Origin of the sequence: Pseudodesulfovibrio aespoeensis Aspo-2 (assembly GCF_000176915.2) — a bacterium.
Taxonomy (GTDB): domain Bacteria; phylum Desulfobacterota; class Desulfovibrionia; order Desulfovibrionales; family Desulfovibrionaceae; genus Pseudodesulfovibrio; species Pseudodesulfovibrio aespoeensis.
The window spans coordinates 1,944,816-2,000,157 of record NC_014844.1; the positions used below are offsets into that span (position 1 = coordinate 1,944,816).

Consider the following 55,342-nt stretch of genomic DNA (forward strand, 5'->3'; position numbering starts at 1 on the left):
TGTCAACATCGGGTCCACTGTGGGCCGCGTTGTCACCGAAGCGCACCCCTGCATCTGCAATGACGCGGCCAGGAGCAGCATCAAACACACGAGCCAGATTTTCGAAACGCCCACGACCCACTCCTTGAAATCGGGTATGCGACAACACATAAAAATCGCCTACACCATCCCACAGGAAAAGGAAACGGAAAATCCCGGATTTCTCCGGGATTTCCTTGATGCGTAGAGCTGTTACCGCGACTTGGCCAGGGCCTGATCGAGGTCGGCTATGATGTCCTCCACGTCCTCGATGCCCACGGAGATGCGGATCAGGTCGGGCGGCACGCCCGCGGCCAGCTGCTCCTGCGGGGTGGACTGGGAGTGCGTGGTCGAGGCCGGGTGGATGACCAGGGTCTTGGCGTCCAGGATGTTGGCCAGATGCGAGCAGAGTTTGACCGACTCGATGAACCGCTGCCCGGCCTCAAGCCCGCCCTTGACCCCGAAGCCGAAGACCGCGCCCGGCCCCATGGGAAAGGTGGTCATGGCCCGCGCGTGATCCTTGTGGCTTGGCAGCCCGGCGTAGTTGACCCAGGCCACGGCATAGTGCGTGTTCAGGAACTCCGCCACCTTGCGGGCGTTCTCGCAGTGGCGCTGGGCGCGCAGGGGCAAGGTTTCCAGCCCCTGGAGGATGAGAAAGCTGTTCATGGGCGCCAGGGCCGCGCCCGTGTCGCGCAGCAGGCCGATGCGCGCCTTGATCGTCAGGACCGGGCAGGGTTTGCCCTGCGCCCCGCCCAGGGCCTCCCAGAGGTTGACCCCGCCGTAAGTCGGGTCCGGCCCGGTCAGTTCGGGGTATCTGCCCGTCGCGCCCCAGTCGAAACCGCCCTGCTCCATGATGGCCCCGCCGATGGCCGTGCCGTGGCCGCCAATGATCTTGGTCAGGGAGTAGACCAGGATGTCGGCCCCGAAATCGAACCCGTTGAAAATGGGCGGCGGCGAGACCGTGGCGTCGAGGACAAAGGGCAGGCCGTGGGCATGGGCCACGTCGGCGATGCCCCGGAGGTCGTCCACGTTGCAGCGCGGGTTGCCGATGGATTCCGAGTAGACGAGGCGCGTGTTCCCGTCGATGGCCGCCGCGAAGTTGGCCGGATCGGACGAATCCACGAACCGCGCCTCGATGCCGAACCGCCTGAGGGTGTGCTCGAACAGGGTCTGGGTGCCGCCGTAGAGGTTGGAGCCGGTGACGAAATTCTGCCCGGCCGAGACGATGGTGGTCACGGCATAGAAGATGGCGGCCATGCCCGAGGCCACGGCCAGCGCCCCTGCCCCGCCGTGCAGCGCGGCCAGCCGCTGTTCCAGCACGTCGGTGGTCGGGTTCATCAACCGGGTGTAGATGTACCCCGGCTCCTTGAGGGCAAAGAGGTTGGCCGCATGCTCGGTGTCGCGAAAGACGTAGCTGGTGGTCTGGTGGATGGGCACGGCCCTGGAGCCGGTGTCGGTGTCGGGCGTATGCCCGGCGTGCAGGGCCAGGGTTTGCGGTCCCAGATGGGTTTCGGCCATGATCATGCTCCTGTAGCTAAGAGAATGCGGCCCGCCGCTGCGGGCAATCCTTCAAGCCCACCATGCGCAAAAGCCGTGCTTTAGGCAAGACCCGCCCCACTGGCCCGGTCAGTCGGCCAGCCCGGTCTGGCCGAGCCAGGCGGCAAAGGCTTCCTGGGCGCGAACGCCGTAGGCTTCCTTGCGGAACTTCTTCTTCATCTTTCCGGTCAGCCCCGGCATCAGCCCGAAATTGACGTTGGACGGCTGGAACCGCTTGTCAGGCCTTGTGGACAAATGGCCCAGGAGCGCGCCCAGAGCCGTTTCGACCGGCGGCTTGACCACGGACACGCCGGAGAGCCGCCGGGCCAGCGACAGCCCCACCCAGAGGCCGCAGGCCGCTGATTCCAGATAGCCCTCGACCCCGGAGATCTGCCCGGCCAGGAAGAAACCGGACCGCGCCTTGAGTTGCAGGTCCGCGTCCAGCACATCGGGCGCGTTGACATAGGTGTTGCGATGAATGGAGCCGAGGCGCAGGAATTCGACATTTTCAAGACCGGGAATCATACGGAAGATGCGTTTTTGTTCCGGGTACTTGAGCTTGGTCTGAAAGCCCACGAGGTTGAAGGCGGTCTTGTCCTGGTTCTCGGTGCGCAGCTGGACCACGGCATAGGGGCGCTCGCCGGTCTTCGGGTCCACCAGCCCCACGGGCTTGAGCGGACCAAAGGCCAGCGTCATCTCGCCGCGCTCGGCCATGGCCTCCACGGGCAGGCATCCCTCGAAGTGGACCTCCTGCTCGAAGTCGCGCGGCTGGACCTTGTCGCCCGCCAGCAGCGCGGCCACAAAACCCTTGTATTCGTCCTCGCTCATGGGGCAGTTGAGATAGTCGTCGTCCTCGGGCTTCCAGCGCGAGCCCCAGAACGCCTTGTCGAAATCAATGGACTCCCGCGTCACGATGGGCGCGATGGCGTCGTAGAAATAGAGCCGCTCGTCGCCCACGAGCCCGATCAGGCTGGCGGTCAGCGACTGGCTGGCCAACGGTCCGGCGGCCACGACCACCGCATCGGCCCCGGCCAGTTCCGGAGCGTCGAGGTCGGCGATCTCGCGGCGGATGACCGTGATCTGCGGATGCTCCCCGATCCTGCGGGTGATGAAGTCCGAAAAAAGCGCCCGGTCCACGGCCAGCGCGCCGCCCGCCGGAACCCTGGTGGCGTGGGCCGCCTCCATGATCAGGCTGCCCAGGCTTTCCATCTCGTCCTTGAGCAGGCCGATGGCCGCTGCCGGGCCGGTGGCGCGAAAGGAGTTGGAGCAGACCAGCTCGGCCAGCCCGTCCTCGGTGTGCGCTTCGGACCGCTTGTCCGGCTTCATTTCGTAGAGCTCCACAGACACCCCGGCCCGGGCCAGCTGCCAGGCGCAGTCGCATCCGGCCAGCCCGCCGCCGATGATCACAACCCGTGCCATTTCATATCCCCGATATCGTTTACGTTCGCCGGAATATGCCGTATATGGGACAAAATGGCGAACCAGTGAAAAGTCCGGTGGAACAAAGAATGAGCGACACGCTTCTGGACATACGCGGGCTGACGACCCGCTTCTCCTCCCCGCAAGGCATCGCCAAGGCGGTGGATACCGTCAGCCTCTCCCTAATGCAAGGAGAAACCCTGGCCGTGGTGGGCGAGTCCGGGTGCGGCAAGACCGTGCTCGCCCTGTCCATCCTCGGTCTGGTGCCCGACCCTCCGGGCCGGGTCACGGACGGGAGCGTCCTCTACCAGGGGCGCGACCTGCTCGACATGGACGAGTCCGAGCTGCGGCGCATCCGGGGCAACCAGATTTCCATGATCTTCCAGGAGCCCATGACCGCGCTCAACCCGGTCTTCCGCATCGACGACCAGATCGCCGAGCCGCTTCGGCTGCACCAGCGGCTGGACCGGCGCGCCGCCCTGGCTGGGGCCGTGGACGCCCTGGCCCTGGTGGGCATTCCCAATCCGGCCAAGGTGGCCCGCGCCTATCCACACGAGCTGTCCGGCGGCATGCGCCAGCGGGTGATGATCGCCATGGCCCTGGCCTGCAACCCGGCCATACTCATCGCGGACGAGCCGACCACGGCACTCGATGTCACGGTCCAGGCCCAGATTATCGACCTGATGAACGACCTCAAGGCGCGCATGAACGGCTCGCTCATGCTCATCACCCACGACCTCGGCGTGGTGGCGCGCATGGCCGGGCGGGTGGCGGTCATGTACGCGGGCAAGGTGGTGGAGCTGTGCGACGTGGGGCCGCTCTTCGCCAAACCGCTGCATCCCTATACCCAGGGGCTGCTCGCCTCGGTCCCGGTGCTGGGCGACCGCACCGAGCTGAACCCCATCCCCGGCATCGTGCCCGGCATCTTCGACCTGCCCGAGGGGTGCCGCTTCCGGCCGCGCTGCCAACGCGCCTTTGACCGCTGCACGACCCTGCCGCCGCTCCTGGAGGCCGAGCCGGGCCGTCAGGTGCGCTGCTGGCTCTACGAATAGGAGGACGCCGCCATTTCCGCCTTTCTCCAACTCATCGATGTGGGCAAGCATTTCAAGGTCACCAGCGGCCTGCTGGGGCTGAAGACCGACCTGGTGCGCGCCGTGGACGGCGTCAGCCTGACCGTCAACCGGGGCGAAACCCTTGGGCTGGTGGGCGAATCGGGCTGCGGCAAGTCCACCCTGGCCAAATGCGTCATGGGCCTCGACTCCCTGAGCGCGGGCCGCATCGTCTTCCAGGGCCGCGACGTGGCCGACTGGCCCGAGAAGGAACTGCGCCGCAAGATGCAGATGATCTTCCAGGACCCCTACTCGTCCCTCAACCCGCGCCAGAAGATCGGCTCCATCATCCGCGAAGGGCTGGACATCCACGCCATCGGCACCAGGGCGCAGCGGCGCGCCAGGGTGGAGGAACTGCTGGGCCTCGTGGGCCTGCGACCGGAACACGGCTCACGCTACCCCCACGAATTCTCCGGTGGCCAGCGCCAGCGCGTGGCCGTGGCCCGGACCCTGGCTCTGAACCCGGATCTGATCGTCTGCGACGAGCCTGTCTCGGCGCTCGATGTTTCGGTCCAGGCCCAGATTCTGCGGCTGCTCAAGTCCCTACAGACCCGGCTCGACCTGACCTACGTCTTCATCTCCCATGATCTGTCCGTGGTCAGCCACATCGCGGACCGGGTGGCTGTCATGTACCTGGGCCGGATCATGGAATTCGCCCCGGCGGCGACCCTGTTCGCCACGCCCAGGCACCCCTACACCGAGGCCCTGCTCTCCGCCGTGCTCACGCCCGATCCCACGCGCCGGACCGAGCGCATCCCCCTGCACGGCGAACTGCCGAGCCCCATGAACCCGCCCGATGGCTGCCCCTTCCACCCCCGCTGTCCCAAGGCGTTCGACCGCTGCCCCAAGGAGCGGCCCGAACTCCGGGAAGTGGCCCCCGACGTCCAGGTGGCCTGCTGGCTCTCTTGACGGGTCTGTCATGCCCCGATGATGCGCCAACTGTACCTGTACACGGTCAGGCCGAGGGGCTATCATCCACACTTGATTCTGCAAGACACTGCATTCATGCATTTATTTCTTAAACCTAAAGTTCAACTTTAAGATTTCTCGGAGCCTGCCATGATCACACGGGACAATGCCCTGGCCCTGCTCAAGGCCAAGAACGACGAGACAAACCTCATCCACCACGCCCTGGAATCCGAGGCGGTCATGCGCGGGCTGGCCCGCAGGCTGGCCCGCGACGAAGAGCTGTGGGGAGTGACCGGACTGCTGCACGACCTGGACTATGCGGCCACCCGCGACAACCACGTCCGGCACGGGCTCGACACCGTGGACATGCTTCAGGACAAGCTGCCGCAGGAAGCGCTGGACGCCATCCGCCGCCACGCCTCGGAGCTGAACGGGGCCGAGGGGCCGCAGACCGAGCTGGACCACGCCCTGCGCTGCGGCGAGACCGTCACCGGCATGGTCCACGCGGGTGCCCTGGTCAGGCCCACCAGGATCGACGGCATGCAGCCCAAGAGCCTGAAAAAGAAAATGAAGGACAAGGCGTTCGCGGCCAGCGTCAACCGCGAGTGCATCCGCGAATGCGAGCGCATCGGCCTTGAACTTGGCGAGTTCCTTCAGGTGGCCATCGACGCCATCACCGATATCGCGCCCCAGGTGGGCCTCGGGCCCACTATGGATCAATAGTCGGGCCTCGGGCCCACTATGGATCAAGAGTCGGGCCTTGCGCCCCCCATGGATCAAGAGTCGGGTCTCGCGCCAGAAATCCAACCATAGGCTGCGGACAACGTCCTGCGCCGCGAGCATCCCGTGGTTGCGCGATCACCGTCTTTGTACTACGCCAGAGTGTCCTGACGGCAACCCTCCCGGCCTCCGGGAGACAGCGGAGCAGACATGGCGGCAATAGACGAATCCCTGGCCCTGGGCGACTCGCTCATCCACAGCACGGACCCCAGGGTCCGGCTGGTGTGCGCCGTGCTCATCACCGTGACCACCGCCCTGGTCCGATCGCTCCCCCCGGCCCTGACCGCCCTGGCCGCCGGGGGTGCGCTGACGCTCCTGGCCGGGCTGCCGCTCCGGGTCGTGCTCCGGCGGCTGGCCGTGGTCAACGCGTTCATCGTCTTCCTGTGGCTCTTCCTGCCCTTTTCCGGACCATTGAACGCACACGACGAGATCCTCCTGCGCCTGGGGCCGCTCACGGCCACCCGCGCGGGCGTGGACCTCGCCCTGCTGATCACGGTCAAGTCCAACGCCATTGTCCTGGCCCTGATCGCCCTCATGGCCACCATCCCGGTGCAGGACCTCGGCCCGGCCATGCAGCGGCTCCGTGTGCCGGACAAGCTCTGCCACATCCTGCTCTTCACCTACCGCTACATCTTCGTCATCCACCAGGAATACCGGACCATGCGCCGGGCCATGGCCGCGCGCGGCTTTGCGCCCCGAACCGACCGCCACACCTACCGCGCCTTTGCCTGGCTGGTGGGCATGCTGCTGGTCAAAAGCTGGGACAGGGCCGAGCGCGTGCACCACGCCATGCGCTGCCGGGGCTTCCGGGGCCGCTTCTATTCCCTGGCCCGGTTCAGCGCGACGCGTCGCGACATCCTCTTTCTCGCAGGCTGCGCCGCCCTGACAGCGGCCATCCTGTGGCTCGAAATCACCCGCAGGGGGCCTGCATGACCCATCACGCCGTCATCGAACTCAAAGACATCGAATACGCCTTTCCAGACAGGGGCAACTGCCTGTCAGGACTGAATTTCCACCTGCACCAAGGGGAGCGGATCGGACTCTTCGGCCCCAACGGCGCGGGCAAGACCACCATGCTCCACATCCTCATGGGGCTGATCAGGCCGGATCGCGGCGAGGTGCGCCTCTTTGGCAGGACCATGGCCGACGGGCGGTCCTTTGACGAGGCGCGCCTGCGCATCGGATTCCTGTTCCAGCACTCGGACGACCAGCTTTTCTGCCCCACGGTCCTGGACGACGTGGCCTTTGGCCCGCTCAACCAGGGGCTGGGGCCGGACAAGGCCCGCCAGCGCGCCCTGGACGCCCTGGCCCAGGTGGGGCTGGCCGGTTTCGAGGGCTACGTGCCCTACCGGCTCTCGGGCGGCGAGAAGAAGCTGGTGGCCCTGGCCACCATCCTGGCCATGAACCCGGACGTGCTCGTGCTCGACGAGCCCACCTCCGGCCTCTCGCCAGAGGCCAAGGACCGGCTGGTAGCCATCCTGGCCGGGCTGCCCATGGCCCGCCTCGTGGTTTCGCACGAGCCGGACTTTCTGACCGCCACCACGGACACCCTGGTCGCCCTGCGCGGCGGGCGCATCGTGCCGGGCCGCCTCGCGCCGCACACCCATGTCCATGTCCACGAAGAGGGCGACATCCCCCACCAGCATTGATCAGCCGCCGCCCCCTTCCGACAGCATGGCCCGCGCCCGGCCATCGTCTTGCAACTTGACCGCCGGGCCGCTTTTGCGCACACTTGCCCGCCTTGGCCCGGCAGCCGGGGAAAGAACCGGCCAGTCCCGATCAAATGCGCCGCCTGGGTCTTGGCAACCCCGGATGCGATCTTATTATATGCGGCAACCAGCCGCTCCCGGCCCCACCGCAAAGGCAACCACCAATGACCGACACGTCCGGCATGATCCAGCAGACACCCTACCGCACCATCTGGCACCTCGCCTGGCCCCAGGTGCTGATGATGCTCTTTCACTTCTTCATCGGGCTGGCCGATGTCTGGGTGGCTGGCTACATCGACCGCGAGGTCCAGGCGTCGCTGGGCATCATCACCCAGTCGCTCTTCTTTCTGCTGGTGGTGGCCATGGCCGTGGCCAACGGCGCGGTGGCGGCCATCAGCCAATCCATAGGCGCCGGGCTGTACAAACGCGTGCAACGGTATGTGGGGTTGTGCCTGATCCTGGCGGTCCTGCTCGGCGGGGCCTTTCTCATTCTCGGCCTGCCCGTCAAGGGGTGGCTGATCAGCGCACTCCAGGTGCCCGCCCCCATGCGCCCGATCACCGAGTATTTCCTCGAAGTCTATCTCTTCGTGCTGCCGCCCTACTACATCCTGATCATCAGCAACGCCATCTTCCGGGCCAGGCGCGAGGTCATGTTTCCCCTCTACAGCATGGTCCTGGTCACCTTCCTGAACACGGTCCTCGACATCGGCCTGGGGCTCGGCTGGTGGGGCATGCCCAACCTCGGCTTCAAGGGACTGGCCTGGGCCACCTTTGCCTCGGTCACGGCGGGCGCCATCCTCAATGTCGCCGTCCTGTGGCGCAAGCGGCTGCTCAAGCCGTCGAGCTTTGCCCCGCTGCGCTGGATGAAGTGCGCCACGCCCTATCTCTTCAAAGTGGCCTGGCCTGCCGGGCTGATGCAGATCATCTGGCAGTCCGGGTACCTGGTTCTCTACGCCATCACCGGCAGTCTGCCTCACGGCGAGGTCGTCGCCCTGGCCGGCATGTCCATCGGCCTGCGCATCGAGGCCCTGCTCTTCCTGCCCGCCATGGCCTTCAACATGACGGCGGCCATCCTGGTGGGCAACGCGCTGGGCGCGCGCCAGCCCGACGAGGCCAAACGGGTCGGCTTTCGCATCCTGGGACTTGCCATGGTCTCCATCTGTCTGTTTTCCATCATAATCTGGCAGTTCGTCACCCCCTGGGTCGATCTGCTCACCCGAGACGCCGACGTAGCGGCCCAAGCCGTCAGCTATCTCAAGTGGAACGTCCTGGCCGTGCCCTTCACCCTGACCAGCATGATCCTGGCCGGGGCCTTCAACGGCGCAGGGGCCACACTCTACAACATGCTCATCATGGGCGGAGCCACCTGGCTGCTGCGACTGCCCCTGGCCTACTGGCTCGGGCACCACGCCCTGGACGACGCCGAGGGCATCTGGATCGCCATGTTTGTTTCGCAGATAGGCCAATCCATGACCCTGCTCTATTTCTTCACCTTCAAAAACTGGCAGCGTTTCGCTATGATCAAGGTCCGCAACGGAACCAACGCCAGCAAGGACGTTTCATGACCCTCGAATTCTCCCCCATCACCCTGGACCGGCAAAAGGAATACCACGCGGCCCTGACCGGCTGCCCCCAGCTGCTGACCAGCGACTTCTCCTTTGCCAACGTCTATGGCTGGAGCGAGCACTATGGCCTGGAATGGGCCTTTCACAAGGACACGTGCTTCATCCGCCAGACCAGACCGCAGATCGTCTACTGGGCCCCTGTCGGCCCCTGGGAGAAGTACGACTGGAAAGAGTGCTGCGCCATGCGCGAGAGCAAACGGTTCACCCGCGTGCCCGAGGATCTGGCCCGGCTCTGGAAATCGGCCTACGGCAACGGCATCGCCATCACCGAAAACCGCGACCACTGGGACTACATCTACTCCGTGGAAGAGCTGATCAGCCTCACAGGCAAGAAATTCCACAAGAAGAAGAACTTGCTCAACCAGTTCATCAAGGGGTATTCCTTCCAGTACGAGTCCATGGGTCCGGAATGCGTGGAGGAAGTGCTCGAAATGCAGGACGAGTGGTACAAGTGGTACGAGGAGAACAACCCCTCCGAGGCCCTCAAGGCGGAGAACCGGGCCATCACCCGCGTGCTGCTCAACTTCGACCAGATCACGGGGCTCATGGGCGCGACCCTGCGCGTGGACGGCAAGGTCATCGCCTACACCGTGGCCGAGCCCCTGTGCGAAGACTCCATCGTCATCCACTTCGAGAAGGGCGACATCCGCTACAAGGGCGTGTATCAGGCCATCAACCAGATGTTCCTGGAAAACGACGGCGCGGAGTACACCAACGTCAACCGCGAGCAGGACCTGGGCGACGAAGGGCTCCGCAAGGCAAAACTGTCATACAACCCAACTTTCTTCCTGAAGAAATTCAACGCAACACTGCTGTAAGCGGAGCTCGTCATGAATAAAAATGTCGATGTCGTCATCAACGTCTGCGGCAAGCCGCTCCAGACCACCCTGGCCCTCCTGTCACTGGAGCGTGCCTGCGGTGATCGCATAGACACCATCTATTTCACCGAGGAAAGCACCACCAAGACCGAACTGAACGTGCCGGTCATCGACGACGCCAATTTCGAATACATCCGCAGCCGTCTCAAATCCAAGGTGGTCTACCACCGCCCCACGCAGTGGAACTACTGCTTCGCCCTGGAGCCGAAACGGCTTGACGACAGGGACTACCGCCATTCCATCCGCTATCAGTACGGGTGGGAGATGACGGACAAGAATCACATCCTAATCATCCACAACGACACCTATTTCCGCAGCGACGTCATCGGCGCGATGCTGGATGAGATTGGCGACCATGCGGCCATCGGCCACATTGGCCAGTGCTGGTACTGCCCGGCGGCCTTCACTGGCAAATGCGACAGCGACCGCTACCTGGAGTTCAGGCCTGACTTCGAAGAGCTTTTCCGCCTCTACAAGACAACCACACCGCCCCAGGGCAGCATGCTCCGCGCCTATCACATGCCGACCATCGACCCCATGTTCATCCGCCAGCCGTGGCCCCTGCCCGAGTGCCGGGTCAACGAATGGTGCGCGCTGATCAACATGAAAACGGCTCGCAGGCTCACGGTGCCCCACGGCCGGGTCACCCCTTTCGGGGCCATCGTCGGCGTGGGAGCCCAGATCCTGGATGTGGGCTCCCAATGGTTCCGCGAAATGAACATCCGGGGACACGCCTGCAAGCACTTCAACATCTATCGCCACATGCACCACGATGTCCCCCCCACGGGGCAGCCCACGCTCATCGACAAGAGCCAGTACAAGGACAAGGAGCTGGCGGCACTGGAAACCCTGCGCAGGGAATTCGGCTTCCCCTCCTGATCCATGAGCCTGCTTCTCTCCACCACAGCACCGCGCTCCCGGCTGGTCGTCCTCGGCCTGGACGGCCTGCCCCTTGCCCTGGCCCGGGAACTGGGCGCATCCCTGCCGGGCATCCGCCGCCTGACAGAGGGGGCGGTCAGCGTACGGGCCGAACTCCCCGAACTCTCGCCGGTCAACTGGACCTCGTTCTTCACCGGCAAGGGGCCGGAAGAGCACGGCATATTCGGCTTCTCGCGCCTGGACCCCAAGACCTACGGCCTGTCCATCGCCGATAGCACGCACGTGGCCTGCCCCACCGTCTTCGATGCGCTGGGCGAGGCCGGGCTGGTCTCCCGCGTCATCAACCTGCCGGGCACCTACCCGGCCCGGCCCATGCGCGGCATGCTCGTCACCGGGTTCGTCTCCCATGAGCTGGCTAAGGCCGTGCATCCGCCCTTCCTGGCCGGAAAACTGGCCGAGGCGGGCTACAGGCTCGAAGCGGACACCAGCCGGGGCGCGTCCGACCCGGACCACCTGCTGGCCGAACTGCGGACCACCCTGGCCTCGCGCCTGACCGCGCTGGACCTGCTCTGGCCCGATCTGGCCTGGGATCTCTTCGTGCATGTCTTCACCGAGACGGACCGGCTCTTTCACTTCCTCATGGACGCGGTGCTTGAACACGGCCATCCGCGCCATATCGACTGCATGCGGTTCCTGGCTGACTGGGACGCCTGCGTGCGCCAATTCCTGGCCCGCTACGACGCCCTGCCGGGACCAAAGCGGCTGATGGTCCTGGCCGACCACGGGTTTACGCGGCTTCGGACCGAGGTCTGTGTCAACACCTGGTTGAAGCAAAAGGGATTCCTGACCCTCGACGCCGCCCCGTCGAGCGAGTGGGACGCCGGGAACATCGGCGCGCAGAGCAAGGCCTTTGCCCTGGACCCGGCCCGCATCTATATCCACACGCGGAAATTTGCCCGCGGATGCGTCAACGAAGCCGACAAATCCGGCCTCGTGGGCGCCATCAAACACGGCCTTGGCGCACTGACATTTGACGGCGAGCCGGTCATGGAGCATGTCTACACCACCGACGAGCTGTACCCCGGCACACGGTGCGCCCAGGCGCCCGATCTCGTCTGTCTGGCGCGTCCGGGCTTTGACTTGAAGGCCAAGTTCGACCGCGACGAGGTCTTCGGCCTGCATGGCCGCACCGGCACGCACACGGCGGACGGGGCGATCTTCTACGACACGGACGGCCTGCGCCCGGCGCGCATGCGCGACATCGGGCGCGCCATCCTGAACCACTTCGGCATTCCGGGCCACGGAGCATAAATGGATATAGAGACCGAACTCAACAACGCCCAGCGCGAGGCAGTGCTGACCACCGAAGGCCCGGTGCTGGTCATCGCCGGGGCGGGATCGGGCAAGACCCGGACCATCGTCTACCGGCTGGCCCATCTGGTGCGCCAGGGCGTGGACCCAGCCCAGATCCTGCTGCTGACCTTCACCCGCAAGGCGGCCCAGGAGATGCTGGCACGCGCCGGGGCCATCCTCGGCCATCCCCTGACAGGCACCAGTGGCGGCACCTTCCACTCCTTTGCCTACGCCACCCTGCGCCGCAACACCTCGGACATCGGGTTCGGCAACGGCTTCACCCTCATGGACCGCGCCGACTGCGAGGCCGTGTGCCGGGATGTCAAGGAAACGCTCAAGCTCGGCAAGGGCGACCGCTCCTATCCCAAGAAGGCCACCCTGCTCGACATGATCACCAAGTCGCGCAACAAGGAGCTGACCATCGCGACCGTCATGGAGCGCGAGGCGTACCACCTCTCCCCCTATCTCGACGACCTGAGCGCCATCGCCGACGGCTACGCGGTCTTCAAGAAGCAGCACGCCCTGGTGGACTACGACGACCTGCTCTTCCTGCTCGACACGCTCCTGGCCGACAACGAACCCCTCAGGAACCAGCTCCGGACCCGCTACCGCTACATCATGGTGGACGAATACCAGGACACCAACCTTGTCCAGGCGCGCATCGTCGGGCATCTGGCGGGCGAGCGCGGCAATGTCATGGCCGTGGGCGACGACGCCCAGTCCATCTACGCCTTCCGGGGCGCAAACGTCGCCAACATCATGGATTTCCCGAAGATTTTCGAAGGGACAAAGATCATCAGGCTGGAGAAGAACTACCGCTCGGTGCAGCCCATCCTCGATTTGACCAATGAAATCCTGAGCGGCGCAGCCATCAAGTTCGACAAGCACCTCTACTCGGACCTGAAAAGCGACGTCCTGCCCCAGGTGGTCTATCCCCTGAGCGACCAGACCCAGGCCCGGCTGACGGTGGAGCACATCCTCGACCTTGGCCGCAAGTATGCACTGCACGACGTGGCCGTGCTCTTCCGGGCGGGCTATCAGTCGTTTCCCCTTGAGGTGGCGCTCACCCGCGTGGGCCTCGACTACCAGAAGTTCGGGGGCATCCGCTTCCACGAGGCGGCCCACATCAAGGACGTGCTGGCCTTGCTGCGGCTGGTGGTCAATCCGCACGACCTGATGGCCTGGCAGCGGGCCGTGGAGCACGTCAAGGGCATCGGCCCCAAGACCGTGGCCAGGATATACAGGGCCATGCACACCGACGACGCCAAGTACATGGCCACCATCACCAAGAAACACGACGAACTGCGCGAACTCCTGAACGAGCTCGACGGGCTGCGGGCCATGGCAGGCAGGCCGTCGGCCATTCTGGAGCGCATCCTTGCCTTCTACCAGCCCATCCTCATCGACAAATACCCGGACGACTACCCCAAGCGGCAGGCCGGGCTGGAGCAGCTCGGCCAGATCGCCCATAACTACACGGACATGGACCAGCTCCTGGGCGACCTCTCCCTGGACGGCGACCCGGATGACGAGAAACGCAAGGAAAACGCCGTGGTCCTGTCCACGATCCACTCGGCCAAGGGGCTTGAATGGAGCGCGGTGATCATCATCGATCTGGTGGAGGAACGGTTCCCCTCGCGCAAGGCCATGCAGCGGCCCGAGGATCTCGAAGAGGAACGCCGACTGATGTACGTGGCCTGCACCAGGGCCAAGGAATGCCTCACGCTCTTCGTGCCCAGCTCGGTCTACAACCGCCAAAGCGGCATCTCGGACCCGACTCTGCCCAGCCCTTTTGTGCTGGAGCTGCCCTCCACGGTCTTCACCCCGCTCAAGGAATCCTACGGCGGCTCCCTGGAGAAGCGCTGGCCCGTGGACTCCAGGCCCTCCTTTGGCACGGCTGCCAAGTCAGCGGTCAGGGAGCAGGACGCACAGCCGGTTCAGGCCCGGCCCGCAGCCACGGTCAACCCGGAAAAACTCGGCTTCTGCACCCACAAGATCTTCGGGCGGGGCAAGATCATCGCCTGCCCCGCGCCCAACAAGTACAAGGTGAACTTCCCAGGTTTTGGCATCAAGACCATCATCGGGGATTATCTTGAAATGCTCTGACCATCCACAGAGAGTGACACCCATGCACAGCGAGCAACACTTCCTCGACCTCATCGGCGCCCACTTCCCCACCGGGCATGAATTCCTGCGGCTGGGACGCGGCGACGACTGCGCCGTGCTGGCCGGGGGCAGTGACATCTGCGTCTCGTCAGACCTGTTTCTCGAGGATGTCCACTTCCGGCGCGGCTACTTCACCGCCGAGGACATCGGCTACAAGGCGCTGGCCGTGAACATCAGTGATATCGCGGCAATGGGCGCGCGACCCTTTGCCTTTACCATGGATCTGATGATCCCGCCGGACCTGGACGAGGATTTCTGGAACGGGTTTTTCAAGGGCATGTCCGCGCTGGCCCGGCATAACGACCTGGCCCTGGCCGGAGGCGACCTGAGCCGGGCGGATCGGCTGGGCGTGAGCATCTCCATCTTCGGCGTGGGGGGCAGCAAAGGCAGGTTCCTGACACGGGGCAACTGCGCGCCCGGCGACATCCTGTTCACCGTGGGCGATCTGGGGCTGGCCAGGGCCGGGCTCATGACCCTGGAGGCCCTGGGCGAAAAAGGGCGCGAGGCGTTCCCCACTGCCGTGCTGGCCCATCTGCGGCCCAAGCCCAAGGTGCTCATCGGCACCCTGCTCAACGCCGCCGGGATCAAGGGGCTCATGGACGTGTCCGACGGCCTGGCCCGCGACCTGCCCCGCTTCCTGGGGCCAAAGGTCGGCGCGGACCTGACCATCCCGACCAATGTCCTCAACGGCAATGTCATCGCCTTTGCCCTGGCCACAGGCGCGGACCCGGTGGAGCTGGCCATGCTCGGCGGCGAGGACTACGCCCTGCTCGGTGTCATGGACGAGGAGACGCGGGAAAAGGCGGCCTCGGTGCCCGGCTTCACCGAACTGGGCCGGGTCACGGACACGCCGGGAATCCTGGTCAACGGCAAGCCCTTCACGGCGCAGGGGTTCGATCACTTTGAGAACCGGTAGCGTTTCGCCGCCAGCAAAAGGAGACTCCATGGACATGCAGTTGGTCGTCATCGGACACGTCAGGTCGTCCATCAAGGACAGGGAATCCGCCCCCAAGATGGAAAGCGAGAAAGGCGCGGTGCGCGCCCGCATTGAGCTGGACCCGGCCTATGCCCAAGGGCTTGATTCCATGGAACCCGGCGCACAGCTCGAACTCTTCACCTGGTTCCATCTCTCGGACCGGACCCCGCTCATGGTCCATCCCAGGGGCGCGGTTGACAAGCCCATGCGCGGCGTGTTCACCACCCGCTCGCCCAACCGGCCCAACCCCATCGGCCTGCACCGGGTCACGCTGGTGGCGATCGAGTCGCCCGCCACCCTGATCGTGGAGCCGCTGGAGGCCATCGACAACACTCCGGTCATCGACATCAAGCCCGTGCCCAGAGGCACCCGATAGCATGGATCAGTTCGAGGCTGTTGAAACCAAAGAGGAAAATCACGTCGCAGGCTGGGTGACCACCACCGACTCCGCCCGCCTCTGGGTCGAGGTGCGCGGCCAGGGGCGGCCCATTGTGTTCGTGCACGGCTGGACCATGAGCTCACGCTTCTGGCGCAGACAGCAATCGCTGGCCGACGCCTTCCAGGTCGTCACCTTCGACCTGCGCGGTCACGGCAGGTCAGACACCCAGCTGCGGGGCCACACCATGCCCCGCTACGCCCGCGATCTGCGCGAGGTCATCCGCGCCCTGGATATCAAGGGGGCGGTGCTGGCTGGCTGGTCCATGGGCGGCGCGGTGGTCCTGGAATACTGGCACCAATTCGGCAGCGACAGGCTCTCCGGCATCGCCCTGGTGGAGAGCAGCCCCCACCCCATGGCCGACGCCCCCTGGAACACCCACCGCTATCGCGGCCTCGGCCCGGAAGCGGTCAGGGAGGACATGGAGGCCATGACCAGGGACAGAGCCGGGTTCGGCGTCCGGTTCATCAATGAAATGTTCCTGACCGGGCAGGCCCCGGCCCACGCCCTGCGCTGGATGCGCGACGAGCACCTGCTGGCGACCGACCAGACTGCCGCAGCCATCTATCAGGACTACGTGGCCCGCGACTACACCCCGATCCTGCCCACCGTCACCCTGCCCGGACTGGCCGTGTATGGCCGCTCAAGGCACATGTGCTTTGGCCCGTCCACGGGCCGGTTCGTGGCCGGGTCCATCCCGGACGCGCGCTTCGTCATCCTGGAGCGCAGCGGCCACATGCCCTTTTACGAGGAACCAGACACCTTCAATACCGAAATGCGGCAATTCCTGACCCGGCTGCCGTAACCCGCCCCGGTCCATGACAATGAGAAACGCCCGGTCCGCATCAGCGGACCGGGCGTCAGAATGTTGAAACAGTCCACTCTGGCTACCACTGGGGCACGAGCCGACGGATGGGGCCGAGCACCTTGGAGACACGGCTCCCGGTCGGGCTGGGAACATCGCTTGCCCCGCCAGCCACCTCGAAGGTGTGGAAAAAGTCGGGGTCCGCCGCCCTGGCCACGGCCAGCACGAGCCTCATGTCCTTGCGCTTGCAGACCACGAACTGCACGGTCACCGGCCCGGCGGAGTCCTCGCCCGCCACGGTGGTGATGCCGAATCCCGCGGTCCGGATGGCCCTGGCAATCTCTGCGCCGTGCCAGGCGCTGATGATGCGCACCACCACGTTGCCCAGCGCCAGCTTCTTCTCGGCCATGATGCCGACCACGTTGCCGCAGGCAAAACCCAGGGCGTAGCAGAAGCCGAGGAAGGGCTCCTCGCCCACCTTGAGCATCACCGCTGAGGTGCCAAAAATCCACAGGGTCATCTCAAGGCAGCCCAGACAAAAGGCAGCCTTGGACTCGCCAAGCACGGTGACCATGGTCCGAACCGTGCCAAGGGTCAGGACAGCCACCTCGGCCAGAAACACAAGGGCTCCCAGGAACAGGACATTTTCCATCATTGTTTTTCCCTCTCGAAAATTGAGAAGAGGGACTTCTAAGGCCGCCATTTTGGCGCGTCAAGAGGAATCTGCACAAAAAAAAGGGCGGCCCCGAAACGGGACCGCCCTGGATATCCGTCGTGAAACGGCAGTTGAGTGGCAGCCGGTTATTTCTTCAACCAACTCATCATCTTGCGCAGGCGGCCACCCACTTCCTCGATCTGGGACTCGGCACCGATGCGGCGCATGGTCTTGAGCCCCACCTGCCCGGCCTTGTTGTCGAGGATGAAGTCGCGGGCAAACCTGCCGGTCTGGATGTCCTTGAGCACACGGCGCATCTCGGCGCGGGTCTCCTCGGTGATGATGCGCGGGCCGGTGACGTAGTCGCCGTATTCGGCGGTGTCGGAAATGGAGTAGCGCATCTTGGCCATGCCGCCCTCGTACATCAGGTCAATGATCAGCTTGAGCTCATGCAGGCACTCGAAATAGGCGACCTCGGGCTGGTACCCGGCCTCGACCAGGGTGTCGAACCCGGCCTTGCACAGCTCGGTCAGGCCGCCGCAGAGCACGGCCTGCTCGCCGAACAGGTCGGTCTCGGTCTCTTCCTTGAAGGTGGTCTCGATGACGCCGGAGCGGGTGCCGCCGATGCCCTTGGCATAGGCCAGGGCGATGTCCATGGCCTTGCCCGAGGCGTCGTTGGCCACGGCGGCCAGGCAGGGAACCGCTCCGCCCTCGGTGTAGGTGCGACGCACGAGGTGGCCGGGGCCCTTGGGAGCGATCATGATGCAGTCCACGCCCTTGGGCGGCACGATCTGCTGAAAATGGACGTTGAAGCCGTGGCCAAAGGCGATGACGTTGCCTTTTTCGAGGTGGGGCAGGATGTCGGCGGCAAACACCTCGGCCTGGTACTGGTCGGGGAGCAGGATCATGATCAGATCGGCCTGCTTGGCCGCATCGGCCACGGACATGGGCGCAAAGCCGTGCTCCTTGGCCAGATCGTAGTTGGGACCGCCGGGGCGCTGGGCCACGATGACATTGATGCCGGAGTCGCGCAGGTTCTGGGCGTGGGCATGGCCCTGGCTGCCGTAGCCGACAATGGCCACGGTCTTGTCCTTGAGCAGGCTCAGGTCGGCATCTTTCTCGTAATACACTTTCATGGGGGTCTTCTCCTCGATATTTTTCGCCACGATGGGCCGCAATTTCAGGTTGTTATGTAAACGCGCAAAAACACCGGGCAAAGGGGTATCCCCCGGCCCGGCACACGCATGGTCGTGGATTATAGGTCGATCTGCATGGAACGCTGCATGGCGACGTTGCCCGTGCGGGCAATCTCCTTGATGCCGAACCGGCCCAGGAGACTGATCAATGCGCCGATCTTGCCCTGATCGCCCGTGACCTCAATGGTCAGCTCGTCGATGCTGACGTCTACAACCTTGCACCGGAAGATGTCAACAATGCGCAGAATCTCGGCCCGTTTGGAATCCTCGGCATTGACCTTGATCAGGACCATCTCGCGCTCCACGGATTTCATCTCCGTGAGATCCTTGACCTTGATGGTGGGCACCAGCTTGCGCAGCTGCTTGACGATCTGCTCGATGATCTGGTCGTCGCCCTCGGCCACGATGGTCATGAGCGAGACGCCCTTCTCCAGGGTGGGAGCGACGTTGAGAGAGTAAATGTTGAAGCCGCGACCGCTGAACAGGCCGGACACGCGGGACAGGACGCCCGGCTCGTTTTCAACCATCACGGAAAGGGTGTGTTTCTTCATCGTCATTCTCCTAAACGAGCAGCATCTCGGTAAGCGAGGCACCGGCGGGGACCATGGGATACACGTTCTCCTCCCTGGCCACCCGGATGTCCACGATGACCGGCTTGTCGAGGGCAAAGGCCTCGCGAAGGGTCGATTCGACATACTTCTTTTCGGTCACGCGAAAACCCGCCGCCCCGTAGGCCTCGGCCAGCTTGACGAAATCGGGCTGGGCGTCGAGGCAGGTCTCGCAGTAGTTCTTCTTGTAGAAAAGCTCCTGCCACTGGCGGACCATGCCGAGGTAACCGTTGTTGAGAATGACGATCTTCACCGGCAGCCGGTTGCAGACCACGGTCATCATCTCCTGGATGCACATCTGGATGGAGCCGTCGCCGGCGATGTCTATGACCAGCTTGTCGGGAAAGGCGCGCTGCGCGCCCATGGCCGCGGGAAAGCCATAGCCCATGGTGCCCAGCCCGCCCGAGGTGAGCAGCGTGTTGGGCTTGGTGTACTTGTAGAACTGGGCGGCCCACATCTGGTTCTGGCCCACTTCGGTGGCGATGATGGCGTCGCCCTTGGTGATCTCGTAAATCTTCTCCACCACGTATTGCGGTTTGATGATGATGTCGTCGTCCTTGTAGGTCAGGGGATGCTCCCTGCCCCATGCCTGGACCTGATCGACCCATTCCTTGTGGTCCGCCACCCAGTCGAACTCGTCGAGCGAGGCCTCGGACTCGCTCCTGAGCGCGGCCAAGGCCGCCTTGCAGTCCGCCACCAGCGGCACGTGAACCGACACGTTCTTCTGGATGGAGGTGGGGTCCACGTCGATGTGGATGATGGTCGCCTTGGGGGCAAAGGTGTCCACCTTGCCAGTGACGCGGTCGTCGAAGCGCGCGCCCACGGCCAGCAGCAGATCGCAGTTGTTGACGGCCATGTTGGCGGCAAAGGTGCCGTGCATGCCGAGCATGCCCAGGAACAACTCGTCGTCGCCCGGAAACGCGCCCAGCCCCATCAGGGTCGAGGTGACCGGGATGCGCAGGTTGCGGGCCAGCCAGGTCAGATCCTCGTGGCTGCCCGAAGTGATCACGCCGCCGCCGGAGTATATGAGCGGCCTGCGCGCCTTCTTGAGCAGTTTCATGACCTTGCGCACCTGCCCGACATGCGGCTTGCTGGTCGGGTTGTAGCTGCGCATCTGCACGGTTTCGGGATAGTGGAACTCGGCCACCTGCTGCATGACATCCTTGGGCAGGTCCACGAGGACCGGGCCGGGACGGCCCGAACGGGCCAGATAAAAGGCCTGTTTGACCGTCGCGGCCAGATCCTCGATATCCTGAACAAGATAGTTGTGCTTGGTGCACGGCCTGGTGATGCCGACGATGTCGACCTCCTGGAAGGCGTCGTTGCCGATCAGGGCGCGCGGCACCTGACCGGTGAGGATGACCACCGGGATGGAATCCATGTAGGCCGTGGCAATGCCGGTGACGGTGTTGGTGGCTCCGGGGCCGGAAGTGACCAGACAGACCCCCACCCGCCTGGTGGCCCTGGCGTAGCCGTCCGCCGCGTGGATGGCGCCCTGCTCGTGCCTGACCAGGATATGCTCCACCGTGGAGTTGGGTATCTCGTCATAAATGTCGATGACGGCTCCGCCGGGGAAGCCGAACATGACCTCAACGCCTTCCTTTTCCAGACACTTGAGCAGGATCTGGGCCCCGGTCAACTTCATGCTACGCCTCCAGGGTCCTGTATTTGTCCAGCGCCAACTGCAACCGGGTCTTGCCGGCCAGCTTCTTCTTCTTGAGTTCCTTCACTTCCTGGGACTCGACGGGCGAAAGAAACGACTTGGCTTCGAGCTTGTCGATCATTTTTTCGTACACGACATGCTGATCCCACAAAGCCATCAGTTCGGCATCCTCGGCCCCGTGCTTCTCGATGAGTTCAAGGTCTTTGGCTTCCATGTACCGCTCCTTTTTAACGGGTTATTGCGGGCTGCCGACCGGACAGAGTCCTGTCCAGTCAGGTTCGGCCACCGTATTCAGCGCCAGGAGTTTCTTGCGGGTGGTCTGGCCCGACTCGATGACCACCTGGCTCTTCTTCACGTTCAAGACACTCGCCACAAAGGCCACCAGGGCCTTGTTGGCCTTGTTGTCAACGGCAGGGGCGCACAGGCGGATCTTGACGCACTGCTGGTAGACCCCGGCGACTTCGCTCTTGCGCGCTCCGGGCTGCACCCAGACGGCGATGCGCCATCCGTCCCTGCATCTGCTGACATATTCTGGAAGGGAAATATGACAATCCCGCCTTAGTCGACTTTCTTGAGATACATGAGCTTGGATTCAAGCTCCTCGACCTTGTTTTTCTCCGGATCGCTCATTTCGAGCATCTCCAGGTGGGACTTGAGCAGCCCTTTGAGCTGCACCTCGAACTGCACGCGCCGACGCTTGAGGTCCTCGATCTCCTCGTGGATCTGGGCGAGCCGGTTGTGGCCCTTCTGGACGGTGGAGTCGGCCTTGGCGCGGGCCTCGTCCAGGATCAGCTGGGCCTCCCTGGTGGCGGCCACCTTGAGGTCGTCCACCATCTTCTGGGTGCTCATGAGGGTGTCGCGCAGGGTTTCGTCGCGCTGGCGATACTCCTTGAGCGACTGCTCCATCTGCTTGATCTTCTTGCGCATCGATTTTTGCGCATCGGCAGACTCGCCCAGGACTTCGGCCAGCTCCAGCAGGAACTGCTCCACCTCCATGCGCGAATAGCCGAACACACCTCTCGAAAACTGCTTGTTGAGCAAATCGATCTTGGAAACGGTCACGACAAACCTCCCTGATTTAAGGAGTTACATCATGGGGCCGCTGCCCATTGAATAGGCAAGGCGCAGGAGATTGCCGACCACGACGATCTCGCACACCTTGATGGCCAGGATGACGATGATGGGCGAAAGGTCGAACCCGCCCACCACGGCAAAGGGTATCCAGCTTCGAATCTTGTAGAAGACCGGCTCGGTGATGCCGCGCAGGAAACGCACGATGGGGTTGTAGGGATCGGGATTCACCCAGGAAAGCAGGGCGGAAATGATGACGATCCAGAAGTAGGCGTTGAGAACGATGCCGAGAACGGTTGCGATAGCGCGGACAATCAAGTCCATGAAGCCTCCAGAAAGACAGGATAATTTTCCGTATCCGCCAATGATGTCAATGGTGTTAATTTCGCACACCAGGGTGCAAGAATCAAGTCCTAATGCGTGGGCAGCAGCCCTTTGTAGCTGCGCTGCATGGCCGCCTTGATCTCCCAGAAACTCTCGATGTGCACCTGGGCCTGGAGGGTCGCGTCGCGATAGGCCCAGAAGCGGACCCCGGCGGCCCTGGCCGTCTTCTCGTCAACGTGGGAGTCGCCGATGTAGGCCACTTCCTGCGGAGCAAGCCGGTGGGCGGTCATGATCCGGTGCACGCCTTCGGGGTGGGGTTTGGGCGTGGCCACCTTGCCCGAGGTGATGACCGGGAAGAAGAACCCCTCAAGGTCCATGAGCTTGAGGATCATGCCCATGCTGTCGGTGCGGCTGGTGTTCACGGCCAGCTTGAAGCCCGCGTTGCGCAGCCACCACAGGAATTCCCGGATGCCCTCGGAACGCTTGAGATAAGGAAGAAGCGTCTTGGCGTCGAACTCCTGGACAACGGCCCACGCCTGCCGGAACAGCTCGCCCGGCGCGATGAACCGGATCGAGTCCTTGTGGGTGCGGGTGTGGACGTAGGACTTCTCCTCGTCGGTCAGGGGCGGCAGGCCGAGCCGCTCCTTGATCATGCCGTAGTAGCGCATGTTGGCCTCAAAGGAGTCTATGAGCACCCCGTCGCAGTCGAAAATGATGCACTTGAGTCCCCGCAACAGGCAGGGATTCATGAGTTGGTTGGCCAGGGCCATGCTGTCTCCTCGTGGCTAGCTTATGATGGCGACACAGAGGTCGCGGTCGGCTGCGGGCATCGCCTCCGAGGCCTTGCGCCGCCCGGCCAGCCGCCAGGCGGGCAGTGTGGCCGCGCGTGCGCCATGGGGCAGTCCGAGTCCGGGGTCCGCCAGTTCAAAGGGCAGGCCGTCCGCCAGCCAGGACGCGATGATACCCTGATCGGCGCAGACAAGGACCGCGTCGCCGGGCAGGAACACGGGCAGCGCCTCGACCATGCGCTGCCACGGCAGGGGTATGGCCTGCCCGTCGGGCACGCCGCCGATGTGGCTGTGGGCTTGGCCCAGGGTGACCATGCGCTCCTCGCCCCGGTCCTCGTCGTCCAGACCAAGGGTGGTGTCCATGGACCTCCACGAATCGCGCACGCCCTGCTCCAGACCCTGAAGCTCAATCATCTTCTCCTCGAAGAACCAGCCCAGAAGCAGGACGAACTGGGCCTGGGCGCGGGCCGCCTTGGCAGCGCGCTCCTCCACCGCCCCCTCGCCGTCGCCAAAACGCTGAAGGAGCTGGGCCTGGATGGAGGACGGCGTCCCGTCATAGAATTCGTCCGGGGTCGTGGCCCCGAAATACGCCATCTCGGCAGGATCCTTGAACTGCTCGCCAAAGCTGATGCAGTCGCGGATGAGCGAAGCCGCGGTCCTGGGGTCAAGGGGCAGGCCTTCGGGCCTGAATCCGTTCTCCGACACGGCCTCGGTCATGCCCGGATCGAAGAATCGCAGCCCCGGCACGGGAGCAGCCGGGAAAAGAATCGGGTGCATATGGGGAAATGACAGCAGCATGGAACGGCTCCTCACTTCGATTGACTGGGTTCTCTATTCGCTTCAGGAAGTTGGAAATGGCGACACCGGCCCTCGCACACCGGGAGCGCCAGGCGGCAGATCCCCTCGCACACATGGGCGCAGGCTGGTGATTCGGCCTCGCGGCACAGGGCGTAGCCCTCGCAGTCGAAGCTCCGGGCAACGCGCTCGAACCGGCGCTCCCACAGATCGGGCGCAACGTCCTGGCCCACGCCGAAAAGCTCGGCCCGGACCAGGAAGTCGTCAAAGGCCGACTCCCAGCGCATGAGCACCCGGCACCGCCACGCCAGGGAGTATCCCGGATTGAGATGCTCCTCGTAGAGGCAACGCCCCATGGTATGATGCCGGCACAAAGCCCCCGGCATGGGCAGGATGTCAGCCATGGCTCTCCCTCAAGGCCGCCCGCGGGCCGCCCTCCACATCGTCTGGAAGGTGTAAGGCCCTGACGGGCAATTGTAAAGGCGCAACAGGATGGCACCCCACCCCGCTGTCATGAGAAAAGAGCCATCTTCTTGACCTGACAATGACGGGGGTGTATAGCCCTGACAATTCACGGCTTGAAGAATCAACACCATTTGGAGGCTTTCTTATGATCGGCGGATTCGGAGTATGGGAACTGTTGATTATCCTGGTCATCGTGCTGGTCATCTTTGGCGCCAAGAAACTGCCCGAAATCGGCGGCGGCATCGGCAAGGCCATCAGCAACTTCAAGAAGGCCACCAACGAACCCGATGAAATTGATATCACCCCGAAATCAGAAGAAAAGAAAGATACAGACGAGAAGAAAGACTAGACTCACAGAACGACCCGCGTCGGACTTTTCATGCCCGGCTGCCTTGGCAGCCGGGCTTTATTTTCGCCCTTTCCCAGACCGAGACCGCAAACGAACAAGCCCCCGAAGCCAACGGCTCCGGGGGCTTGTCTCAAATAAACGTGGAACCGCTAGCGTCCGACCTGCTGCGTCAACTGGTGGCTCAGGCCGCGCTGGGGCAGGTAGCCGAGCAGCAGCGAATCGAGCCGCTCGCCGCTGATGACGCGCACACTCCAGCTCGCGCCGACCCCGGAGGACTGCATGTCCAATTCCACCAGCTCCACCTCCTGCACCGCAGAGTCCCACTCGCGGAGCACACGGTCGAACTCCAGGGCCGCATCGGGCGAAAACCAGCCAACCACGGACAGTTCGTAGTGATTGGTCCTGGCATCCCTGACCTCGGCCCTGGTGAAATAGTGGCCCCAGATGTCGAACCAGACCACGGACAAATCCTTGCCATGGGCTGTCCAGGTGCGGTTGTCCGAGTCGAGCCGGGCCGTGTAGGCATTGCCTGCCCCCTTTTCCAGAACAAGCACGGGCGAGGTCACGGACTCCTGCCGGATGCCGGACAGGGCCACGAGGCCCGCGAGGGTGGCGCGCTCCTCGTCGCCCAGGTTCTGCGGCAGGGTCAGGGATGCGGGCTGGGGCGCGAGCACGGTGGCCATCAAACCCATGCGCTTCAGACCGTCGCGCAGCGCGGTCTTGTCAATGATCACGTCGAGGTTGAGGATCAGCCCGGCGTCTATGGCCTCGGAAGAGAGGATATTGTAACCCTGAACATAGGGCTTGGAGTAATCGACCATGTACCGGCGGAAAAACTCTGCCCTGGCCTCGTCAAGCTCTGCCGGGAGCATCAGGCGGGCCTCGTCGAGCACGGCCTGGGCAAACCCCTCGGCCATGGCCCGGTTGCGCAGCTCCATGGGCGAGACCCCGGCCTCGCCCGGCTTGAACACCCGCACGCTGGTCGCGTTCGCAACACCGGCACACAGGCACAGCCCCAGGAGAGCCGTCAAAAATATCCGAATCATCCGCATGCTCATTCCTCTTTCGCGGGCTGCCCCGCGCCGGATTCCCCGGATTCGATTGCAAAGGGCTGCGCACCGGGCGCGTCCGCAGACCCGGCAGGCGGATCAAGGACGATGACCACGCGGCAGTTGTCCACCGCGTCGCCCACCTGCATCATGGCCCTGACAAGACGGGCCATGGGCGACGAAATAACAAGATCGGTCCGCCACGAACCAAAGGTGCTCAGGGCGCGCACCACCAGCGGCCTGTCCCCCACACGCTCCCGGAGCGACGCGGGATCGTCGGTGACGGCATAGGCGGCCACACCCTTGTCTATGGCATTGGCCCGGCTGACCAGGAACGGTCCATAGGCCCCAAGGCCGTCCTGCCCATAAATGACCGGAGCCAGAGCCGGAGTGACCTGCAACCCGCGGGCGTCCACGATCACGCCGGTATAACCCGCAGTGCCCACGCCCGCCTCTTCAGGCACTTGGTCGACAAAGGCCATGTTCTGCTCCATGGAGGTGGACATCCTGGGCGCGATGCCGCTCTGGAACTGGATGGTGGTGGGCAGGATGACCTCGGCCAGCTTGCCCCGGAGACGCTCGAAGACGCGGATGTCACCGGCCTCGCCGACCGCGGTCGGACGCTCCAGGGGTGAGTTCTGGACAATGCCGCGCACTCGGGCCGTGGCGTCCTCTTCGTCGGCCAGATAGGCGCTCACCGTGCCCCTGGCGTCGATGCGCACGGCCAGGATCATGTCGATCAACTGCTTGCGCGCCTGGGTGGCGGCAAGACGCAGCGCGAACGAGGAGGATTCGCCGCCAACATCGATGCCGCTCTCCCCGTCTGTCCCATCACCGGCATGGCCGCCGAGCGGGCGCACCACCGCCACCTCGCCGCTGCCCCAGGCAATGGTCCCCCCATCGCCCACCGGCTGGACATAGCCCTGCAAGGCCCAAGCCCAGGCCGGAAGCGCGAGGATCATCGTCAGGACAAGAAAAAACCGCAGTGAATGCATATGTCTCAAGCGTCCTTCCCAAGCTTTAATCTCAAGCTTTTTTTCTCAAGCTTTTTTTCTCAAGCTTTTTTTCTCAAGCTGCGCGGATCATGGTGCGGAAACCGCGCTCGGCTCCCGCAAAAGCAGTCACGCATGTATCGTGCCTGCCGCTTTTCCGCAAGCCGCTTGCGGCAGCTCCGCCCGGATGCTAGCATGGCCGCACTGGGCAACTCAACAGGAGCCGCCATGCACATACACCTGATGCGACACGGCCAATGCCTGTCGCAGGAACTCAACCGCCACCAGCCACTCAGCCCCGTGGGCCGCGAGCAGACGATGAAAACGGCCAGGGCGGCACGTGCCCTTGGGTTGCGCTTCCAATTGATCGCGACCAGCTCCAAGGCCCGCGCGCTGCAAACCGCCGAGATCATGGCCGAGGCCACTGGCTATCCCCTCTCCCGCATTGCCGTGACAGACGCCCTCAACCCCATGGCCCAGGCCGACGACACCCTTGACTTCATCAACGGATACGAAGGGTTGGATTCAATCCTCGTGACAGGCCACCTGCCCTCGCTGGCGGTGACCGCCGCCCAGTTGCTGGGCGTGAAGGGACTGGAGCTTTCCTTTGATAACAGCTGCCTGATGCAGATAGTCGTGCCGAAAACCGGCGACAGGGGCATCCTCAACTGGCACCTCACCCCGATGCAACTGGGTCTGATCGCCGGGAGCTAATCGTCCGGACCAACCTGCCGATTGGCCAGCCAGTCGGCCACGCAGTCGGCCACGCTCCCGCCATCCCCCGGCGCGAACCAGCGGATGCCGGGTTCCTTGGCGAACCACGTCAGCTGCCGTTTGGCATAGGCGCGGGTGTTGCGCACCCAAAGGGAACGCGCCTGCTCCAGGGTGGTTTCGCCGCGCAGATAGGCCAGCATCTCGGCGCAGCCGATGCCGGTCCAGCCCGGCGCTTCCGGGTCCGGACATTTGGCGTGGGCCCGCGTCGCCTCGTCCACGGCCCCGGCAGCCAGCATGGCGTCAACGCGTCCGGCCAGATGCGGCTCCAACTCGTCGAGGGAGAGGCGCATGCCGATCTTGAGCGCGGCAAACGGCGCGGGCGTGTGCTCGCTGCTGGTGTGCCACCAGGTCATGGTCCGGCCCGTGGCCAGCAGCACCTCGGCAGCGCGGGCGTTGCGCTGGGTGTCGTTGGGATGAATCCTGGCCGCGTAGTCGGGATCGGCCTGCTCCAGTTCGGCATGGAGCCGCTGCGGTCCCTCGGCCCGTATCCGTTCCAGCACGGCCCGGCGGATGTCCGCCGGAATCTCTGGGATGGGCGCCATGCCCGAAAGCAGCGAGCGCAGATACAGCCCGGTGCCGCCCACCAGGATGGGCAGCCGCCCCTGGTCGCGCACTCCGGCAATGGCCTCCATGGCCAGTTCCACAAACCGGGCCGCGGTCATCCGCTCGGTCAGCGGCAGGAACCCGTAGAGCAGGTGCGGGCAGGCCGCCCGCTCCTCCTGATCCGGCTGGGCCGTGATGATCGGAAAATCCGCGTACACCTGACGCGAGTCGAAATTGATGACGCTGGCGGGCATGCGCCGGGCCACGGCAATGGCCGCGGCGGTCTTGCCCGTGCCCGTGGGGCCGAGCAGGCAGATGATGGGCGGGACCAAGGCCGGGACGGCACTGGAAGACGACGCGGTCACGACCGGCTCACACCCCTTCCCCGCAGCCGTATCCAAGGCCGAATTTGACGTTCAGGGCCTTGACCACCGGGCCGGGGACCAGCCCGCAGACATCGCCCCCGTACTGGGCCACTTCCTTGACGATGGTCGAACTGAGGTACATCCAGCGAAAATCGGTCATCATGAACACGGTCTCGATCTCGCGCCTGAGCTTGCGATTCATGAGCGCCATCTGGAACTCGTACTCGAAGTCGGACACGGCGCGCAGGCCGCGCATGATGACTCCCGCCCCCTTCTCTTCCACATAATCGATGAGCAGGCTGTCAAAGGGCTCGATGATGATGTGGGGGTCGTCGCGGAAGACCTCCCTGGCCAGGGCGACCCGCTCCTCCAGCGAAAAAAGCGTCTTCTTGGGCGTGCTTCCGGCAATGGCCAGGATGATCTCGTCAAAGACCTTGCGCCCGCGCCTGATGAGGCTGACGTGGCCCATGGTCAAGGGGTCGAAGGTTCCGGGGTAGACTGCCAGCCGTGGGTTCAGTTCCGCCATAAAAGTATCCTGGTCTGACCGTATTCGCGGTCGGTTACGAGTTCCATCGCGGCCACAGGGCCGGTTGTCGGCGCGGCAATGGCCGCCTCGACCTCGGCCAGCACGAACGCGCCGGGGGCGATCCAGCCGGTCGCCAGCGCCTTTTCCAGGGCCGGAAGCAGGAGGTCCATGCCGTAGGGCGGATCGATGAAAATGAGATCGAACGGAGCCTGCGGCGGCTTTGACAATAGCATAAAAACATCCTTGGCAACCACCCTGGCCCGATCTTTTCCCACCCCGAGATCGGCAAGGTTGGCGCGGATCAATCCCGCCGCCCTGGCGTTCTTCTCGATGAACCAGGCCAGCAGCGCGCCCCGGCTCAGACACTCGATGCCCAGGCTGCCACTCCCCGCGAACATGTCCATGACCCGGGCCTGGGTGAAATCCGCACCCCTGGCCGCAAGCATGGAGAAGATCGACTCGCGCACCTTCATGGTGGCGGGCCGGTAGCCCGGCCCCTCGCAGGTCCTGATGGACCGCCCCCGAAACTGGCCGCCGACCACGCGCACCGGCTACATCTCCGAGATGAGCGCCACGAGGTTGCGATTGACATCGAGCAGCCTGTCGCGCAGGTCCACCTGATCGACCCACGGACGGTTTCTGACATCCTTGACGCGCTGCCTGAGCTCCTCGTAGAGGTTCTCGGAATCGCGCATCAGGAACTCCCAATCCACGCGGGGACGGGCCACGGCCATGTCCACCACGGCCTCCATCTCGCGGCCCGGAGTCAGTTCAAGTTCTTCCATGTACTCAGGAATGTGGACCTCGAACCCATACCTCGCGGTGATCAGACTGGCGAATTCCTTCTGCACCTCGGCCTCGCCGTGGATGAGGATGACCTTGACCGACCTGCCTTGCATGGTGCCCAGCCAGCCCAGCAGGTCGTCCTGCCCGGCGTGACCGGAAAACCCGTTGATGGTGAATATCTTGGCAGCGACAGCCACTTCCTCGTTGAAGAGGCGGATTTTCTTGGCCCCGCCGAGAATCTTGCGCCCCGGCGTGCCCACACCCTGCCAGCCTACGAAGACCACACTGGCACCGGGCCGCCACAGATTGTGGCGCAGGTGGTGCTTGACCCGGCCCGCGTTGGCCATGCCGCTGGCCGAGATGACCACAGCCGGCCCAACGGACTCGTTGATGGCCTGGGACTGCTCCCGGCTCTCGGTGAAGTGGAGGTTGGGCAGGTCCAGCGGGTGCTCGCCGTTGCGGATGAACTCCTGGGTCTTTTCGTCATAGAATTCAGGATGCTTTCGGAATATCTCCGTGGCCCGGATGGCCAGGGGGCTGTCCAGGTAGATCGGCATGTCGGCAGGCAGCCGCCCCTGCTTGCGCAGCAGGAACAGGCTGTAGATGATCTGCTGGGAGCGCTCCACGGCAAAGGCGGGAATGACGACCTTTTCCCTGTTCTTGTAGCTGTAATCGATGGCCTTGGCCAACTCGTCGAGGCTGTGCTCGTCGTCGGGATGGTTGCGGTTGCCGTAGGTGGATTCGAGGAAGATGTAGTCCGCCGCCTCCATGTCGTCCGGATCCTGCACGATGAGCTGCTCCGGGCGGCCCAGGTCGCCGGAGAAGACCGCCTTGGTCTTTTTGCCTTCGTGAATGTATTCGATCTCGATGAAGGCGGAGCCGAGGATGTGCCCGGCGTTCTTGTAGACCACCCGGACTCCCGGAACGGGCTCGAAAACCTTGTCATACTCCACTGTGGCCAGCAGCGGGATGGCGTTTTCCGCATCAGCGATGGTGTAGAGGGGCTTACCCGCCTTGGAGCCGGTGCGCAGTGACTTGCGGTTGCTCCACTCGGCCTCCATCTCCTGGATGTGCGCGCTGTCGAGCAGCATGATCTCCACGAGATCCCTGGTGGGCGCGGTGCAGTAAACCGGGTTTCTGAACCCTTTGGAGACCAGGCCAGGCAGCAGGCCGCTGTGGTCGATATGGGCGTGGGTGAGCAGGATGAAGTCGAGCTTCTTCGGCCCGTACTGGTCCAGATTCCAGTTGCGCTTCTCGATCTCCCGGTTGCCCTGGTGCAGGCCGCAATCCACGGCAAACCGCTTGCCCGCGCACTCAATTATGTAGCAGGAACCGCTGACTGTCCGGGCTGCGCCCATGAATGTGATTTTCATCAGAATCCTCGTGCTTCCCCTCCGACCGGAACCTGCGGGAATTCTCCGCTTCCGAAAGGGAAAAAATCGGTGTATTGGGAATGTTGCGGATGGCGGGACCCGGTCGCCGCTCCCCGGTCTACATGCCCCATAATCGACAATCAGGCAACAAGTCCCTCAGGGCATCCCATAATCAAGCAGCAAGGAGATTTCATGATTCACCGTTCCAAGCAATACCTGATCGACGACCTTTCCATGCAGGAGTCCTGGCGACTCTTCAAGATAATGGCCGAGATCGTGGACGGGTTCGAGACCCTGTCCGAAATCGGCCCGGCTGTCTCCATGTTCGGCTCGGCCAGGGTCAAGCCCGAACATCCCCTGTACAAGCAGACCGAGCTGCTCTCCATGATGCTCTCCCAGGCCGGGTTCTCGGTCATAACCGGTGGCGGGCCAGGCCTGATGGAAGCGGGCAACAAGGGCGCCTTTGAGAGCGGAGGCCAATCCATCGGCCTGCACATCCACCTGCCCATGGAGCAGCACAACAACACCTTCATGAACATCCGGTGCGATTTCCGCTACTTCTTCATCCGCAAGCTGATGTTCATCAAATACGCCATGGCCTACGTGGCCCTGCCCGGCGGCTACGGCACCCTGGACGAACTGGCCGAGGCCCTGGTGCTCATCCAGACCCACCGCATCAAGCCGTTCCCCATCGTGCTCATGGGCACCGAGTTCTGGAGCGGTCTCATTGACTGGTTCCGCGACCAGATGGTCTCCAACAAATTCTGCAACGAGGAGGACCTGGACCTGTTCATTGTCACCGACGATGCCAAGGAAGCCGTGACCTACATCAAAAAACACGTCATCCTCTGATCCGGAGCGCACTACACCCGTGAACGCCCGGACAAAGGCCCTGCTCTTCGGCCTGGCCACGGTGGCCGTCTGGTCCACCGTGGCCTCGGCCTTCAAACTCACCCTGCGCCACCTCGACCCGCTCCAATTGCTGTTGTGCGCCTGCATGGCGTCGCTGCTCGCCCTGGCAGCCATCCTGGCCATCCAGGGCCGCCTTGGCGGGCTGCGGCGCGTCACAGCCAGGGACATGGCCCGGTGCGCCCTGCTCGGCGCGCTCAATCCGGCCCTGTACTACATAATCCTGTTCATGGCCTATGACCGGCTCCCGGCCCAGGAGGCGCAACCCCTCAACTACACCTGGGCCATCACCCTGTCGCTCCTGTCCGTGCCCCTGCTGGGCCAGCGCATGGGCCTCAGGGACGGCGCGGCCATCGCGGTCAGCTACGCGGGCGTGGTGGTCATCTCCACCCATGGCGATCCCCTGTCCATGACCTTCTCGGACCCGCTGGGCGTGGCCCTGGCCCTGGGTTCCACCGTCATCTGGGCCTTGTACTGGATATTCAACACCCGCAGCACGCTCGATCCCGTGACCGGGCTGTTCCTCAATTTTGCCTTCGGCCTGCCCCTCATCCTGCTGGCGACACTGGTTTTTTCCGAGTTGCCGCCCCTGGCTCCGGCAGGATTGCTCGGCGCGGCCTATGTCGGCATCTTCGAGATGGGCGTGACCTTCGCCATGTGGCTGACGGCCATGAAATACGCGGCCATGCCCGAAGGCGGCGGCACGGTCCGGGTGGCCAACCTCATCTTTCTCTCGCCCTTCCTCTCCCTGGTCTTCATCCACTTCCTGGTGGGCGAGGACATCCTGCCCTCGACCCTCCTGGGTCTGGGCTTCATCATCGCGGGCAACGGCCTGATGCAGCTTGGCCCAAGGCATCGACAAGAGAGCAAATGAAAAAGGCAGGGAAGGCGCGCCGCCCTCCCTGCCTTGATGGTCTTCGCGATATCCCTCGCTGCTTTCGTCAGCCCACGCGCACGTCGGCGGCGATGACTCCGATGATCCGGCCATCCCTGTCAAGGAACGGGCTGGACACGGTGATGCAGCTCTCGCCCGAGGCGGACGATTCATAGACATCGGAGATAAAGAAGGTCCGGTTCTCCATGGCCCCGGTGAACCAGGGGCGCGAGGCCCAGGAGGAGCCGTAGGCGTTCCTGTCCTCGCTGTATCCGGTGACCCTGCCGCCCATGTTGCTGACCAGCTGCCGCCCTTTTTCATCCGTGATATAGAGGAGTTCAAGGAATTCATTGGCTCGCAGGGCGCGGCGCATCGCCTCTTCCATGCTGGCCCGATCACGGCTCTGGATATCACGCGACGCGGCGAGGCCGCCTATGACCTCCTGCACCTTGCCCTTGCCCACCAGCCGGAACATGTCGGTCATGGTGGCCAGGTCCTCCACCCGCCCGGCCAGGGCGGTCACGGCCCGCGCCGCCTCGGCCATGGCCTCGCCCGTGGTGGCGGAGATGGTGTTGACCTCGGCGATGGTCCGGGTCACGTCCTCGCTGGCAATGGACTGCTGGGACGCAGCCGAGGCAATGGCCCGGATGCGGTCCGCACTGGTCCCCGCATAGGTCACGATTTCGTCCAGGGCTTCGCCCGATTCCTGAGCCAAGGCGGCTGCCGCATCGGTCAGCCCGCTCATGTCGCCCACACCGCGGATGGTCTGACGCACCTGACTCTGAATGCCCTCGATGGCCACGCCCACGTCGCGGGTGGCGACCATGGTCTTCTCGGCCAGCTTGCGCACCTCGTCGGCCACCACGGCGAACCCGCGCCCGGCCTCGCCCGCGCGCGCCGCCTCGATGGCCGCGTTGAGCGCCAGCAGGTTGGTCTGGTCGGCAATGTCGGAGATGACGCCCATGATCTTGCCCACGCCCTCGGCCTGACTGCCAAGGCCGGTCACGCGCTCGGCCAGCGACTGGGAATTGTCGGCCACGGAGCGGATGGATGACAGGGTCCGGGCCACGACCCCGGCGCCGTTTCGGGCATACTCCATGGCCCGCTCGGCATCCGCCGCCGCAGCGTCGGCGTTGAAAGCGGTTTCCGAGACCGAGGCGTTCATCTCCTCCATGGCCGAGGCGGCCTCGGAGATGTATCGCTGCTGGTCGGCAGCCCCCTGGCTGGCCGTGACCGAGGCCGTGTCGAGCAGCCGCGACTGGTCGCGAATGGCCTGGACCGAGACATCCAGCGACTCGGCTGCGGAAAGCAGCCCATGGCAACGCGCTGCCTCGCCCTGTTCGCGCGCCCCATTGGCCATGTCCAGGGCCGAGCGCGCCTTGTCGGACGCCTCGCGGGCTACATTTTCGCTCGCACCGAGCCGCTTCCCTAAATCACCAACGAAACTGACAATTTGGTTTACGGCCTTGACCATTTCACCAATATTGTCATCACTGGCTTTGGGCAGGGCCACCGTGGTCCCGCCTGCCGCGATCTTTTGCAGCGAAATCGTCAACACCTTGTATTTATTTGCTGTTCTCCTGGAAGCAACCACAGCTCCCAGGACCGTGCCAAGCACTGCCAGCAGCCCGGCCCCGACCAGCGCCCAGGTCAGCATGTCCACCTGTGCTGACAGAATTGTCACTTCATCCGATGCCGCAAGAGCAGGCACGGCTCCGGCAACCACCCTGGCAAACACCGCTGTGACAGACACGCATCTTACCAAAAGGACTGTCTTTTCGATCTTCATTGCATCACTTCCCCGTATGAATTTCAATCCGTCTGATGGGAAGCCATAGCAAATGCGGGGCCAAAGCCGTGCCACGGCGCAGATGGCAGGGCAAAGGGAGCGCTGTCAATCTAATTCAATAATTTCAGCGAAGAGTGAAAAGTCTAGAGATTATCAAGAAAAAATCCATGCATGAATATATGGACTTTTTCCATGCGGGTGGCCCGCTTGGGGCTCAGGCCGGGAAGGGCTCCGACCCACTAGAGAAAGTCTGGATCGATGGAGGCCTTGCCGCCCGCGAGGATGAGCTTGAAGTAGCGGATGGTCCTGTCGTCCACCGGCACGATGGGGAAATTCTCGCGGCAGGCGTCGCACTGGGCCATGGCCGGACGCGAGGGCGCGATGAGCGGCACCTCGCGGTTGCAATGGGGGCAGGGGTAGAGAAAGATCAGCTCCATGCCTGCGGGCTTCACGGGGGTCAGGGGCTTTTTGGATGCGGACATGGCAGTGATTATCCTTTGCTTGCGAGGTTCCTGCCGGTCATGGCAGCCGGGGCGTCCACTCCCCACAGGGCCAGAATGGTCGGGGCGATGTCGCCGAGGATGCCCTGGTCGAGGGTCGCGCCACGGCATCCCTCCTCGATGAGGACCAGGGGCACGGGATTTGTCGAGTGGGCCGTGTGCGGGGTGCCGTCCTCGGCCAGCATCTGCTCGGCGTTGCCGTGATCGGCTGTCAGCAGCACCCGGCCGCCCAGCCCCAGCACGGCATCGACGATACGGCCCACGCAATGGTCCACGGTCACGCAGGCGGCAATGGCCGCGTCCATGATGCCGGTATGGCCCACCATGTCGAGGTTGGCCAGGTTGCAGACGCACAGGTCATGGTCAGGCAGCCGGGCGATCAGGGCGTCAGCCACTTCGTCTGCGCTCATCTGCGGCTTGAGGTCATAGGTGTCCACCTCGCGCGGCGAGGGGATCATCACCCTGTCCTCGCCCGGAAACGGCTCCTCGCGCCCGCAATTGAAGAAATAGGTCACATGGGCGTATTTCTCGGTCTCGGCGATGCGCAACTGGCGCAGGCCCAGCCCGGACACGACCTCGCCCAGCGTGCCCTCGTAACTCTGGGGCGCGAAGGCCGCCGGAAGGGGCGACGCCTCCTCATACCGGGTCATGGTGGCAAACCCGGCCAGCCGGGGGACCGTGGGCCTCTCGAACTCCCCAAAGGCGGGATCAAAGATGGCCCGGCTGATCTGGCGCGCCCTGTCCGCGCGGAAATTGAAGAAGAACAGGCCGTCGCCGTCGCCGATGGTCCCGTTCACCCCGTCGATGACGCCCGGCTTGACAAACTCGTCGGTCTCGCCCGCGCCGTAGGCAGCCCGGATGCCGGTCAGGGGATCAGCCATGACCACGCCTTCGCCACAGACCAGGGCGCGGTAGGCGACCTGGTTGCGCTCCCAGTGCTTGTCGCGGTCCATGGCCCAGTACCGGCCACAGACTGTGGCCACCCGGCCCACGCCCAGGGTGTCCATGCGCTCCATCAACTGGCGCGTGTACTCAAGCCCGCTTGAGGGCGGCGTGTCGCGCCCGTCGAGAAAGACATGGACAAAAACCTCGGCCACGCCCTCGCGCCGGGCCATTTCGAGCAGGGCGTGGATGTGGTTGTGATGGCTGTGCACCCCGCCGTCCGAGACCAGCCCCATGAGATGCAGCCGCCCACTCCCGGCCCTTGTCCGGGCCATGAGCTCCTTGAGGGCCACGTTCTCCATGATGGAGCCGTCCTCGATGGCCATGTCGATGCGGGTCATGTCCTGATAGATGACGCGCCCGCCCCCGATGTTCATGTGCCCCACCTCGGAGTTGCCCATGAATCCGTCGGGCAACCCCACGGCCCGGCCAGAGCAGGCCAGCCGGGTGGACGGATAGTCGGCCAGCAGCCGGTCCAGGTGCGGGGTCACGGCGTTTCTGACGCAATTGCCCTCACTGTCCGGGGCGATGCCCCACCCATCGAGGATGAGCAGCAGGGTCTTCTTGGGCTCGGCCATCTGGTTCTCCGGAGACTAGGCGGTGTAGGGAATCCTGGGGGCTTCGGACCACATGCCCTCGATGTTGTAGAAATCGCGCAACTCGCCCTGGAAGATGTGGATGAGCACGTCGTTCAGGTCCATGAGAATCCACTCGCCCGACTGGTAGCCCTCCATGCTCAGGAATTCGATGGAGCTTTCTGCGGCGCGCGCCAGCACGGCGTCGGCCAGGGCCTGGGCGTGCTTCATGCCGCGCGCGGAAACGATCACGGTCACGTCGGTCACGGAGCTCATCCGGGCCACGTCCATGATCACAACATCCATGCCCTGCTTCTCGTCCAGCCATTCGGCCAGGATCAGGCTCTTCTCACGGCCAGACATCACACTGAATTTGTTTTCTTTTTTCATTTATCCAACTTGAATGAGGTTATCACGAACCCGACGCGCCGCCGGGATGGCGACCGACGATCAGTTCGTCGAGACTGCGCTTTGGCACATGGTGCCTGCCGTCCGTGCCGCGCCAATACTCGATTTTGCCGTCCGAGGGAAGGGGCTCGATGACCACTTCCTCGGCAGGAACACCCAGGGCGAGGACGAGCAACACTTCAAAACGGTCCGCCAAATCGAGCAGTTCAGCCAGTTTCTTCCGGTTGACCGTGCCGATGATGCAACCGCCAAATCCCAACTCCGCCGCGCCGAGCATGATGGTCTGGCTGGCGATGCCGTGATCGCAGCCCGGCGAGTCGGCAATGTCCCGGTCGAGCAGGACCACGATGTAGCCGGTGGGCCGCTCGCCCGGCCCCGGTCCGGGCCACTCCTTGAAATACCCGGCCCAGCCCAGCAGCGGAAATATCGCCGCGCACTGGGCACTGTCGGCGGTCACCACGTACTTGAGCGGCTGCTTGTTCCTGCCCGATGGGGTCAGGCGGGCCAGATCCACCAGCACGGCCAGGGTGTCCACATCCATTGGCCTGGATTCGTCGAATATGCGCCGGGTGCGGCTCCCTGCCACCAGTTCCCTGAAGTCCATGCCCCCTCCCTGCGATACGGATGCATGTCGTGTGAAGATGACTGTGCCCCATCCCGCAACGCGCGTCCACCCCCGAGGCCCGGCAGGACCGGCTATTTCGGCCCGGACCGGTCGCTGCAAAGCGCATAACCGCTTGACTCGATCCGGGACATGGGGCAAAGTCCCGGCTATGAAATTATCCCTGTCCCCGCGCCATTTCCGGCGCGCGTTCCCCGGCTGACTGGCGTGGGGAGCGGACAACAGGTGACGCCGCGACGGACCACGGGCTTTGAGGGACCGTGGTTTTTCCATTTTGATCATTTCGGTCCAGGACCGGCCAAGGAGGATGCAGCATGATTTTCGACGTGAAGAACGAAACCCTGCCCCGCGAGGAGCTCGAAAAGCTCCAGCTCAGACGGCTCCAGGCGCTGTGCGAGCGGGTCTATGCCAATGTGCCCTTCTACAGGAAGAAATTCGACGAGAAGGGGCTCAAGCCCGCAGACATCCGCAAGCTCGAAGATGTCCGGCTCCTGCCCTTCACCGAGAAACAGGACCTGCGCAACCACTACCCTTTCGGCATGTTCGCCGTGAGCCGCGACCAGATCGTGCGCATCCACTCCTCGTCCGGGACCACGGGCAAGGCCACCGTGGTCGGCTACACCAAACGCGACCTTGAGACCTGGGGGCAGCTCATGGCCCGCTCCTTCGTGGCTGCCGGGGCCACGGCCAGGGACATGATCCACAACGCCTACGGCTACGGCCTGTTCACCGGCGGCCTCGGCGCGCACTACGGCGGCGAGACCCTGGGCGCGGCCATGGTGCCCATCTCCGGCGGCGCCACCCGCAGGCAGGTCATGCTGCTCAAGGATTTCGAATCCGACGTCCTCTGCTGCACCCCCTCCTATGCCCTGTTCCTGGCCGAGAGCGCGGCGGAAATGGGCATCGACATCCGCAGGCTGCCCCTGCGCATCGGCATCTTCGGGGCCGAGCCGTGGACCGAGGAGATGCGCCGCGACATCGAGGCCAAGCTCGGCATCAAGGCCATCGACATCTACGGCCTGTCCGAGGTCATGGGGCCGGGCGTGGCCATCGAGTGCGAGGACGCCCAGGACGGTCTGCACATCCAGGAGGACCACTTCCTGGCCGAGATCATCGACCCGGACTCGGGCGAAAAAAAGGCTCCCGACGAGGAAGGCGAGCTGGTCTTCACCACCCTGACCAAGGAAGGCATCCCGCTGCTCCGTTACCGCACCCGCGACCTGACCACCCTGAACGCCACCCCCTGCCGGTGTGGCCGGACCACGGCCCGCATGCGCCGCGTCACGGGCCGCAGCGACGACATGCTCATCATCCGGGGCGTCAACGTGTTCCCGTCCCAGATCGAGTCCATCCTCATCGAGACCGAGGGGCTGACCCCGCACTACCAGCTCATCATCGCGCGCCAGGGCAACATGGACACCCTGGAGGTCCAGGTGGAGGTCAACGAATCCATGTTCTCGGACGAGATTAAGAATTTACAACGAGCGGAATCAAAGGTAACCAAGAACATCAAGGAATTCCTCGGCGTCACGGCCAAGGTCAAGCTGGTCGAGCCCAAGACCATCGCCCGCTCCGAGGGCAAGGCCAAGCGCATCATAGACAAGAGGAACGAAGGTTAACCCATGCCAACGAGCGAGGACACCACCATGAAAGTAGATCAGCTCTCCATATTTCTCGAAAACCGCGCCGGTCGGCTGGCCGAGGTCACCCGGCTTCTGAGCGAGGCGAATGTCAACATCCGCGCCCTGTCCCTGGCCGACACCTCGGACTTCGGCATCCTGCGCCTGATCGTCTCGGACTTCGAGACCGCCAAGACCAAGCTCAAGGAAAACGGCTTCACCGTAGGCCGCACCTCGGTGGTGGCCGTGGAGATCACCGACAAGCCGGGCGGGCTGCACGCCATCCTGAGCATGCTCCAGGAGGAAGGCATCAACGTGGAATACATGTACGCCTTCGTCACCCAGAGCGGCGACCGGGCCGTGCTCATCTTCCGCTTTGACCGCACGGACCAGGGCATCGAGCTGCTGCTCAAGAACGGCATCAACGTCATTGCCGGCGACAAACTCTACGACCTCTAGGCCTTCTTGCACCACTTCCAGGGGGAGCCTTCGGGTTCCCCCTTTTTTTTCGCCCGGCGCTTTACCCTCTCCCCTCTCCGGGGTATGCTCCCGCTTCACGCACAGACAGGAGATCAACATGACCTTGCACGGCCTGATCCGGCACGACGACTTCCAGTGGCATCTGCCCATGACCGGCGACATGCGCGTCCCGGCCATTGTCTATGGCAGCCTTGAGCTGGTGCGGGCCATGGAGGATCAGGCCCTGACCCAACTGCGCAACGTGGCCTGCCTGCCGGGCATCGTCAGGGCGGCCATGGCCATGCCGGACGCCCACTCCGGGTACGGATTCCCCATCGGCGGGGTGGCCGCCTTTGACCCGGCCAGGGGCGGCGTGGTCTCCATGGGCGGGGTGGGGTTCGACATCGCCTGCGGGGTGCGCACCCTGCTCACCGGGCTGACCCGCGACGACATCCTGGCCCGGCGCGAGGCGTTGGCCGACGCCCTGTTCCACGCCGTCCCCTCCGGGGTGGGCCAGGGCGGCAGGATCATCCTCAAAGGCGACGAAATGGCGCAGATGCTCGAAGGCGGCGCAGCCTGGGCAGTGGGCCGTGGGTACGGCCTGCCAGCCGACCTCGCCCGCATCGAGGACCATGGCCGCATGCCAGGAGCCATGCCCGGCCACGTCTCGCCGCGCGCCCGTGAGCGCATGCGCGACCAGCTCGGCACCCTGGGGGGAGGCAACCACTATCTTGAAGTGCAATGGATCGAAAGGATTCTTGACGCCGACAAGGGCGCGGCCTTTGGCCTGAGAGAAGGCGACGCCGTGATCTCCATCCACTGCGGCTCACGCGGGCTGGGCCACCAGATCGGGCAGGACTTCATCGACGAGCTGGCTCCGGGCTCCAAGGCGCGGCGCAAGGGCAAGGCCGCCGCGCCCAACCCGTACCTGCCGGTGCCGGACCGCGAGCTGGTCTGCGCGCCCATTGATTCGGAGCCGGGCCGCCGCTACCTCGGCGCCATGCGGGCAGGCATCAACTGCGCCCTGGCCAACCGGCAGGTGATCACCCACCTGGTGCGCGGGGTCTTTGCCGACCTCTTCCCCGCGGCCCGCCTCGACCTGCTCTACGATGTGTCCCACAACACCTGCCGGGCCGAGCGCCATCTGGCCGAGGGCAAGGAGCAGACCCTTTTCGTGCACCGCAAGGGGGCCACCCGCGCTCTTGGCCCCGGCCACCCTGAGCTGCCGGACACACTGCGCGCCACGGGCCAGCCCGTGCTGGTGGGCGGCTCCATGGGCACCGCCTCCTACATCCTGGCCGGAACCGCCGAGGGCGAGGCCCGGAGCTTTGCCTCGGCCTGCCACGGCGCGGGCCGGAGCCTGAGCCGCACCGAGGCCAGACGCCGTTTCAAGGGACGCGACGTAGTGGACACCCTGCAGCACCATGGGATTTTCATCCGCACTTTTTCTGATCGGGGTATTGCCGAGGAAGCGCCAGGGGCGTATAAGGATATAGATGAAGTCATAGCCAGCGCCGCCGGGGCCGGATTGGCCGTCCCCGTGGCAAGGACACACCCCCTGATCTGCGTCAAGGGATAGGAAACAGCCATGGGCACAACAGGCATTGCTGCCATCAACCCGAAATTCCTGGAATCCATGGCCGGGAAAACACCGTTTCTCAAGCGGATGTTCACGGTCTTCATCTCCCAGGAGCCAAAACGCCTCGAAGCGATCCGGGACGCCCTGGAAACGCGCGATGTCGAAAAGCTGCGCCATCTGGCCCACGCCCTCAAGGGCGGCGCGGCCACCATGGGCGTGGAGCGCGTGCGCGACTGTTGCCTGCTGCTCGAAAACGCCTCCAAGGCGTCGGACATGGACGCGGCCCGGACCCATCTGCGCGATCTCGAAACAGAGATGCGCCGCGCCTACGCCTTCATGTTCAACTATCTGGCCGAGCACTGATCGGCATCACCGCATCCCAGGCCGGCCCACTTCACGCGAGGGCGTCGAGCCTTTCCTTCAGTCTGGCCCTTTCCATGGCCAACGCAGCCGCATCCAGCTTTTCCGGCGTCACCGAATAGGGGTCGCCCACCGCCATCCGGCAGCGGGAGAAGGGATAGGGAAGCTGGAACCTGTCCCACGCATTGTCGAACACCTTGGCCCGGTCCGAAAAGGCGCGGATGGGCACGATCATGGCCTTGGCGTGTTGGGCCAGGAAGACGACCCCGTCCTTGGGCTCGTGACGCGGCCCGCGGGGACCGTCCACGGCAAAGACGGCCATCCGGTTCTCGCTGTCCATGACGCGCCTGGCCTCAAGCAGCGCGCGCATGCCGCCCCTGGAGCTTGAGCCACGCACCGTGGTCTGGCCCAGGCTCTCCATGAGGCTGGCCACGAACTGCCCGTCCTTGCTGGGGCTGACAATGCCCATCAGGCCAGCTATGTTGACGCAGCCGTATCCGGCGATGGGAAACAACTCGTCATGCCACAGGGCGATGACCAGCCGCTGACCGCTCGCGTGGAGAGCCAGAACCCGGTCCAGGTTGGGGCTGATGGTGAAACGCATGGAGCGGATCCATGCCTTGAACAGGCAGGCCGTCAGGGGTGCGAAGCGCACCGGGTCTATGGGGATATGCATGGGTGGTGTTGAATTCCTTACGCCAATGTCTACGTTTCCTTAAGAGCAAACACAAGGGTTATACCGTGTTGTTTTGGTGACGAAACCCTGAACCGCCCGTCCGGGCGAGGCTACCGCGCGTTGCGTCCAAGGGGCGCGCTGCCCATGCCCGGCCAGATGCGGACCAGACCGAACCCGGCCCGCAGGAGCGTCCACAATGCCGAGACCAGCCAGATGGCGACCAGCACATGCGGCGGCTGCACCAGTTCGAAAGACCAGACGATCCCCCCGCAGAGCACCGAGGCCACGACCATGGCGTTCCTGAGATAGCGAAAATCCCCTGTGCCCCAGTGGATGCCGTCCGTGGCAAAGGAGAGCGCGCCCACGGGCTGCATCAGGGAGACCACTATCCAGGCCGGGCCGAACACGCCTATCGCCGCAGGCGGCACCAGCAGCCAGGCCACGGTGGCCTCGCCCAGGAGCATGGCGCAGGCCAGGGCCAGCCCGGTGCCGAGACTCCACAGACAGACACGCCCGGCCACGCGGCGCGCCAGCGCAAGGTCGCCCGCGCCGATGAAATAGCCCACGAGGCTCTGGCCGGTGATGGCAAAGGCATCGAGAAACATGGCGGTGAAGATGAAGAACTGGCGGATGGCCTGATAGGCCGCGCCCTGGTCGGCCCCGGCCTTGTTGGCCACCCTGGTGCACAGGGCCAGGAAGACCAGGAGCACGCCCGTGCGCACAAAGAGATCGCCACCGATGCGCACGAGCTTGGCCGCGCCCGCGCCACGCACCCGGCGCGTCAGCCCCAGCCGGGTCGACACGGCGGCCAGGGCCCAGGCCGCCCCGGCGTACTGGCTGATGGTGCTGGCTATGGCCGCCCCGGCCACGCCCATGGGCGGCACCGGCCCGGCGCCAAAGACCAGCAGCCAGTCGAGCAGGATGTTGAGCACATTGATACCCACGGCCACCAGCAGCGGCGTGCGCATGTCCTGCACCCCTCGCAGCGCCCCGAAACAGGTCAGGCAGACGAGCACGGCGGGCGCGCCCAGCAGCCGGTAGAACATGTACTGGCGCGAATAGTCCACCACATCGCCCTTGGCGCCCAGCAACCCGGCAAACAGATCGAGAAACGGGATGGACCCGGCCATCAGACACACGCCGATGCAGCCCGCCATGAAGGCGGCCAGCGAGGCCACCCTGGCCGCATGACCGCGATCGCCTCGGCCAAGGGCCTGGGCCACCTCGGTCTGGGTGCCGATGCCAAGAAAGGTGAAGGCCCAGAAGATGGACGAGAAGGCCACGGTGCCGATGCCCAGCGCGGCCACAGGCTCGGAGCCGGGCATCCGGGCCACGAAGGCGGTGTCGGCCAGCCCGGTCAGCGGCTCGGCCACCAGGGAGAAAAGCACCGGCAGGGCCAATCGGACAAGGGCCCGGTTGGGGGTCGCCACAAAGGGATGCTCTTTGGGGTTCAATTCGCGCATCGCACCTGTTTCCACATCACGCAGTTTCTCACATCGCGCAGTTTCTGGCACCGCGCATGCAGACCACAATTCTCCGTCAGGGGCAAGGGCGCGGATTCCTCTTTGCACAAAAACCTGCTACCCATGACACATGGAATCCGCCGACATCCAATTCATGCTCGCCTTTTTCAGCCTGTTCTACACCTGCGCCGAGATCCTGGCCATCATCACGGCCATCATGGCCGTGCGCGACACGCGCACCCCGCAGGGTTCCATAGCCTGGGCCATCTCCCTGGTCACCTTTCCCCTGGTCACCCTGCCGCTGTACTGGATATTCGGGCGCAGCAAATTCCACGGCTACGTGGACGCCATGCGCACCGGCGAGCGGCAATTCAGGGAGATGGTCAAGGACCGGCACGACCTGCCCAAGGTCAAGGCCCTGTCCGAACGCAACCAGCCCCATGCGCCCCGCTGCTCGTTCGAGACCCTGGCCGGAATCCCCTTTGTGGGCGGCAACGACCTGGAATTGCTGGTGGACGGCCAGACCACCTTCGAGGCCATATTCAACGGCATCGAGGCTGCCAAAAACTACCTCCTCATCCAGTTCTTCATCGTCCGCGAGGACGAACTGGGCATCCGCCTGCGCGATCTGCTGCTCAAGAAGGCGGCCCAGGGCGTGCGCATCAAGTTCCTCTACGACGAGGTCGGCTGCCACACCACGCCCGCCAGGTTCTGGCGGTCCATGACCGACGCGGGCATCGACGTGCGCCCCTTCCACACCACCAAAGGCCGGGGCAACCGCTTCCAGCTCAACTTCCGCAACCACCGCAAGATCGTCATCATCGACGGCCACACCGCCTTTGTGGGCGGCCACAACGTGGGCGACGAATACCTCGGCCTGTCCAAGAAGCTCGGCCACTGGCGCGACACCCACCTGCGCATCACCGGCCCGGCTGTGCTCGGCATCCGCCTGAGCTTCACCAAGGACTGGTACTGGGCCACGCGCGAACTCTACGACCTCGACATGACCATGCCCAAGTCCGCGGGCAACTCCGATGTGCTGACCCTGGCCTCCGGCCCGGTGGACGAGCTGGAGTCCTGCTCCCTCATGTTCATCCGGGCCATCAATGCGTCCAAAAAACGGTTCTGGATCGCCAGCCCCTACTACGTGCCGGACAGCGCGGTGACCAAGGCGCTGCAACTGGCGGCCATGCGCGGGGTGGACGTGCGCATCCTGCTGCCGGAAAAGGCGGACCACCTGCTGGTCTATCTGGCGGGATTCTCCAGCCTGCACGACCTGAACAGCGTGCCCGGCATCCGCGTCTACCGCTACACCAAGGGGTTCCTGCACCAGAAGGTCTTCCTGGTGGACGACCAACTGGCCGCCGTGGGCACGGCCAACCTCGACAACCGCTCGTTCCGCCTTAATTTCGAGATGACCATGCTCATCGAGGACAAAAGCTTCTGCGCCCAGATCGAGCGCATGCTCCTGGCCGACTTCGACACCGCCGTGGAGACCGGCACCGACGAATACCTGCACAAGAGCATGGCCTACCAGACCGTGATCAAGTTCGCCCGGCTGTTGTCGCCGATATTGTGAGGTGGTTGGGGGGAGCAAAAAGTACATTGTCAATTTTTACAAATTTTCGTGAGCCAGCAGGAAGACCTGAGCTGACAGCCTCCACTTAGCATATAACGCCTTATCTTTTTTTATCTTAGTAATGCAAAAGCGTAGGGATGCCCAATTCTTCCACCATATAGTACTCTACAGCTTGTTTAATCACATTGTAGCAGACGCCAATAACGCGATAATCCAATAGACTGTGGATATCTACCGTAGGCTCTCTATTGGCATGAGCTACGGCGCATCGTCCATATTTGTATATAAAAAATTGAAGATCATCCGGATCTCTGGGGACATATTCATATTTCCCTTTAAACGAAAACCCCTGCCATTTGTCCGCCAAGTATTCCCTAAGCCATCGCTGACGTTGGTCTCCATTCATTTGAATTTCAAGTATCTTAAATAACCCCAAGAACTTAAAAAAAATACTGTTATTGCTTCGCCCTTCCCTGTAAAGCCCGACAGCAAGTCGCTGCTTATCGTTCAATTCCATTGGCTTGTAATAGTTTAAGGGGCTGTACCAGATAACTCCTCTGGGTTATCAGTATGGCAATGCGAAAAAGTCGTTTGAGCAAGGACAAGCAGCTTCGTTTAATCGAACATTTTGTTGCCGGCACGACAGCTCGTTGTGCTGCTGATCTGGTTGGTGTGAACGTCAAAACAGCCGCCTATTACTTTCACCGGCTCCGGGAAATCATAGCGGAAGAAGAGTCCTGTGAAGGGATGGATTTTGGCGAATTTGAGGTCGATGAAAGCTACTTCGGTGGCAAGCGAAAGGGCAAAAGAGGACGTGGGGCGGCTGGTAAGGTTCCTGTTTTTGGAATCCTTAAAAGGGGTGGGAAGGTATATACACAGGTGATTCCTGATGCAAAAGGTAAAACCTTGCTTCCCATTATTCAGGAAAGAATCCAGCCAGACAGTGTGGTTTACTCGGACTGCTGGTATGGCTACAATGTCCTCGATGTGTCAGCATTCAAACACTTCCGAATCAACCACTCGAAGCTGTTTGCAGATAGCCACAACCACATCAATGGAATCGAGAATTTTTGGAACCAGGCCAAACGCCATATGAGGAAATTCAACGGCATTCCAACCAAGCATTTTTCTCTGTTTTTAAAGGAATGCGAGTGGCGTTTTAATAACAGCAATCCGCGAAGTCAGTTTAAACAGCTGAAACAGTGGGTTAGAAGGTATATGGGCTAGTTATCTGGCACAGCCCCTAGTTTAAATCTACCACTATCCGTCCACCGCGATGCCCTGCAAACTTCGTCAGGTAACGAACGGGGACCGTGCCACCACCATGTTCAACTGAATAAATTGAAATGCCATATAACCAAGACAACTCGCTTAAAAAAACCAACCCTATTTCATGAGACCTATACTCAGCATCTCCGCTTGTAGGAATAATGAGTTGATTAGAGATGGGAATTGGATTTCTCCCATCCTCACGTTCTTCCATCTTCTCTCTTACTATCTGTAGCTGACAGCCTTGATATTCAATTTCGGCTGTCTCTTGCTTAAACCAAGCATTTGAATCGAAACCAATTACGGCGTAATACATAGCATACCCTTCTTTTTGGTGACTAAATAACACACACGCACACTGAGGGAAATCTTTTTTCTGCCGACATGGTGTGCAAAGAATGCTTCGCGTCGTTGATAGTCACACAAGCAAGCACAAACAAAATCACGAACAAACAAAAAAAGGAGCCTCCTTCCAAAGGCTCCCCCTGACGATTCCGAAAACTCCTGACCAACTACAAAATGTCAGCCATGGTGTAGAGTCTGCCGGGCTTTTGCCCGGCCAGCCATTTGGCGGCGCGCAGGGCACCGGTGGCAAAGGTGTCGCGCGAGTGGGCGCGGTGGGTGATCTCGATGCGCTCGCCGGGGCCGAAGAAATACATGGTGTGGTCGCCGAACACGTCGCCGCCGCGCAGGGTCTGCACGCCGATCTCCCTGGCGGGCCGCTCGCCGATGATGCCGTCGCGGCAGTGCCGCTTGACCTCGTCGTAGTCCCAGCCGCGCGCCTCGGCCAAACACTGGGCCAGCTTGAGGGCCGTGCCGCTGGGCGAGTCCTTCTTCATCTTGTGGTGGGTCTCCACCATCTCCATGTCGTAGTCCGGGCCGAGCAGCTGGACCAGGGCGGGCAGCACCTTGAGCAGGACATTGACGCCCACGGACATGTTGGGCGCCCAGAAGAGCGGCACGCGTTTGGCCGTTTCCGCCAGCTCGGCCTGCTGGGTCTTGTCCAGGCCGGTGGTGCCGATGACCACCGGGTTGCCGAACCGGGCCGCAATTTTCGCCATGGCCACAGAGGTGACCGGAACAGTGAAATCGACCACCACCGCGCCCGGCACCTGGGGCAGCAGCTCATCCAGGCAGTCCGAGGCATGGCACCCCTCGTAGTCCAGACCGCTGGCGTTGCCCTCGCGCTCGCACGCGCCCACGAGATTCAGTTCCTCATCCGCCAGGGCCATGTTGACCAGGGTGTTGCCCATGCGGCCCTTTGCGCCCAGAATGACAACATTGGTAGCCATCGCGCCTCTCCTTGTATCGTGTTGCAAGATCAGTCCTGTCCCTGGAGTAATTCCATGAACCCGTCAAAGTCAATGACCGTGAGCCCCAGTTTCTCGGCCTTGGCGATCTTGGAGCCCGCCTTGTCGCCCGCCACCACGTAGTCCACCTTCTTGGATATGGACGGCACAGCCGCGCCGCCCCGCTCCTCCACCAGCAGCTTTGCCTGATCGCGGGTCATGCCCGGCAGGCTGCCGGTGAAGATGAACACCTTGCCCGCCAGCGGCGCGTTTCCGGCCGCATCGGCCACGTTGGCCGCCGTCTGGCCCCCCAGGGGCCAGAAATCCGCCTCGCGAAACCGCTGCAACAGGCTGCGGGTCTCCTCGCTCCTGAAGAAAAAATGAACACTCTCGGCCACCACCGGGCCGACATCGTCCAGGGCCAGAAGCTCGTCGCGGTCGGCCTGGGCCAGGGCGTCGAGATCGCGGTATCTGGCGGCCAGGGTCCGGGCCGTCTGCTCGCCCACATGACGGATGCCCAGGCCCGCGATGAGCCGCCACAGCGGGGCTGTCCGGCGCGCCCGGTCAATGGCCTCGATAAACTTGTCGGCGGACTTGTCGCCCATGCCTTCATACCGCAGCAGCGCGGTCTTATCGAGGGTGAAGAGATCGGCGGGAGTCTCCAGCACGCCGTCCTCGGCCAGCCGACGCACCCAGGTGCGGCCCACGCCCTCCATGTCCAGCCCGGCCTTGGACACGAAATGGATGATGCGCTGCACGGTCTTGGCCGGGCAGGTGGGATTGGTGCAGCGCACGGCCTCGCCGTCCTCGCGGGCCTCGCCCCCGCAGACCGGACAGATGGCCGGAAACTCGTAGGGCGTGGCCGACTCTGGCCGCTGCCCGACATCGACCGAGAGCACCTGGGGGATGACATCGCCCGCCCGCTGGATGAGCACGGTATCCCCGATGCGGAAATCGCGCTCGGCAATATACCCCTTGTTGTGCAGGGTGGCGTTGGACACGATCACGCCCGCCAGGGGCACCGGCTCCAGCTCGGCCACCGGGGTGAGCACGCCGGTGCGGCCCACCTGGATGCGGATGTCGCGCAGCATGGTCCGGGCCTGATGGGCCGGAAACTTGAGGGCCAGCGCCCAGCGCGGCGCACGCGAGGTGAAGCCCAGGGCGCGCTGCATCTCCAGGTTGTCCACCTTGGCCACCACGCCGTCGATCTCATAGGGCAGCCCGGCCCGAAGCTCCATGAGCCGGGTGAAATAGTCCGCCACCTCGCTGGCCGAGCCGCACAGCTTGGCCTCGGGCGGGACGGCGAAGCCGAGCCGGGCCAACCCGGCCATGATCTCGTGCTGGCTGGTCCAGGCAAAGAGCGGCGACCCCCACTGCACGCGCCCCACGCCATAGGCCAGAAAACGCAGCGGGCGCGAGGCGGCCACCTTGGGATCGAGCTGGCGCACGGCCCCTGCCGCGCCGTTGCGCGGGTTGGCAAAGACCTTTTCGCCCGCCTCGCGGCGGCGTTGGTTCATGGCCGCGAAATCCGCATTGGACATGACCACCTCGCCACGCACCTCAAGCAGATCCGGCACGTCGGGGCCGCGCAGGACCAGGGGCAGGTTCATGACCGTGCGCATGCTATGGGTCACATCCTCGCCAATATGGCCGTCGCCGCGCGTGGCCGCCCGGACCAACCGCCCGGCCTCGTAGATGACCTCCACGGCCAGGCCGTCCATCTTGGGGTCGGTCCAGTAGGCCACCTCGCTGCGGCCAAGCCCCTTGGACACCCGCTCGGCAAAGGCAAACCACTCGTCAAGGGCCATGGCGTTGTCCAGGCTGTACATGCGCAGGGCATGCTCGTAGGGCGTGAACCCCACGGCAGGCTCGCCGCCCACGCGCCGGGTGGGCGAATTGGCGTCGTCCAGCTCCGGGTGGGCCGCTTCAAGAGCCGCCAGTTCGCGAAACAATGCGTCGTATTCGGCGTCGGATATCTCCGGGTCGTCGAGCACATAGTAACGATGGTTGTGATGTTCGATGCGTTCCCGCAGCCAGGCCGCGCGGTCGATGATTTCAGAAGAAGCCATAATTCTGTTCGCCCTAAAAGATTAAACAATCAAACATGATGAATGAGAGTCCCCTACCCCAGCTCAAGAATGCGCCCGCGGATCAGGGCCACCCGGTCGCGTAGCGCCGCGGCCCGCTCGAATTCCAGCTCACGGGCCGCCTCGCGCATCTGCCGTTCGAGCTGCTTGACCAGCGTGTGCATCTCCTTGACGCTGGTCCCGGCAGGGACTCCCTCGATGGCCGGGAGCCTGCCAGCTCCCTGGGGCCGGGCCTCGCTCTTGTCCGCAAAGAGGTTGCCCATCTCCTTGCGGATGGTGGTCGGGGTGATCCCGTGCGCCTCGTTGTGCGCCTGCTGCCGCTCGCGCCGCCGGGCCGTCTCGTCCATGGCCTCGGCCATGGAGCGGGTGATACCATCGGCGTAGAGGACCACCCTACCGTCCACGTTGCGCGCGGCCCGGCCAAAGGTCTGGATGAGCGAACGGGCAGAGCGCAGGAAGCCCTCCTTGTCCGCGTCCAGGATGGTCACCAGCGAGACCTCGGGTATGTCCAGCCCCTCGCGCAGCAGGTTGATGCCCACCAGCACGAAGAACTCGCCCGCGCGCAGGGCCTGGATAATGGCCATGCGCTCCAGTGTGTCGATATCCGAGTGCAGGTAGCGCGAGGGCACGCCCATGGAATTGAGGTATTCGTTAAGGTCCTCGGCCATGCGCTTGGTCAGGGTGGTGACCAGCACCCGCTCGTCGCGCGCCTGCCTCTTCTTGCATTCCGTGAGCAGGTCGTCAATCTGCCCCTGCACCTTGCGCACCTCGATCACGGGGTCGAGCAGGCCGGTGGGCCGGATGATCTGCTCCACCACCACGCCCTGGGCGAGATCGAGCTCCAGGTGTCCGGGCGTGGCCGAGACATAGACCGCCTGCCCGATGCGCGCCTGGAACTCCTCATAGTTGAGGGGGCGGTTGTCCAGGGCCGAGGGCAGGCGGAAGCCGAAATCCACCAGCGTGGTCTTGCGCGAGCGGTCGCCCTTGAACATGCCGCCCACCTGCGGCAGGGCGATGTGCGACTCATCCACGAACAAAATGAAATCCTTGGGGAAATAATCAAGCAGCGTGGCCGGGGGCTGGTCCTTGCTGCGCCCGTCCAGATGGCGCGAGTAGTTCTCGATGCCGTTGCAGTAGCCAAGCTCCTCGATGATTTCGAGATCATACATGGTCCGCTGCTCCAGCCGCTGGGCCTCCACCAGTCGGTTCCCGGCCTTGAACTCGGCCAGCCGCCGTTGCAGCTCGTCGCGGATGTCGCGTGCGGCCCGGTCCAGGTTGTCGCGGTCCGAGACAAAGTGGCTGCCGGGGTAGATGACCGTCTTGCGCAGCCGGTCCCGGACCTCGCCGGTCAGGGGGTCGGTCTCGGACAGGGATTCTATCTCGTCGCCGAAGAACTCTATGCGCAGGGCCTTCTCGCGGCTGTAGGCCGGGATGATCTCCACCACGTCGCCGCGCACCCGGAAGGTGCCGCGATGAAAGTCGTAGTCGTTGCGCTCGTAGTGGATCTCCACCAGCCGCCCGAGGAGCGACTCCATGGTCATGGCCTGCCCCTCCTCCACCGGGATGACCATCTTGGCGTAGAAATCGGGCGATCCCAGGCCGTAGATGCAGGAGACCGAGGCCACGATGAGCACATCGCGCCGCGTCAACAGCGCATGGGTGGCCGCGTGGCGCAGCTTGTCGATGTCGTCGTTGATGGACGAATCCTTCTCGATGTAGACATCCGAGTGCGGCAGGTAGGCTTCCGGCTGGTAGTAATCGTAATAGCTGACGAAATACTCCACCGCGTTGTCCGGGAACAACCCCCGGAACTCGGTATAGAGCTGGGCGGCCAGGGTCTTGTTGGGGGCCAGGACCAGGGCGGGCCGGTCGAGCCGGGCCACCACGTTGGCCATGGTGAAGGTCTTGCCCGTGCCCGTGGCGCCGAGCAGCACCTGATCGCGCACCCCGGCCCCAAGGCCCGCCGCGAGCTGGTCGATGGCATCCGGCTGGTCCCCCTTGGGGGTGAACTCGCTGACAAGTCTGAATCGTGGCATCTGATTACTGCACGCTCTGCTTGAGGAAACCCGTCAAAAGACGTAACGATCAACCATACCCGAAAATAGCATAACCGGAGAAAAGTCATGGATATCGACATCGCCACCCACCAGTCCCCGCCGCCGACCCCCTATGCCCACACCCTGTCCATGGTCGTCAAGAGCTTCAAGGGACGCCGGAACGTGGAAGTGCACCTCTTCAGATGTGTCTGGAACGAGGCCGCCGAGGCGTCCCTGCCCTGGGAGACCCTGCTTGAGGGTAAGTGTCCCGGCCCTGGCGAGGCGGGCCGCCGGGTGGTCATGGAGGCGTTCACCGAGGCCGAACGCGACCGCATCGTAGACTATCTGAAGGCACAGTATTCCACAAGGCTTGCGGCCATCCGCTCCGTGCCGCTGCGCTTCCCGGTCCCGGCCCGCCTGTGCGGCCTGTCCGAGGCCGAGCCGGGCAAGACCGTCGGATTCATCGAATTCCTGAAGATTCCGAGCTACCCCCTCGACATCCCGCTCAAGGGGTTTTACGACCTCAACCGGCACCCGCCCATTGCCGAGGATTAGCGGTCCCGGCTCGCCGGGAGCACCGGGTCCAGCGTCCAGCGCCCCTCGCGGCCAGGGTGGGAGATGGCCTCGCGCAGCAGGGCGCGAAACCGGAACCGCTGTACCTCGACAGCCCCGAACCGTTGCAGGTGCGGGGTGGTCTGCTGGCAGTCGATCAGGGTGAAATCCCAACGCACAAGCTGGGCCACCAGGGTGGCAAAGGCCGCCTTGGAGGCGTCGGGGACCGTATGAAACATGGACTCGCCGAAAAACGCCGAGCCGATGGACACCCCGTACACCCCGCCCGCCAGCTCGCCGTCCCGCCACGCCTCGACGCTGTGGGCGTAACCAAGCTCATGCAGCCGAATGTAGGCATCCACCATCTCCGGCACGATCCAGGTGCCCCGCTGCTCCGGGCGGGGGGAGGCGGCGCAGGCTCTGATCACGGCCTCGAAGGCGGTGTCCATGGAAAAGGTGAAGACGCCCCGGTTCAGCACCTGGCGCAGGCTGCGCGGCAGGTGGAACCGGTCGGGATAAAGCAGGAGCCGGGGGTTGGTGGACCACCAAAGGATGGGCGAGTCCTCGCCATACCAGGGAAAGATGGTGTTGGCGTAGGCCGTGAGCAGCCGCTGCGGGCTCAGGTCGCCGCCCACGGCCAGCAGCCCGTCGGACTCAGCCTCTTCCGGGTCGGGAAAGATGGGTTCCTCGAACAGCCTGTAGATGGTCATGCCGCCCCAAGAAACGGGGCGGCTCGCGCCGCCCCGGATCGTGATTTCATTATTCCCGTCGGTCTACTGCCCTGACCCCACGGGGTCGAAGGAAAACGCGAACTCGCCGGAACCGTCCGGAGCGGGCTTTGCCTTCTTTCCCGACTTGCCGGGCTTTTTGGCCAGGGACACGGTGACAACCCCGCCCTTGGACAATTCGCCAAAGAGCAGCTCGTCGGCGATGACATCCTTGATCTCGGTCTGGATGACCCGGCCCATGGGCCGCGCGCCCATGTCCGGATCGTGGCCCATCTCGGCCAGCCGGGCCCGGACCTCGGAGGTCAGGGTGACCACCACGCGCCGGTCCTGCAACTGGTCGTTCAGCTCCTTGAGGAACTTGTCCACGATCATCTCCATGACCGGCTGCTCCAGGGACTTGAAGGCCACGATGGAATCGAGCCGGTTGCGGAACTCCGGGCTGAAGAGCTTCTCAAGGGCCTTCATGGCCCCGCCCTTGCGGTCCGAATCCTTGTCGCGCTGGAAGCCGATGGCCCCCTTGGACAATTCGCGCGCGCCCGCATTGGAGGTCATGAGCAGGATGACGTGGCGGAAATCCGCCTTGCGCCCGTTGTTGTCGGTCAGGGTGGCGTAGTCCATGACCTGGAGCAGGATGTTGAAGACATCCGGGTGCGCCTTCTCGATCTCGTCAAAAAGCACCACGCAGTGCGGCTTCTTGCGCACGCCCTCGGTGAGCAGGCCTCCCTGGTCAAAGCCGACATAGCCGGGAGGCGCGCCGATGAGCCGGGCCACGGCGTGCTTTTCCATGTATTCGCTCATGTCATAGCGCAGAAAGCTGATGCCCAGTACCTTGGCCAGCTGGCGGGCCAACTCGGTCTTGCCCACGCCCGTGGGGCCTGTCAGCAGGAAGCAGCCCACCGGACGACCTGACTGGCGCATGCCCGCACGCGACCGCTTGATGGACCTGGCCAGCGCGCGCACGGCCTCGTCCTGACCGAAGACCACGGACTTGAGGTCGTCCTCAAGATGCTGGAGCCGGGAGCGGTCGGACACGGTCAGCCTGCGGGCCGGGATGCGGGCCATGCGGGCCACGACCTTCTCGATGTCCGCCACCTTGATGCGGTCGCCCTTGCGCGAGCGGGCCGAGAGCTTGTAGAGCGCGCCCGCCTCGTCCATGACATCGATGGCCTTGTCCGGCAGGTGCCGGTCGGTGATGTAGCGGTCTGACAACTCTGCTGCGGCCTTGAGGGAGAAATGGGTGTAGTTGACCCCGTGGAAGTCCTCGTAATGGGGCTTGAGCCCCTTGAGGATGGCGATGGTCTCGTCCACGCTCGGCTCGGCGATCTCGATCTTCTGGAACCGGCGCGACAAGGCGCGGTCCTTCTCGAAATGATTCTTGTACTCCTCAAAGGTGGTGGAGCCGATGCACCGGATCTCGCCCGACTGGAGCAGCGGCTTGAGGATGTTCGAGGCGTCCATGCTGCCGCCGCTGACCGAGCCCGCACCGACGATGGTGTGAATCTCGTCCACGAACAGGATGGCCCCCTTGGTGGCCTTGAGCTGGGCCAGGACGCTCTTGAGCCGGGCCTCGAAATCGCCGCGATACTTGGTGCCCGCCAGGAGCGAGCCCATGTCCAGGGCATAGACCTCGGAGTTGAGGAAATCGGGCGGAACATGGCCCTCGACGATCATCAGGGCCAGCCCTTCGGCCATGGCCGTCTTGCCCACGCCCGGATCGCCCACAAAGATGGGGTTGTTCTTGCGGCGGCGCGAGAGCACCTGCACCGTGCGTTCAAGCTCCTCGGCGCGCCCGATGAGCGGGTCGATCAGCCCCTGGGTGGCCTTGTCGGTCAGGTTGACCGTGTATTCCTCAAGGGGGCTCTTCTTGGCGCCCTGCCTGCCGTCCAGCGGCTCGGGCTTGGACGGGCGACGGTCGCCGCCCAGGTCGTTCCATTCCTCGCCCGCGGACATGCCGTGGGAGATGAACTCCAGGATGTCCAGCCGCGACACGTCGTGGGTGCGCAGAAAATAGACGGCGTAGGAATCCTCCTCGTCGAACATGGCGGCCAGCACGTCACCCACCTCGACCACGTTCTTGCCCGAGGCCTTTTTCTGCCACACGGCCCTT

Annotated in this window: 58 protein-coding genes (2 of these 58 only partly in view); 24 read left to right on the forward strand and 34 right to left on the reverse strand. The window is 63.8% G+C overall.

What is annotated here, in order from left to right:
* The 3 genes from DAES_RS08810 to trmFO all read right to left on the reverse strand — a co-directional run.
* Window positions 1-114, reverse strand: the start of a protein-coding gene (locus tag DAES_RS08810; RefSeq protein ID WP_013514684.1) for a M48 family metallopeptidase. The gene continues 966 nt to the left of window position 1, outside the view; only the first 114 of its 1,080 coding nucleotides appear in the window; it begins with the start codon at window positions 112-114; its stop codon lies off the left edge, out of view.
* A gap of 117 nt (window positions 115-231) precedes the next feature.
* Window positions 232-1,536: an O-acetylhomoserine aminocarboxypropyltransferase/cysteine synthase family protein gene (locus DAES_RS08815; RefSeq protein WP_013514685.1), complete on the reverse strand. Its 1,305-nt coding sequence runs from the start codon at window positions 1,534-1,536 to the stop codon at window positions 232-234.
* A 108-nt stretch (window positions 1,537-1,644) separates the two neighbouring features.
* Window positions 1,645-2,973, reverse strand: a complete 1,329-nt coding sequence (gene trmFO / locus DAES_RS08820) for a methylenetetrahydrofolate--tRNA-(uracil(54)-C(5))-methyltransferase (FADH(2)-oxidizing) TrmFO (RefSeq protein WP_013514686.1) — start codon at window positions 2,971-2,973, stop codon at window positions 1,645-1,647.
* 89 nt (window positions 2,974-3,062) lie between these two features.
* On the opposite strand from trmFO, the gene DAES_RS08825 reads away from it, so the two are divergent.
* From DAES_RS08825 to DAES_RS08885, 13 genes are all read left to right on the forward strand, one after another.
* Entirely contained in the window at window positions 3,063-4,025 is a 963-nt protein-coding gene (locus DAES_RS08825) for an ABC transporter ATP-binding protein (RefSeq protein ID WP_013514687.1), read from the forward strand.
* A gap of 12 nt (window positions 4,026-4,037) precedes the next feature.
* A complete protein-coding gene (locus DAES_RS08830; RefSeq protein WP_041271394.1) occupies window positions 4,038-4,991 on the forward strand; it encodes an ABC transporter ATP-binding protein in 954 nt (317 codons plus the stop codon).
* A gap of 150 nt (window positions 4,992-5,141) precedes the next feature.
* Complete coding sequence (locus DAES_RS08835; RefSeq protein ID WP_013514689.1) at window positions 5,142-5,714, forward strand: HDIG domain-containing metalloprotein; 573 nt, start codon at window positions 5,142-5,144, stop codon at window positions 5,712-5,714.
* 207 nt (window positions 5,715-5,921) lie between these two features.
* The gene (cbiQ, locus tag DAES_RS08840) at window positions 5,922-6,704 is read left to right on the forward strand and encodes a cobalt ECF transporter T component CbiQ (RefSeq protein ID WP_013514690.1); all 783 of its coding nucleotides are present in this window, start codon (window positions 5,922-5,924) and stop codon (window positions 6,702-6,704) included.
* The gene (locus DAES_RS08845; protein ID WP_013514691.1) at window positions 6,701-7,420 is read left to right on the forward strand and encodes an energy-coupling factor ABC transporter ATP-binding protein; all 720 of its coding nucleotides are present in this window, start codon (window positions 6,701-6,703) and stop codon (window positions 7,418-7,420) included. Before cbiQ ends, DAES_RS08845 begins: the two co-directional genes overlap by 4 nt.
* 224 nt (window positions 7,421-7,644) lie before the next feature.
* Window positions 7,645-9,045: an MATE family efflux transporter gene (locus tag DAES_RS08850; protein WP_013514692.1), complete on the forward strand. Its 1,401-nt coding sequence runs from the start codon at window positions 7,645-7,647 to the stop codon at window positions 9,043-9,045.
* Window positions 9,042-9,923: a DUF2156 domain-containing protein gene (locus DAES_RS08855; RefSeq protein ID WP_013514693.1), complete on the forward strand. Its 882-nt coding sequence runs from the start codon at window positions 9,042-9,044 to the stop codon at window positions 9,921-9,923. Before DAES_RS08850 ends, DAES_RS08855 begins: the two co-directional genes overlap by 4 nt.
* Before the next feature lie 12 nt (window positions 9,924-9,935).
* Entirely contained in the window at window positions 9,936-10,862 is a 927-nt protein-coding gene (locus DAES_RS08860; protein WP_013514694.1) for a hypothetical protein, read from the forward strand.
* 3 nt (window positions 10,863-10,865) lie between these two features.
* Entirely contained in the window at window positions 10,866-12,173 is a 1,308-nt protein-coding gene (locus DAES_RS08865) for an alkaline phosphatase family protein (protein ID WP_013514695.1), read from the forward strand.
* The gene (locus DAES_RS08870; protein WP_013514696.1) at window positions 12,174-14,321 is read left to right on the forward strand and encodes an ATP-dependent helicase; all 2,148 of its coding nucleotides are present in this window, start codon (window positions 12,174-12,176) and stop codon (window positions 14,319-14,321) included. It begins immediately after the preceding gene.
* Window positions 14,322-14,343: 22 nt separating this feature from the next.
* Window positions 14,344-15,297 carry a thiamine-phosphate kinase gene (gene thiL, locus DAES_RS08875; protein WP_013514697.1) on the forward strand — a complete coding sequence of 318 codons (954 nt, stop codon included), beginning with the start codon at window positions 14,344-14,346 and terminating at the stop codon, window positions 15,295-15,297.
* A gap of 28 nt (window positions 15,298-15,325) precedes the next feature.
* Window positions 15,326-15,733, forward strand: coding sequence for a tRNA (N6-threonylcarbamoyladenosine(37)-N6)-methyltransferase TrmO (gene tsaA / locus DAES_RS08880; RefSeq protein ID WP_013514698.1), 408 nt, complete (start codon window positions 15,326-15,328; stop codon window positions 15,731-15,733).
* A 1-nt stretch (window position 15,734) separates the two neighbouring features.
* A complete protein-coding gene (locus DAES_RS08885) occupies window positions 15,735-16,598 on the forward strand; it encodes an alpha/beta fold hydrolase (RefSeq protein WP_013514699.1) in 864 nt (287 codons plus the stop codon).
* Window positions 16,599-16,680: 82 nt separating this feature from the next.
* On the opposite strand, the gene DAES_RS08890 is transcribed toward DAES_RS08885, so the two are convergent.
* From DAES_RS08890 to DAES_RS08940, 11 genes are all read right to left on the reverse strand, one after another.
* Entirely contained in the window at window positions 16,681-17,253 is a 573-nt protein-coding gene (locus DAES_RS08890) for a DUF2179 domain-containing protein (RefSeq protein WP_013514700.1), read from the reverse strand.
* A 146-nt stretch (window positions 17,254-17,399) separates the two neighbouring features.
* Window positions 17,400-18,389 (reverse strand): ketol-acid reductoisomerase, encoded by a 990-nt coding sequence (gene ilvC, locus DAES_RS08895; protein WP_013514701.1) that lies wholly within the window; start codon window positions 18,387-18,389, stop codon window positions 17,400-17,402.
* Window positions 18,390-18,508: 119 nt separating this feature from the next.
* Window positions 18,509-19,006 carry an acetolactate synthase small subunit gene (gene ilvN, locus DAES_RS08900; protein ID WP_041271396.1) on the reverse strand — a complete coding sequence of 166 codons (498 nt, stop codon included), beginning with the start codon at window positions 19,004-19,006 and terminating at the stop codon, window positions 18,509-18,511.
* Window positions 19,007-19,010: 4 nt separating this feature from the next.
* The gene (ilvB, locus tag DAES_RS08905; protein ID WP_013514703.1) at window positions 19,011-20,702 is read right to left on the reverse strand and encodes a biosynthetic-type acetolactate synthase large subunit; all 1,692 of its coding nucleotides are present in this window, start codon (window positions 20,700-20,702) and stop codon (window positions 19,011-19,013) included.
* A gap of 1 nt (window position 20,703) precedes the next feature.
* Window positions 20,704-20,934 carry a DUF465 domain-containing protein gene (locus tag DAES_RS08910; protein WP_013514704.1) on the reverse strand — a complete coding sequence of 77 codons (231 nt, stop codon included), beginning with the start codon at window positions 20,932-20,934 and terminating at the stop codon, window positions 20,704-20,706.
* A gap of 21 nt (window positions 20,935-20,955) precedes the next feature.
* Window positions 20,956-21,312, reverse strand: a complete 357-nt coding sequence (locus tag DAES_RS08915; protein ID WP_407635892.1) for a DUF167 domain-containing protein — start codon at window positions 21,310-21,312, stop codon at window positions 20,956-20,958.
* Window positions 21,279-21,782, reverse strand: coding sequence for a DivIVA domain-containing protein (locus DAES_RS08920; protein ID WP_013514706.1), 504 nt, complete (start codon window positions 21,780-21,782; stop codon window positions 21,279-21,281). Before DAES_RS08920 ends, DAES_RS08915 begins: the two co-directional genes overlap by 34 nt.
* A gap of 24 nt (window positions 21,783-21,806) precedes the next feature.
* Window positions 21,807-22,115 carry a YggT family protein gene (locus DAES_RS08925; RefSeq protein WP_013514707.1) on the reverse strand — a complete coding sequence of 103 codons (309 nt, stop codon included), beginning with the start codon at window positions 22,113-22,115 and terminating at the stop codon, window positions 21,807-21,809.
* An 89-nt stretch (window positions 22,116-22,204) separates the two neighbouring features.
* Entirely contained in the window at window positions 22,205-22,885 is a 681-nt protein-coding gene (locus tag DAES_RS08930; RefSeq protein WP_013514708.1) for an HAD family hydrolase, read from the reverse strand.
* Between the two features lie 15 nt (window positions 22,886-22,900).
* Window positions 22,901-23,701 (reverse strand): hypothetical protein, encoded by an 801-nt coding sequence (locus DAES_RS08935; RefSeq protein ID WP_013514709.1) that lies wholly within the window; start codon window positions 23,699-23,701, stop codon window positions 22,901-22,903.
* Window positions 23,702-23,712: 11 nt separating this feature from the next.
* On the reverse strand, window positions 23,713-24,102 hold the full coding sequence (locus tag DAES_RS08940; protein WP_013514710.1) for a hypothetical protein: 390 nt from the start codon (window positions 24,100-24,102) through the stop codon (window positions 23,713-23,715).
* Between the two features lie 206 nt (window positions 24,103-24,308).
* Here DAES_RS08940 and tatA point away from each other — a divergent pair, with 206 nt between their 5' ends.
* Complete coding sequence (tatA, locus tag DAES_RS08945) at window positions 24,309-24,512, forward strand: twin-arginine translocase TatA/TatE family subunit (protein WP_013514711.1); 204 nt, start codon at window positions 24,309-24,311, stop codon at window positions 24,510-24,512.
* A gap of 149 nt (window positions 24,513-24,661) precedes the next feature.
* Here the strand turns inward: tatA and DAES_RS08950 are convergent, their stop codons facing one another.
* Window positions 24,662-25,564, reverse strand: a complete 903-nt coding sequence (locus DAES_RS08950) for a hypothetical protein (protein WP_013514712.1) — start codon at window positions 25,562-25,564, stop codon at window positions 24,662-24,664.
* A gap of 2 nt (window positions 25,565-25,566) precedes the next feature.
* Window positions 25,567-26,556: a hypothetical protein gene (locus DAES_RS08955; protein WP_013514713.1), complete on the reverse strand. Its 990-nt coding sequence runs from the start codon at window positions 26,554-26,556 to the stop codon at window positions 25,567-25,569.
* 225 nt (window positions 26,557-26,781) lie between these two features.
* Between DAES_RS08955 and DAES_RS08960 the strand changes: the two genes are divergently transcribed.
* Window positions 26,782-27,267 (forward strand): SixA phosphatase family protein, encoded by a 486-nt coding sequence (locus tag DAES_RS08960; protein ID WP_013514714.1) that lies wholly within the window; start codon window positions 26,782-26,784, stop codon window positions 27,265-27,267.
* Here DAES_RS08960 and miaA read toward each other — a convergent pair.
* Genes miaA through DAES_RS08980 form a run of 4 tightly spaced genes read right to left on the reverse strand, consistent with a single transcriptional unit; the run spans window position 27,264 to window position 30,920 of the window.
* A complete protein-coding gene (miaA, locus tag DAES_RS08965) occupies window positions 27,264-28,235 on the reverse strand; it encodes a tRNA (adenosine(37)-N6)-dimethylallyltransferase MiaA (protein ID WP_013514715.1) in 972 nt (323 codons plus the stop codon). The two genes, DAES_RS08960 and miaA, sit on opposite strands and share 4 nt — an antisense overlap.
* 7 nt (window positions 28,236-28,242) lie before the next feature.
* Window positions 28,243-28,761, reverse strand: coding sequence for a pantetheine-phosphate adenylyltransferase (gene coaD / locus DAES_RS08970; protein ID WP_013514716.1), 519 nt, complete (start codon window positions 28,759-28,761; stop codon window positions 28,243-28,245).
* Window positions 28,749-29,309, reverse strand: coding sequence for a 16S rRNA (guanine(966)-N(2))-methyltransferase RsmD (gene rsmD / locus DAES_RS08975; protein ID WP_013514717.1), 561 nt, complete (start codon window positions 29,307-29,309; stop codon window positions 28,749-28,751). The genes coaD and rsmD overlap by 13 nt, the downstream gene beginning before the upstream one ends.
* Window positions 29,310-29,312: 3 nt before the next feature.
* A complete protein-coding gene (locus tag DAES_RS08980; protein ID WP_013514718.1) occupies window positions 29,313-30,920 on the reverse strand; it encodes an MBL fold metallo-hydrolase RNA specificity domain-containing protein in 1,608 nt (535 codons plus the stop codon).
* Between the two features lie 192 nt (window positions 30,921-31,112).
* On the opposite strand from DAES_RS08980, the gene DAES_RS08985 reads away from it, so the two are divergent.
* Together DAES_RS08985 and DAES_RS08990 are read left to right on the forward strand one after the other, a co-directional pair.
* Entirely contained in the window at window positions 31,113-31,772 is a 660-nt protein-coding gene (locus DAES_RS08985) for an LOG family protein (protein ID WP_013514719.1), read from the forward strand.
* Window positions 31,773-31,791: 19 nt separating this feature from the next.
* A complete protein-coding gene (locus DAES_RS08990) occupies window positions 31,792-32,703 on the forward strand; it encodes a DMT family transporter (RefSeq protein WP_013514720.1) in 912 nt (303 codons plus the stop codon).
* A gap of 67 nt (window positions 32,704-32,770) precedes the next feature.
* Here DAES_RS08990 and DAES_RS08995 read toward each other — a convergent pair whose 3' ends face one another.
* The 5 genes from DAES_RS08995 to DAES_RS09015 all read right to left on the reverse strand — a co-directional run bounded on the left by DAES_RS08995 (window position 32,771) and on the right by DAES_RS09015 (window position 37,521).
* On the reverse strand, window positions 32,771-34,387 hold the full coding sequence (locus tag DAES_RS08995) for a methyl-accepting chemotaxis protein (protein WP_236608392.1): 1,617 nt from the start codon (window positions 34,385-34,387) through the stop codon (window positions 32,771-32,773).
* Window positions 34,388-34,731: 344 nt separating this feature from the next.
* The gene (locus tag DAES_RS09000) at window positions 34,732-34,974 is read right to left on the reverse strand and encodes a hypothetical protein (RefSeq protein WP_013514722.1); all 243 of its coding nucleotides are present in this window, start codon (window positions 34,972-34,974) and stop codon (window positions 34,732-34,734) included.
* 8 nt (window positions 34,975-34,982) lie between these two features.
* On the reverse strand, window positions 34,983-36,512 hold the full coding sequence (gene gpmI, locus DAES_RS09005; protein ID WP_013514723.1) for a 2,3-bisphosphoglycerate-independent phosphoglycerate mutase: 1,530 nt from the start codon (window positions 36,510-36,512) through the stop codon (window positions 34,983-34,985).
* A gap of 15 nt (window positions 36,513-36,527) precedes the next feature.
* Window positions 36,528-36,899: a ribosome silencing factor gene (gene rsfS / locus DAES_RS09010; RefSeq protein ID WP_013514724.1), complete on the reverse strand. Its 372-nt coding sequence runs from the start codon at window positions 36,897-36,899 to the stop codon at window positions 36,528-36,530.
* 22 nt (window positions 36,900-36,921) lie between these two features.
* A complete protein-coding gene (locus tag DAES_RS09015; protein WP_013514725.1) occupies window positions 36,922-37,521 on the reverse strand; it encodes a nitroreductase family protein in 600 nt (199 codons plus the stop codon).
* 332 nt (window positions 37,522-37,853) lie between these two features.
* Between DAES_RS09015 and DAES_RS09020 the strand changes: the two genes are divergently transcribed.
* From DAES_RS09020 to DAES_RS09035, 4 genes are all read left to right on the forward strand, one after another.
* The gene (locus tag DAES_RS09020; protein WP_013514726.1) at window positions 37,854-39,158 is read left to right on the forward strand and encodes a phenylacetate--CoA ligase family protein; all 1,305 of its coding nucleotides are present in this window, start codon (window positions 37,854-37,856) and stop codon (window positions 39,156-39,158) included.
* A 27-nt stretch (window positions 39,159-39,185) separates the two neighbouring features.
* The gene (locus DAES_RS09025) at window positions 39,186-39,617 is read left to right on the forward strand and encodes an ACT domain-containing protein (protein ID WP_013514727.1); all 432 of its coding nucleotides are present in this window, start codon (window positions 39,186-39,188) and stop codon (window positions 39,615-39,617) included.
* Window positions 39,618-39,735: 118 nt separating this feature from the next.
* A complete protein-coding gene (locus DAES_RS09030) occupies window positions 39,736-41,196 on the forward strand; it encodes an RtcB family protein (RefSeq protein WP_013514728.1) in 1,461 nt (486 codons plus the stop codon).
* 9 nt (window positions 41,197-41,205) lie between these two features.
* A complete protein-coding gene (locus DAES_RS09035) occupies window positions 41,206-41,559 on the forward strand; it encodes an Hpt domain-containing protein (protein ID WP_013514729.1) in 354 nt (117 codons plus the stop codon).
* 31 nt (window positions 41,560-41,590) lie between these two features.
* Here DAES_RS09035 and DAES_RS09040 read toward each other — a convergent pair whose 3' ends face one another.
* Complete coding sequence (locus DAES_RS09040; RefSeq protein ID WP_013514730.1) at window positions 41,591-42,232, reverse strand: lysophospholipid acyltransferase family protein; 642 nt, start codon at window positions 42,230-42,232, stop codon at window positions 41,591-41,593.
* A gap of 110 nt (window positions 42,233-42,342) precedes the next feature.
* Window positions 42,343-43,695: an MATE family efflux transporter gene (locus tag DAES_RS09045; RefSeq protein ID WP_013514731.1), complete on the reverse strand. Its 1,353-nt coding sequence runs from the start codon at window positions 43,693-43,695 to the stop codon at window positions 42,343-42,345.
* 130 nt (window positions 43,696-43,825) lie between these two features.
* Between DAES_RS09045 and cls the strand changes: the two genes are divergently transcribed.
* Complete coding sequence (gene cls / locus DAES_RS09050) at window positions 43,826-45,274, forward strand: cardiolipin synthase (RefSeq protein ID WP_013514732.1); 1,449 nt, start codon at window positions 43,826-43,828, stop codon at window positions 45,272-45,274.
* Between the two features lie 115 nt (window positions 45,275-45,389).
* On the opposite strand, the gene mauJ is transcribed toward cls, so the two are convergent.
* The gene (gene mauJ / locus DAES_RS17605; RefSeq protein WP_157864831.1) at window positions 45,390-45,791 is read right to left on the reverse strand and encodes a methylamine utilization protein MauJ; all 402 of its coding nucleotides are present in this window, start codon (window positions 45,789-45,791) and stop codon (window positions 45,390-45,392) included.
* 59 nt (window positions 45,792-45,850) lie between these two features.
* Between mauJ and DAES_RS09055 the strand changes: the two genes are divergently transcribed.
* Window positions 45,851-46,501 (forward strand): IS1595 family transposase, encoded by a 651-nt coding sequence (locus DAES_RS09055; RefSeq protein ID WP_013513076.1) that lies wholly within the window; start codon window positions 45,851-45,853, stop codon window positions 46,499-46,501.
* 16 nt (window positions 46,502-46,517) lie between these two features.
* Here DAES_RS09055 and DAES_RS17610 read toward each other — a convergent pair whose 3' ends face one another.
* The 4 genes from DAES_RS17610 to uvrB form a co-directional block, all read right to left on the reverse strand.
* Window positions 46,518-46,859 (reverse strand): hypothetical protein, encoded by a 342-nt coding sequence (locus tag DAES_RS17610; protein ID WP_157864832.1) that lies wholly within the window; start codon window positions 46,857-46,859, stop codon window positions 46,518-46,520.
* A 196-nt stretch (window positions 46,860-47,055) separates the two neighbouring features.
* Complete coding sequence (gene dapB / locus DAES_RS09060) at window positions 47,056-47,835, reverse strand: 4-hydroxy-tetrahydrodipicolinate reductase (protein WP_013514733.1); 780 nt, start codon at window positions 47,833-47,835, stop codon at window positions 47,056-47,058.
* 29 nt (window positions 47,836-47,864) lie between these two features.
* Window positions 47,865-49,901 (reverse strand): NAD-dependent DNA ligase LigA, encoded by a 2,037-nt coding sequence (ligA, locus tag DAES_RS09065; protein ID WP_013514734.1) that lies wholly within the window; start codon window positions 49,899-49,901, stop codon window positions 47,865-47,867.
* 53 nt (window positions 49,902-49,954) lie between these two features.
* Window positions 49,955-51,955, reverse strand: a complete 2,001-nt coding sequence (gene uvrB, locus DAES_RS09070; protein WP_013514735.1) for an excinuclease ABC subunit UvrB — start codon at window positions 51,953-51,955, stop codon at window positions 49,955-49,957.
* An 87-nt stretch (window positions 51,956-52,042) separates the two neighbouring features.
* Between uvrB and DAES_RS09075 the strand changes: the two genes are divergently transcribed.
* Window positions 52,043-52,510 (forward strand): hypothetical protein, encoded by a 468-nt coding sequence (locus DAES_RS09075; protein ID WP_013514736.1) that lies wholly within the window; start codon window positions 52,043-52,045, stop codon window positions 52,508-52,510.
* Here the strand turns inward: DAES_RS09075 and aat are convergent.
* The gene (gene aat / locus DAES_RS09080; RefSeq protein WP_013514737.1) at window positions 52,507-53,217 is read right to left on the reverse strand and encodes a leucyl/phenylalanyl-tRNA--protein transferase; all 711 of its coding nucleotides are present in this window, start codon (window positions 53,215-53,217) and stop codon (window positions 52,507-52,509) included. The two genes, DAES_RS09075 and aat, sit on opposite strands and share 4 nt — an antisense overlap.
* A 63-nt stretch (window positions 53,218-53,280) precedes the next feature.
* A protein-coding gene (gene clpA / locus DAES_RS09085; RefSeq protein WP_083808695.1) for an ATP-dependent Clp protease ATP-binding subunit ClpA crosses the window boundary here: on the reverse strand, window positions 53,281-55,342 show its 3' portion. It continues 263 nt past the right edge of the window; 2,062 of the gene's 2,325 nt are visible here — the last part of the coding sequence; its start codon lies off the right edge, out of view — the gene reads right to left on this strand; it ends in the stop codon at window positions 53,281-53,283.

Bases quoted from the DNA above. Each gene is read 5' to 3' on its own strand.
- DAES_RS08815 (WP_013514685.1), bottom strand. From the start codon at position 1,536: ATGGCCGAAACCCATCTGGGACCGCAAACCCTGGCCCTGCACGCCGGG.
- trmFO (WP_013514686.1), bottom strand. From the start codon at position 2,973: ATGGCACGGGTTGTGATCATCGGCGGCGGGCTGGCCGGATGCGACTGC.
- DAES_RS08825 (WP_013514687.1), top strand. From the start codon at position 3,063: ATGAGCGACACGCTTCTGGACATACGCGGGCTGACGACCCGCTTCTCC.
- DAES_RS08835 (WP_013514689.1), top strand. From the start codon at position 5,142: ATGATCACACGGGACAATGCCCTGGCCCTGCTCAAGGCCAAGAACGAC.
- cbiQ (WP_013514690.1), top strand. From the start codon at position 5,922: ATGGCGGCAATAGACGAATCCCTGGCCCTGGGCGACTCGCTCATCCAC.
- DAES_RS08845 (WP_013514691.1), top strand. From the start codon at position 6,701: ATGACCCATCACGCCGTCATCGAACTCAAAGACATCGAATACGCCTTT.
- DAES_RS08850 (WP_013514692.1), top strand. From the start codon at position 7,645: ATGACCGACACGTCCGGCATGATCCAGCAGACACCCTACCGCACCATC.
- DAES_RS08855 (WP_013514693.1), top strand. From the start codon at position 9,042: ATGACCCTCGAATTCTCCCCCATCACCCTGGACCGGCAAAAGGAATAC.
- DAES_RS08860 (WP_013514694.1), top strand. From the start codon at position 9,936: ATGAATAAAAATGTCGATGTCGTCATCAACGTCTGCGGCAAGCCGCTC.
- DAES_RS08865 (WP_013514695.1), top strand. From the start codon at position 10,866: ATGAGCCTGCTTCTCTCCACCACAGCACCGCGCTCCCGGCTGGTCGTC.
- DAES_RS08870 (WP_013514696.1), top strand. From the start codon at position 12,174: ATGGATATAGAGACCGAACTCAACAACGCCCAGCGCGAGGCAGTGCTG.
- thiL (WP_013514697.1), top strand. From the start codon at position 14,344: ATGCACAGCGAGCAACACTTCCTCGACCTCATCGGCGCCCACTTCCCC.
- tsaA (WP_013514698.1), top strand. From the start codon at position 15,326: ATGGACATGCAGTTGGTCGTCATCGGACACGTCAGGTCGTCCATCAAG.
- DAES_RS08885 (WP_013514699.1), top strand. From the start codon at position 15,735: ATGGATCAGTTCGAGGCTGTTGAAACCAAAGAGGAAAATCACGTCGCA.
- DAES_RS08890 (WP_013514700.1), bottom strand. From the start codon at position 17,253: ATGATGGAAAATGTCCTGTTCCTGGGAGCCCTTGTGTTTCTGGCCGAG.
- ilvC (WP_013514701.1), bottom strand. From the start codon at position 18,389: ATGAAAGTGTATTACGAGAAAGATGCCGACCTGAGCCTGCTCAAGGAC.
- ilvN (WP_041271396.1), bottom strand. From the start codon at position 19,006: ATGACGATGAAGAAACACACCCTTTCCGTGATGGTTGAAAACGAGCCG.
- ilvB (WP_013514703.1), bottom strand. From the start codon at position 20,702: ATGAAGTTGACCGGGGCCCAGATCCTGCTCAAGTGTCTGGAAAAGGAA.
- DAES_RS08910 (WP_013514704.1), bottom strand. From the start codon at position 20,934: ATGGAAGCCAAAGACCTTGAACTCATCGAGAAGCACGGGGCCGAGGAT.
- DAES_RS08925 (WP_013514707.1), bottom strand. From the start codon at position 22,115: ATGGACTTGATTGTCCGCGCTATCGCAACCGTTCTCGGCATCGTTCTC.
- DAES_RS08930 (WP_013514708.1), bottom strand. From the start codon at position 22,885: ATGGCCCTGGCCAACCAACTCATGAATCCCTGCCTGTTGCGGGGACTC.
- DAES_RS08935 (WP_013514709.1), bottom strand. From the start codon at position 23,701: ATGCTGCTGTCATTTCCCCATATGCACCCGATTCTTTTCCCGGCTGCT.
- DAES_RS08940 (WP_013514710.1), bottom strand. From the start codon at position 24,102: ATGGCTGACATCCTGCCCATGCCGGGGGCTTTGTGCCGGCATCATACC.
- tatA (WP_013514711.1), top strand. From the start codon at position 24,309: ATGATCGGCGGATTCGGAGTATGGGAACTGTTGATTATCCTGGTCATC.
- DAES_RS08950 (WP_013514712.1), bottom strand. From the start codon at position 25,564: ATGCGGATGATTCGGATATTTTTGACGGCTCTCCTGGGGCTGTGCCTG.
- DAES_RS08955 (WP_013514713.1), bottom strand. From the start codon at position 26,556: ATGCATTCACTGCGGTTTTTTCTTGTCCTGACGATGATCCTCGCGCTT.
- DAES_RS08960 (WP_013514714.1), top strand. From the start codon at position 26,782: ATGCACATACACCTGATGCGACACGGCCAATGCCTGTCGCAGGAACTC.
- coaD (WP_013514716.1), bottom strand. From the start codon at position 28,761: ATGGCGGAACTGAACCCACGGCTGGCAGTCTACCCCGGAACCTTCGAC.
- DAES_RS08980 (WP_013514718.1), bottom strand. From the start codon at position 30,920: ATGAAAATCACATTCATGGGCGCAGCCCGGACAGTCAGCGGTTCCTGC.
- DAES_RS08985 (WP_013514719.1), top strand. From the start codon at position 31,113: ATGATTCACCGTTCCAAGCAATACCTGATCGACGACCTTTCCATGCAG.
- DAES_RS09000 (WP_013514722.1), bottom strand. From the start codon at position 34,974: ATGTCCGCATCCAAAAAGCCCCTGACCCCCGTGAAGCCCGCAGGCATG.
- gpmI (WP_013514723.1), bottom strand. From the start codon at position 36,512: ATGGCCGAGCCCAAGAAGACCCTGCTGCTCATCCTCGATGGGTGGGGC.
- rsfS (WP_013514724.1), bottom strand. From the start codon at position 36,899: ATGAAAAAAGAAAACAAATTCAGTGTGATGTCTGGCCGTGAGAAGAGC.
- DAES_RS09015 (WP_013514725.1), bottom strand. From the start codon at position 37,521: ATGGACTTCAGGGAACTGGTGGCAGGGAGCCGCACCCGGCGCATATTC.
- DAES_RS09020 (WP_013514726.1), top strand. From the start codon at position 37,854: ATGATTTTCGACGTGAAGAACGAAACCCTGCCCCGCGAGGAGCTCGAA.
- DAES_RS09025 (WP_013514727.1), top strand. From the start codon at position 39,186: ATGAAAGTAGATCAGCTCTCCATATTTCTCGAAAACCGCGCCGGTCGG.
- DAES_RS09030 (WP_013514728.1), top strand. From the start codon at position 39,736: ATGACCTTGCACGGCCTGATCCGGCACGACGACTTCCAGTGGCATCTG.
- DAES_RS09035 (WP_013514729.1), top strand. From the start codon at position 41,206: ATGGGCACAACAGGCATTGCTGCCATCAACCCGAAATTCCTGGAATCC.
- DAES_RS09040 (WP_013514730.1), bottom strand. From the start codon at position 42,232: ATGCATATCCCCATAGACCCGGTGCGCTTCGCACCCCTGACGGCCTGC.
- DAES_RS09045 (WP_013514731.1), bottom strand. From the start codon at position 43,695: ATGCGCGAATTGAACCCCAAAGAGCATCCCTTTGTGGCGACCCCCAAC.
- cls (WP_013514732.1), top strand. From the start codon at position 43,826: ATGGAATCCGCCGACATCCAATTCATGCTCGCCTTTTTCAGCCTGTTC.
- mauJ (WP_157864831.1), bottom strand. From the start codon at position 45,791: ATGGAATTGAACGATAAGCAGCGACTTGCTGTCGGGCTTTACAGGGAA.
- DAES_RS09055 (WP_013513076.1), top strand. From the start codon at position 45,851: ATGCGAAAAAGTCGTTTGAGCAAGGACAAGCAGCTTCGTTTAATCGAA.
- DAES_RS17610 (WP_157864832.1), bottom strand. From the start codon at position 46,859: ATGTATTACGCCGTAATTGGTTTCGATTCAAATGCTTGGTTTAAGCAA.
- dapB (WP_013514733.1), bottom strand. From the start codon at position 47,835: ATGGCTACCAATGTTGTCATTCTGGGCGCAAAGGGCCGCATGGGCAAC.
- ligA (WP_013514734.1), bottom strand. From the start codon at position 49,901: ATGGCTTCTTCTGAAATCATCGACCGCGCGGCCTGGCTGCGGGAACGC.
- uvrB (WP_013514735.1), bottom strand. From the start codon at position 51,955: ATGCCACGATTCAGACTTGTCAGCGAGTTCACCCCCAAGGGGGACCAG.
- DAES_RS09075 (WP_013514736.1), top strand. From the start codon at position 52,043: ATGGATATCGACATCGCCACCCACCAGTCCCCGCCGCCGACCCCCTAT.
- aat (WP_013514737.1), bottom strand. From the start codon at position 53,217: ATGACCATCTACAGGCTGTTCGAGGAACCCATCTTTCCCGACCCGGAA.